Source organism: Niabella drilacis, assembly GCF_900101395.1.
In the GTDB taxonomy this organism is placed as follows: Bacteria; Bacteroidota; Bacteroidia; order Chitinophagales; family Chitinophagaceae; genus Niabella; species Niabella drilacis.
Map to the genome: position 1 here is coordinate 57,672 of NZ_FMZO01000010.1, position 57,671 is coordinate 115,342.

Consider the following 57,671-nt stretch of genomic DNA (forward strand, 5'->3'; position numbering starts at 1 on the left):
CCTCAAGCGGTTTTTTCTTAATATTAAATGACACAGGTCTCATAAATCAATTTGAAAATTTGTCTGATGGACTACCGGAGCGGTTCTATGAACCTTCGGAAAAATTAGAGCTTCGAAAATGGCAATTGAGATACCAGCGTATTTTCAAATTACCCTCTTTAATCTTCCCACTTCAGGGCTCCGCGCTTGATAATGTAAATAAATCCGCACAGGAAAAACGCCACAAATAGCAGTACCGCATAAAACCCCTCCCAGCCAAGCTCTCTGAAATTTACCGCATAGGGATAAAAAAAGATCACTTCCACATCAAACAACACAAAAAGAATGGCCGTAAGGAAATATTTGATCGCGATGGGCTGCCGGGCCTCTCCATGCGATTCAATACCGCTGGCAAAATTTTGCAGTTTATCCGCAGTCCTTCTTTTAGGGCCCAGCAGGTGGGTAACCCCCATCAGGGTAACAATCATTCCTGCCGCAAATAAGATCTGTAATCCTATGGGCAGGTAAGAGCCTGAAGTGTCTAAATTCGTCTGTATCGCTAAGTTAACCATCTCAATTACGCAATAAGCAAAAATAAGGTAACCATTTAACAAATCCTTTTTTTAAGGGTTAAAAAGCAAACAGCCCCGAAAAAAATCCGGAGCTGTTCAAAAACTTTTGTACCTTAATAATCTGTTAATGGAAAACAATACCAAAATCATTGCTTATGTCCCTTTTAAGCCAGTTGAAAAGATTAATATTTGTCGATTGCCTGATACGTAAAAAAGCTACAGGTACTCCTGAAAAGTTCGCCGAAAAAAACAGATTAAGTCGCAGTCATTTAATGAATATTATAAAAGACATGAAAGACTTAGGTTACCCTATCAAGTATAGCAGGAATTTTCAAACTTATTACTATGATGATGATGAAAAGATCCCTGAAATCTCGTTCTCAAAAATACAACTCTTAAGCCGCGCCGAATTGAGTAATATCGGTCAAGAGGCAAATAATCTTTGTTTTTCCGATAAAAACATCTTTGAAAAATGTTAAACATTCGTTAAACACCCCCCATCTACTTATATTGGACGGAAGTATTCAATTTTCGTGTTGTCAATTAAATTTTTTTATTCTAAATGTTACAATCATGAAAAAACTAAAATTAAGGCTGACGGAATCGGGGACCTTGGAGATTCTAACAAGAGAACAGCTGAAAAAGATTTTGGGGGGAAATGGCAGTGGCGGTAGTGGCGGCAGTGGTAGAGATTGCCCTTGTGGCGCCTCCTGTTCCCATACTGTTACTGTCCTTGGACATACAGAAACATTTGTAGGAACCTGTAAATCTGAGATGATCGATCCGGATGGAAACAGTGTTCCCGGAGGACCCTGCTTTTGCAGCGTATAGTCAGATTGATATTTTATCACTTTAACACTTACAATTTGCGCTCGTCTCTCGATTGACGGGCGCTCTTTATTGAAGGCCCCACCCCATAACCTTCCCTGCATTGACAAATCCTATTCCACATTAGCAATAATTCGAACTTACCAATTATAGAAACAGCCCCGAAAAAATCCGGAGCTGTTCTTTAAGATAAAAATAGGTTTCGTTATTTCTGACCGCCGGTAGTATCCTTTTTGGGTGGAGTAGCGCTCGTAGTATCCTTGGTTCCCGCCGCCTGGCCATTACCTGCCGCCGGTTTGGAGTTCATTTTACTTACCTGGTCAATGTACCCTTGTACCTGTTGCTTCATATCGTCGCTCGGCGCATTTTCCAGTGCCACATTCAAATACTTCAACCCGGTCTCCTTATCGCTTTTTTCATTTACATAGTAGGTGGATAGCACTGAGGCTGCAGTAAAGGCGTTGATCTTAGCATCCCTTGCAGTGTCCTTTTGAGAGAATGCTACCAGTTTTTCTGCATCCGGGATCAGGATATTCTTTGCATTCGCAGAATCGAAGAAACGGCTATTTTTAAACGCCCATAGATAGCCATAGTTTACATCCGGGAATTTGGTGCGCATAGCATCGAATACTTTCCAGGACTTTTCATATTCCTTTCCCTGAAAGTATGCGCGGTAACCTGCATCAAAAAAGTCGTTAATAGTGGGATTAGGCTTGATCTCAAGGATCTTGCTCAGCATATCGCCTTGCAAGCCATACTGTTTCTTATCTGCAAAGAACTTGGCAGCTTCCTGCAGCATTTTTACCCTGCCGGCAACCGTGGTATCTGCCTTCAGCCCTTCTTCATAAGCCTGCATCACTTCGTTTTCTTTACCGGGAGTGGCCGCATAAACGGTTGCCTTCAGGTTGTAGTCCAGCGGATCCAGGTCATCCTTATCTGCCTTTTCGAAGAATTTCTCCATATAGGGAAGGGCCGATTTAGCATCTCCTTTGTCCACATAACTCCATGCTAACAGTTTGTACAATTTCGGCTTAACAAGATCTCCCATTTTTTGCAGAATGCCGGTACCGGAGGTGATCGCCTGGTCGTATTTTTTCTCCAGGTAAAAGGTTTGTGCCTTATAATAGTCGTTCCAGGGGCTGGGATCAGAGTTGGCAATGATCTTGTCTGCAACGGCATTGGCACCTGCATAATCTCCGGTACCTATTTTATGTTCATACAACGCATCATAGGCGGGCGTATAACCGGGATTAGCAGCAATAGCTTTATCAATATTCTGCAAATAAAGATCATAGTTCCGCTGCGATTTAAAGATCAGCCCGTTTTTCAGGTATGCTTTTGCAAACGAAGGCTCTGCAGCCACAGCATCACTGTAGGCGCTGAACGCAGCGGTACCATCACCTGGCTTTGCTTTGCGGTAAGCATCACCCAGGTTGGTAAGGATATCCGCCCTCAGCCAGTTATTCTTTGTTTTTTCGGTTTCCGCTTTTGCCTCTTCCAGTTTCTGAACGGCATAGTTGATATCGCCGATCTTATCAATATTATTATATTCCTTGGCAATAGCAGCACCCACCGCATTCAGGATCTCCGGATCGTTCCCCTTACGGCCTTTACTGGCGGCTAACGCTGCATCAAAGCTTTGCTTGGCCTCATCTGCTTTTCCTGCTATCAGCTGCAACTGGCCTTTTGCCGCCAGCAGCCACGCATCATTGGGCTTTGCAGCCAGGGCCTTATCCAGCGCCTGCTGTGCGCCCGCTTTATCCTGGTTCTCAATATCTGCACGAACCAGCCAGTAGGTTGCTTCTGGTTTATCGCCCTGCTTTTCAAAAATTGCTTTTGCCCCCAGCACTTTTCCCGAGTACAATGCTTTTACACCATCCTGTATGGACTGCGCATTTACTGCTACCCCCAGGACTGCTGTAAGTGCTAAAAGGCGGAGTTTTTTGTTGATCATTTTTCTAATTTTATTTTACCAGTAAATAATAGATTTGTAAATATAACCTTTTTTAAATTCTATTCTTTTGTTTGCGCCGGCCGGATGAGAAAACTCCGCCGTCCCGGCATTAAATACGCCCGTTTAAAGATCAGCTGCCCGATCTCCCCTGCCACAAATTCTGCAAACCCTGTGCCCAATCCTCTATGTCCCTCTTTCAATATATACACCAGGTCTCTTGTCATCGGGTAGCGCTTGGTATAGATATTTGCCTGTACCGGTAAGACATACCTGCCGGGTTTATCGCTGCTTTCCAGCTGCACAATCTTAACTTTTTTTAAAAAGCTTAACTGTTCGGCATCATCCTTATTCCCGATCCAGCTTACCCCAATAAAACCGATGGCATTGGGGTTGCCGGCAACAAACTGGATCACCGAATCGCTGGTATTGGCCCCCATCGCATCAGACGTCATCTTCTGTCCCTTTAATACACTATCCAGCAGGAAGCGGACCGTGCTGGTGGCGGACAATCCATCCAAAACAGGTTTCAGCGGCTTCGTATATGTTCCGGTAAGGATCATTTTTATCTCCTCCATCGACAGTAAGGTGTCCCTGGAAGAAGGATTTACAATAACAGCAACTGCATCCCGCGCAACAGGCAATTGTTTTACCACCAGGTGCAGGGAATCTACAACTGACTGAAGCTGTTCATCCGACAGCTTTACCGTAGAAATCACCATGCGGATACTGTCATTAAACAGGTCGGCCACACATTCGGACTCCGGCTTGTACTGAACATTGATCTTTGTACTGTCGTTATTGGACTCGTATACCTGAACCAATGCATCTACAATAGGCCGGAAGGATTCATCGGCACTGATGGTGATCCTTCCCTTTTTAGGCGTGTCGGTAAACTGCCGGGCCCCGCCGCTACCCGATGAGCAGGAGAAGACCACCACCATCATCACCAGCACAGAACCTAATATTACGAAGCGTAACCTGCTCATTTCTCTATTTAAAATAATTTTTCCTGTATCCCCTGTAAATCCGCCAGCTGCCATAAACAACAAACAACGCTCCTAACAACAAATCTATTGTGTCTGGCGGAAACCGTTTATTCAAGGCCAGGTCAAACCGGTGCCGCACCAATAAAAATATGCCCACAAAGATGATCACTGTACCCATCGCATAATCCAGCACGGATCGCATGCCCGCAACCTGTTTATTCCTTCGCCTTTCATAATCTTCGTTTGATTTTACAGTCATATCGTTGATGAGGAGCGGCAATTTATTGATTTTTCTAATTAGATACAAAATTTTAAAATTCCATAATACGGCGGCCCTTTAAAGAATTAAGCTCCTGTTAAAAACCGGCACTCTTTGAATTTAATGTTATATTTATTGATTGTATGTATTTTGTAAAAACTCCCTGGCTGTTAAAAAAGATCTACCCGCACTATATATGGGACCTGCCGGCATCCAAAAAAAAGATTTTCTTAACATTTGACGATGGACCGCACCCGGTAGCTACTCCGTTTGTGCTGGAACAGCTGCGGTCATGGGGAGCCAAAGCCAGTTTTTTTTGCGTTGGAAAAAACGTTGTAGCCGAAAAGGAGCTTTATGAAACACTTCAAAAAGAGGGGCATGCTATTGGAAATCATACACATAACCACCTAAACGGCTGGAAAACAGACACACGGCTTTACCTGGAGAATGTGCAGCAGGCCGCCGGTCATATCGACTCCGGTCTTTTTCGCCCGCCTTATGGCCGCATCCGTAAAGAACAGGGCCGGCTTTTAACACGGGGAGCATTGGGGAGAATATTCCGCATCGTTATGTGGGACGTGCTCAGCGGCGATTTCGATCGCAGCCTGTCACCAGAACGATGCCTGCAATATGTATTGAAAAATACCCGGAGCGGATCGGTGATCGTTTTTCATGATAGTGAAAAAGCGTTTAAAAACATGTCCTTTGCGCTTCCGGGGGTATTGCAATATTTTTCTGAAAGGGGATTTACATTTGAAGCATTACCAGACGGATCTCAACAATAATAAACAGGGCCCGGGTGAATACCCAAGCCCGATTTTTAATCCGTACCCTATGAAAACTTAGGGGTGAAGGTAGATTGTTTTCAACACTTTGTCAAAAAAATATTGGTTAATATTGCCACTTTAACAAACCCGGCCTGAGTAATGTTTATTGATACCCATTCGCATATATACAGTAAGGAATTTGATAATGACCGGCCCGAAATGCTCCGTCGCGCTTTTGAGGCCTCTGTTTCCACCATCCTGATGCCAGCCATTGACAGTGCAACCCATCCGCTTATGCTGGAGCTGGAAGCTGATCATCCCGGCCGGTGTATCAGTATGATCGGACTGCATCCCTGCTCTGTGAAAGAAGATCTCCAGGAAGAGCTTAACCGGATCGAAGTGCTTCTCAAACAGCGCCCGTTTGTTGCGATCGGCGAAACAGGCCTCGATTTCTACTGGGATCTGAGCTTTAAAGAACAACAGATTGAAGCATTTGAGCGCCAGATCGGGTGGGCGCTCGAATACCGGCTTCCGGTCGTCATTCACAGCAGAGAATCGACCGACGACTGCATTGCAATCATAAAAAAATACACGCCCCACGGGTTGCGCGGGGTATTTCATTGTTTTGGGGGTAGTATTTCCCAGGCAATGGCCATCATTGAGGAAGGATTTTACCTGGGCATTGGTGGTGTACTGACCTTTAAAAAGTCAGGTTTGGACCAGGTAATGAAGCAGCTCCCCCTGGATCATGTGGTTCTGGAAACGGACGCGCCTTACCTGGCCCCGGTTCCGTTCCGGGGCAAAAGAAATGAGCCGGCCTGGCTGCCACAGATAGCACAAAAGCTGGCAGAGGTAACCGGAACGGATCCTGATGAAATTGCCGCGGTCACCACTGCCAATGCAAAAAAATTATTCGCTTTATAGCAACAGATCCCGTATTTTTGCAGCCCTCCTGATGGCCAGGCCCCGAAATTGAACGGGATCTGCGGCTGAAAGAGGGGAAAGTTATATAAACGGAGACGTGTCCGAGTGGTTGAAGGAGCACGCCTGGAAAGTGTGTATACGGGAAACTGTATCGCGAGTTCGAATCTCGCCGTCTCCGCAAAGAGGCTGCCTCAAAGGGTAGCCTTTTTTTATACTTCCAGGCCTCATTCTATTAAACAAGAGCGCCCGATCAAGAAAATGAAAAGCCGGAAGTACATCCTCCTATTAATTGAAAACGGAAAAAGGGCTGGTAACAGATCTTCGTTTTGGCGACGGGAGCGACCTGTGAAACAGAGCCAGAAACCATTCTACCACCCCGGTAGATTGCTTTTTCAAACGGGAGATTCTTCCGATATTGCGAAAATTCCTCTTTTTAATTGGAAGTTATTGGTTACATATGCTCATTACTGATCGGTGTTTCCCTGGGTCTTATTGGCAGTGGGGGTTCTATACTGGCTATACCCATACTTGTTTATTTCTTTAAACAAACGCCGGAGCAGGCCACTACCCATTCCCTATTTATTGTGGGTATTACATCGGCCATTGCTGTAAGGAATCACTACCGGGTGGGCAATCTTAAAATAAAGGAAGCGCTTTACTTCGCCATTCCTTCCATTATCAGCCTGATCCTTTCCCGGAAGTACCTGTTACCCTCCGTTCCCGAAGTTATTGCTGACAGGGGGATGCTCATTACCAAGCATTTGCTGATGATGCTGCTGTTTTCCCTGCTTATGATCGCTGCATCGTTTTCCATGATCCTCCGTTTTTCACCGGTATCGGGCAAAGTATCAGTCAGCCGGCTTTTCCTTCTGGGCGCGCTGATCGGGATCGTTACCGGCTTCCTGGGCGCCGGCGGTGGCTTTCTGATCGTCCCGGTCCTTATCTTTTATGCCGGAATGAGCATGCGGAATGCCATTGCTACATCGCTGCTGATCATTACCATCAATTCACTAAGCGGGTTCACCGGCGATCTTATCAACAAAGTGGCTTTTGATCAAAGGATCCTCATAACGGTTGCGGCCACAGCTATCGCCGGCATGTTTGCCGGGCTCTATTTTTCCCGGAAGATCGATGGCGAAAAACTAAAACCCCTGTTTGGCTGGTTTATTTTTATGATGGGGCTTTTTATACTGGCCAGGGAGCTCTTCTTTGCCGCCGGCACCTGATAAGCGATCCTCTTTGCTGACGCAGGTTGCACTGCTTTGCCGGTGTTAAGGGCTGCTTTTGAAAAAGGCATGTCTACCTTTGATGCCGGCCACACTTCCGGTTACAAGCACCGTATCGCTGAGCACCAGGATGGGGTCGTTATAGGATCTTTGCCCATCAGGCGTCCGGAGCACTATTTTGTCCGGTTCTGCCCTGTATAAAAAATACAGGACGGTATCTCCCCGGGAGTAGTAAATGGCGGTGTCTTTTTCACGGAACTCGAGCAGGGGTACCGGCCCCGGAATATCCCGCGTCATCCACACACCTGTAATATCCGGCATGGATCGTACCGCGGCCCGGCGGGCTTCGGGGGAATTACCCGACCCGCGCCCTGGCACTATATGCAAAGAAAGCCAACTGAAACAAACAGGTAAAGCGATGTTTTTCATGATCACCGGAAGGTTTGGAAAAACGGTTTTACCGGGCAGGTTGATACCGGCAAAAAAATAAAAGTACTCCCTGGAAACGTTCCGGTATAGTACTTCTATTCAACAAGGTGCCAACACCGGTCAGGCTTCGTCCGGCCAGTTATTTTTGTAGGTCGAGTCGTTCAGTCTTATTTCCTTTGCGCTCAATTGCATGGATATTTGCATCGGGTAGTCGCCATCATGATTATACGCTTCCTGGTAATCGATACAATGAGCATCACTGAATTTCAATGTCTTTAGTTTGCTCATACTGTCCCGCCTGTAAAAGACCACTTCTCCGCTTTTCGTCTGTGTAGAGCTGATCATCCAGTCAAACAGGTTGGTGTTGCCATTACTTTCAATGGTAATATCAATAACTCCTCCCATCGGGATGGAGGTAGGGCGGTTGGTACGGTCTGTTTCCTGGGAAAACCGGAAACGGCAGCTAAGCACCGTTAACTCCTCGCCATCGGCCGTAAATTTTGCTAGAAATGACATAGATAACAGTTTAAATAACCCGATCCGGATACCGGACCGGGTTATGATTCAAATTGAGGTAAACGCTGAATCAGCTTGAGGAATTCTGGCCGGCATTAAACCGCCCATTGGTTTACATGAGAAGCATTACCCATTGAAATTTCTTTTGCAGAAATCGTAAACGTTTCTGTAATGGGATTATCGCTGGTGGAATTAAAGTTTTCACGATACTGTACCAGGTATCCTTCCTTGAAGTTCAACTCCTTCATGGTCGCATCCGAGTCTCTTTTTGTAAAAACGATCTTACCATCTTTTCTTTCGAAATTGTTGCACATCCACTCGAAGAAATTGGTTTCTCCGGTTGATTCAACGGTTAGCGTGATTTTTCCCCCACGGGTGATGGACGACGGACGGCCTGTCGCGTCTGTTTCCTGGTTCAGGGCGTAGTTCATGTCAAGAACGTTTACCTTTTTACCAGCCACATCTAATTGTGCTTTAAATGACATAACTGTACATTTTAGGTTAAAAAAAAAAAAGTATAAAAACTATAAATAAAAAAACGGGGTCGGGGCATACAACAACACTTCCTCTCCTCTGCACTTTGTGTTGTATGCCGGGTTTTGTTCCTTCTGGTAGCTCCTCAAAATCTTTTGCAATGCTTATTTCCCCTCCTGCTCGTATTTCGACATCCATTCTACACCATCCGGGTCTTCTCCCTTCTGGCCCTCCAGCTTAATAAGGAACGTTTTAGCCGGAAAATAGGGTTTTAAATGTATATCCAAATGGATCCGGTCTTTCTGAACCGGGTCCTGTTCAAATCTTTTGATTGTAAAGTTCTCGATCAGCTTACTGGGCCCTGTAATACCATCCAGGAACTTGACGATCTGGGAGTTCAGTTCTTTACGGGTGTTGGCATTAAAATTTTCGAAAGCCCGGCGGTTCAGGAAGTCCATCATCACCTTAGCCACATAGTCAAATACCCGGACAACCGAATAGGTCTGCAAGCCGATATTATCCCCATTAAAAAGGGTTTTTGCAGAAAAGGCCATCACCTTTCCATACTCTTTTGCCATGGGGATCAGCCCCAGTTTTTCCAGCGATGCGATCTCACTTTTTTTGAGATCAAACTTTACGCCATCCACCTCGTTCATACTTCCATATTTCTTCCCTGCGGTTACCTGCGACATCAGTGTATAGTAAATTTTACCCGCCAGTGAACTGGAAGGTGGTACATACAGATGATCCTCTTCCCCTACAGCATCCACTTTTCCCCGGCCTACCAGCCAGTTACAGGCCATGATCACATTGGAACGGTATGGGTCGCCACCGGTAAGATTGGCTGCTTCAAACAGCTCCATCACATCATCGGGCGTATCCAGGTTTTCAAAATCCGTTACCAGCATCACTTTATTATCATGCGCGATCTTGGCCCATTTTTCCACGACCTTGTTAGAGCCCAGGTAACCCGGCAGCACCAGGATACCATAGTTATTACGCAGATCAAGCCGGTCATAATTGTTGACCAGCTCGGCCTGTACATAATCGACAAAGCGGGTATTATCCAGATCCTTTAGCTGATCCAGCTCCGCATTCATAATAGAAATATTCTTAACCTTCTGGCTTTCAGTATTCTTGTAGAAAAGAGCTACTGAACGGTAAGACCGTTCCAGCTCCTGGGTGCGTTCCAGCGCTTTTTTCAGATTGGATTTCAGGGTGTTTTCAGCGGTTTCTGCCTTATGCTCGCAGTCGTTCACCATTTCACTGAGGTCATCGGTTTTACCCAGCACATCGATCCACCACTCCAGTGTTTTTTTCAGTTCGGCCCGGTCGGCTTTTTTTGAAGATTCTTCCAGGAAGATCTTTTTCCGGGCTTTGCGCTCGGGGTTCAGGTTCTGTACATTATCGATCGCCGATTCCAGCAGGTCAAAACCACCCAGCCGTGCCAGGGCCTGTAAATGAGAATCCAGCGACCCCAGTTCCCGTACCTCTGGCTGTTTATATTCTTTTTGAACACTTTGTTCTTCCGGGGTCAAATTATTTTGAGCAGTTGCCATATGAATTAATCAAAAAATAGGTCAATAGAAATCATTTATTTCGAGCCATCCAGTTCCTGTATCAACACTTTTAATGCAGCCAGCAGGTTTTCCTTTGTTTCCTTATCGGCCAGCGCCTGTTTCAACAATTTATTGGTTTTTAACTGCTTTACAATCTTCTGGTACTGCTGGCGTTTCATATCCAGCTCGCTTAGGTAACCGCTTTGGTGGGTAATACCACCGGCTCCAAAATCACTCAGGCCTTTAAAATGCAGATCTTCCTTGCGGGTAGCTCCTTCTTCGGTTTCAAAATCCATTGAAACGGCCGGCGCAAAATGATTGAACACCGCATCAATATTGGTCAGTCCCTGTACAATTTCGGGTTTAACGGGAGGAAGATCGGTTAACTTTTCGGCGAGTAAAACACGGTTCTGAGGTATGTCTGCAAAAGCTTCAAATGCATCCGTTTTTACTTCTGTACCACCAATACCATAAGGTTCTAAAGGCATAGCTATTAATTTTACAGGTCTAAAAATCTTATTTTCTTTTATAAGGCACCGCTCAAAATTTCCTCAGCCGGTTACAAGACCCCGTTCGACGTATTTTTCTGAGTCAGCTTCTTTCAAAAATAATGATAAATTTCAAAACAAATCTAAAAAATAAATACAATCCGGTAATAAATAATTATTAAATATACCCGGAAATAGCGATGCACCAGGGATCCAGGATGCGCGCCCAGACACGGCTTCCGGCTTAATCCGGCATGTTTTCCCATACCAGCTCCCCGTTAACCAACGTCAATTTTGCCCCCGAGCCCGGTGGCAGCTCTCCTGAAATGATCTTTTTGGACAGGGGGCGCCGGATCTGGGACCGGATCACTCCATGAAGCGGGCGGGCGCCATATTCGGGGGTAAAGCCCATTATGGCCAGTTTTTTTCTGGCCTCCGGCGTGATCTCGATACGGATCTGCTGTTTTTCCAGTGCTGCATACAGCGATCTGAGATGGATATCAAGGATCCGCTCCACCATTTGCTCCTTCATGGGCGCAAATGGCACGATCTCCGTAAGACGGCCCAGGAACTCCGGCCGGAAATGATTGCTCATGATATTCAGCAGGCTTACGGGGTCTGGCGGGGCCTGGGTGCTGTTAAAAGAGTCTACCACATGTTTGCTGCCGATATTGGAAGTAAAAATGACCAGGGAGTTGGAAAAATCGCCTTCCTTGCCCAGTTTATCATGAATCTTGCCCTCATCCATCAGCTGGAGAAAAATATCAAAAACAGACTGATGTGCTTTTTCGATCTCATCAAACAGGACCACAGAGTAAGGTTGTTGCCGGATCTTGTTGACGAGCAGGCCTCCTTCTTCGTATCCCACATATCCCGGAGGGGCGCCATACAACAATGCGGCAGAATGTTCTTCTTTAAATTCAGACATATCAAACCGGATGATATTGGTCTCATCCTGGAAGAGGAAATCCGCCAGCGATTTGGCCAGCTCTGTTTTCCCGGTTCCTGTAGGTCCTAAAAAGAAAAAACACCCGATAGGCTGCCCGGGCTTTCCCAGGCCCGACCGCGATTCCAAAATGGATTCGCTGATGATCTTTATCGCATGGTCCTGCCCTACAACCCGTTGCTGCAGGATCTCTTCAATATTCAGAAGCCGTTCTTTTTCCTGCGCCTGGATCTTTCCCAGGGGAATGCCTGTTTTATCGGCTACAATGGAGATCACATCATTTTTATCCAGTTCCGTACGGTCCTGCTCCACCAGCGGTTTCAGTGTTTCGTAAACAAGATCGAGGTATGTTATGATCGCATCCGTGGTTTTCATGGCCATGGGATCGTCTGAAGCAGGCACTGCGCTCCAGATCACCGGGCTCATCCCATGCTTCAGCTGCTGGTAATGCCACTGAAACTCCGCTAACGCTACCGGTGTTTCTGCATCCGCCTTCAGCGCTTCGTATTCCGATTTGCGGTGTTCCAGCAGAGGCACACCGGTATCTTTTACCAGGCGCAGGGCCGCCATGGAGCGGTCTGCCAGGTCAATGGCTGCATCCGGCAAACGCCGGTCCTTGATATAACGTTTGGCCAGCCGGATCGATTCCTGCAATGTTTCATCCGGGGCACTGATCTTATGATGAGCTTCATACAGGGGTATTACCACTTTCATCATCCGGAAGGCAGCAACAGTACCCGGCTCTTCAACTGTAAGCGTTTCAAACCTTCTTGCAAAGGCTTCATCCCGTTCAAAATTTTTCCGGTATTCGTCAATGGTAGTGGCACCAATGATGGTAATGGCTCCCTTGGCCAGCTCGGGCTTCAGCAGGTTGGCAGCCCCGGAAAAGGGGCCATTCTTATCCAGCAATACATGGATCTCATCTATAAACAAAATCCCTTTCTCAAACTGTTTTATTTCGCTGAGGACCGATTTCAGGCGCTCTTCTGTTTCTCCTTTATAGGATGCACCGGCAGCCATTGCCCCGTTATTCAGCTCAAAAACCCGGGCGTTCTTCAAAAAGGCGGGCACCTGGCCCTGCCGGATGGCAATGGCGAAACCATCGACCAGCGCGGTCTTACCAACGCCCGGCTCCCCTATCAGCAGCACATTGGGCTTGGTACGCCGGCTCAGGATCTCTGCCATCATCCGTACTTCCTGCTCCCGGCCGATAATGGGGTCCAGTTTTCCTTCGGCCGCCATCAGGGTCTTATCGATGGTATATTTTTGCAGCGCCTGCTTCTTTCCCCCGGAGCCTTCATCCGTTGTGCCCTGTATCGCCTGCTGCAGTTCATTGAGCAGCTGCGTTCCCCCGGCGGAAACGGAGGCCAGGTCGATCAGTTGCTGCCGCTGTACCGGGAACGTTTTCAGCTGATCAAAGGAAAACGCGATCCCTGGTGTGCTCACTGAGGCCAGCACATGGATCGGCTCAATGATATCATCGCCGGTCTGCAGCCGGATATGATCCGCATCATCCAGCAGGGCGGCAATATCATCCGCGGCCGGGATATCATCTTTTAAACTGGCTGATTTCGGACAGGCTTCTATGCGGACATCTGCCCAATCGGCCAGGTAATACACATCCACATCTGCCTGCACCAGCACCGGGTCCAGCTCCACATCCTTATGCAGCAGCGCCTTCAGCAGATGTGCAGCTGAATAACGATTGTGCATGTTTTCTTTAGCAATAGCTTTGGCGATCTGCGTTGCTTTTTCAAGCGTTGTTGAGAACTGCATTTTGGTTGGTTAATTTTTAAAAAATATTTTAAAGATCCCTCCATGACATACCCAGCATTCCCGTCTTCACTTTCCCGATCACATCTATTTTATTTACGCAATTGGTCTGTTTATTTTTATACAGGGTGGTGGTCAATGACAATTTATCGCCTTTTTTCACAGCCGCTACTTTTTCGAAGAACTGCTGGAAGGTTGTGGCCTTCCCGTTCAGGATAACGGTCGTATTCATGTTCCCTTCACAAAAGTATTTACTAAAGGTGGAAATCGGCCGTTTTCCTCCGGCAGAATTCCGGAGCATCTGGTTAAAGTCTGCCGCGGCCACATCGGGATACATTACTACCGGTTCCGGGGCCTGCGCCTGGGCTGGCTGGGCGGGGGTAGCCGGGTTCAGCTGCTGTGGCAGGGGCGCCGTTTGCGGGTCATCATTTACCCGGGGGCGGATCACGGGCCCGGGATTGCCGGCGGTTGCCCGCGGCTGCTCCACCGGGGCCTTGGGCGTTACAAATATCTTTCGCACCAGGGGCGTTCTCAGATTCCCGTTGATCACCACGGAAATGGTCTTCCAACCGGGTGTTTTATAGGTGTAATACTGGTTCCGGAGGTTACCGTCCACATTTGCGGTTTCTCCAAACCGCCACTCCCAGCTGCTGGCCCTTGAAGAAGTATCCTTGAACAGTACCGGCACATCCACTTCTGCGGTGGCAGGCATCACCACTTTTGCAATTAATGTAGAATCAACGATTTCGGGGGCGTCGTAAATGGTAATGGTCTTGTATTCCGTGCATTTTCCGTCGGCGATCAGGGTAATGGTATACTCTCCGGGAGCATCAAATGAATGCATCACAGAGGCTACTTCGGTAACGCTCCGCTGGTTATCGCCAAAATCCCAGTGCAGGCGCTTAAAATCACGGGCATCCGTCTCAAACCGCACAATGGTACCTACACGCAGGTCCGTGCCTACGGTCTTCACCATAAAATCAGCGCAGGGTTTATAGTTCCTGAACCGCACCACAAAGGCCAGGGAGGCCAGGATGCACACTGCCAAAAGCGTGATGATCACATTGTCATCCAAACGAAAAACCATAAATTGTTTTTTCTGCATAAAATGGTTTTGCGATTTTCTATTGTTTACAAAAGATTTTTAGTTTAAGCACTTAATTTTGCTACATGTTACCACGAAAAATATTCGGCACCTTGTTAATCACCCTGATCCTGTGCAGCTGTACACTTTTCAAAAAGCCGGTTGCCCCGGACTACAGTACCTCATTATACATCAACAACAGCCGCCCGGGCCGCGATAGTTCCGGAACTACACCCGCAATGCAGGTCAGCAATACCGGAAAGCCAGCCCTGTCGAGGTCCGACTCGCTGCTGAAGGACAAATACGCCCAATACCTGCAGGTGCCGGCAGACAGCATCACCAACCTGCGTCTCTACCGTTTCATTGATGAATGGCTGAATACACCTTACCAGTGGGGCGGAACCACAAAACGGGGCATCGATTGCTCAGCGCTGATGCAACGCCTGCTGGCCGAGGTATACGATATTTATATACCCCGGACCTCCTACCAGCAATACTTTACCGACAATGTAGAACGCTTTGCCCGCTGGGAATCACTGGCAGAAGGCGACCTGATCTTTTTTAAGACCATACCCGGCAACCCCATTACCCATGTGGGCCTGTACCTGGGCAACGGCCGGTTTGTCAATTCGGCATCAAGGGGTGTTACGATCGAAAGCCTCCGGAAATCTTACTGGGCTGCGCGCTATGTGGCGTCCGGCCGGCTGATCGTTAACAAATCCAGGAAAGTAGCAAAAAATTAAGTCAAAGAGCTTCCCGCGTTTAACGGGGTGTGGTCAATAAATTATTCATCTGGGTCCGGCAGTCCGTAAGATCCCGGCTGAGCTGCGCGTTATCCGCCTTCAGCTTTTCCACTTCTGCCGGCATATCACCAATATCCGTTATTTTATTCGTCGCCTCCAGGTACCGCTGAAACACATCGATCACATTGGTATTTAACCGGGAGTACATACTGCTGTCCTTGTACTGCAGGTTGTTCAAAGTACGGATCTTCTCCATGATAAGGGAGTTCAGGTAGGCCTTCTGCGCACCCGGCTTTCTTAATGAATCGATCAGGTTCTTTGTTTCATCCATCGTTTGCACAAAACGGTCCTGTGCCGCTTCCTGCAGCTTAAAGTTATTCAGCTGCTGCCGCATCATCCGGTTATCTTTTGTAGGCACCGTGGTATCGAAATAAAAGGCGAGCAACACCAGCCCCACGGCCAGTATGAACAATAACAAAAACTTCCAGAAAGCCTGCTGGCGCTCTTTTGCATTGATAACTATTTGCGACATTTTTCTTCTGTTTTTATATTCCAGTTAATGATGAAGGACTAATCCGCCAGGAAGAAACCGCGTTTTCTTGCCTGCACCTCTTCTTCGGGTACCACCAGTTTTTCCTTTACAAAAATCCCGGTTTCCTTTTTCTTGCCGATATAATCCAATCCTGCAAGATTGGTGAACAGCTGGAGGATCAGCGCGCAGAACTTTACATTTTTGTCGATCCCCTGCCGGATGTTCAGATGATCATAGCGATAGTTGGTGATACTGGTAATTTCATCTTCCAGCTCGCCCTGGTTCACGTTGCACCATTCTGTAAAATAATTGATCATTTCTTCTTTGGCGGATCCGGTATAAATATCAATGGCATTCTTGATGGTCCGCGCCAGCCCCGAAACCGAAGCCACCAGGTTCACCGGCGGACCGTACAGCACATCATGCCTGTATGTTCCGTAAATCCGGGAAACATAAAACAGTACTTCTTCGCTTAGTTTACGCACGGGGTCTATCAGGTCATTCTGCTGATTCTTCTGAAGGATCTTTTGCAGGATCTGCAATGCATTCAGCTCCATACGGCCAAAGAACTGTTCTGTTTCCGCGTGGTGCTGCACCAGGCTTTCATGACTGTTCACCGCCGTGCAGGGAGGCAGATAATCCTCCTCCAGTGATACGGACTGGTCCTGAACAAGCACTTTACCTACAGGCAGCTGAAATTCGCCCAGGGTATTCAGTGAAGTGTCTGCTACCGGAAGCAGCGATACGGTGTAAGCCGGATCTGTAAAGGGCAACCGGATGGGCTGCTCTTCCGGGTTCGCTGCACCATAGGGTACCGGGTTATAAGGGTCCAGCGAGAGGATCACATAGAATGCCTCCGATTTTCCCTGCAGGTCCTTAAACGGTACGCTCAGCCCGGGGATCTTTGCACTGAGCTGGTTGGTGCTGTCAGCAGAATCAGCGCTTAACCTGATCACATAACCGCCCCTCGTTACAGCAGTACAGGACATAATGCGCACGTTTACATGCTGCATATTGTCAACACTTACCCATATCCTTGGCGGTTCAATAGCAGTGCTCATGGGCAGCAGGCCATAATTATGATCATTTAGAAAAACGGTATTGCTGAGTGCCTGCTGAAAAACGGTGGCATAGTGCTGGGCAATAAAATGATTCTTGTTGATCTTCATCCCGTTTACCCAATTAACGGGTTTGTATTCTTGTGTGCGATTCATATTCCTTGTATTTTATCAGGAGACCCTGGAACAAATAATAATATCATTCTCTTTTACTTTATTAATAAATATGGTCCGCTCCGGGTCTATATATTTTGTAAATAAGGTATACCACCTGGGCTTTTTAAAAAAGATCCAACCGGAAGATGCTCCTTTGTCATTGATATAGGCGATACTGGATCCGGGGTGGCGTTCATTATAATCATTGATAAAATAATAGAACAGCTCCCCAAACTCCATATCGACCGGCGCCTTGGCCCTGAAATTGGTAAAATGCTTATCCGTTCCTTTTTTATAGAACTCAAAACTGATCACCAGCAGGTTGCGCAGTTTCTTCTCATCCACCTCCGCAATCTCCATGTGGGCTGGATAGTGCCATTGTTTAAGGATCTTGAACGGGATGGCAACGGCCTGCCGGTAGGTATAATAAACGATCAGCGGGATGAAGAAGATCACACCGGAAGTCACCATAGTTACATCCATATCGTCTTTGCGGAACAGCCGGTAGGTCATCATAAAGCAGAGCCCTCCTATAAACAGGATGGCAAGTGTAAGAAAAACTTCTGCCCAGTAGGTCTTTTCATTCACCCATTTCAACCTTGTGGTAAGCGTATACACATGCAGGATCCCCAGCCACAGGAAAAAGAACTGGAAAAGGAGGAATTGCTGTGTATTGCTTTCAAGGAACCGGAACCAGGAAAATAAGCCAATGATGGCAAACCCCGCGGCATACAGTAAAATATAATACACGGTAGGTTTCGTGAAGGGCTTAAAACTCCCTCTTATTTTTGAAACGATCAGCCCCATGATCACAGACATGCTGATAAAGCTGATCCCCAGGTAGGGCAGCGCTGATTTTAAAGATGGCGAAAACCAGTTTTCCATTTATTTCTGTTGTTCCTTAATTAAAAAACCGTTTACATAATCGATGAATACCCCAGGATCACTTCGCTGTCGGCATCAAAAGACATCCCCTCTGTTTTATGCTCAACAAGGAGCTCTATCTCTATATCCGCTTCTACCGGTGCAAAATAATCATTGAAGGTCCGGATCAGGATGTCCTTGTCCTTATTATTGATAAAATCACCCACGTTGCCGTTCTGCAGCGGACCGATCTTATACTGCAGCACAGGATAATCTTCCATAAATTCCGATCCGCAAACCATATAATCGCCCAGGGGCTGTGTTCCAAGGCCCGCCCCGCTGCCCAGCCCGGCGGCATCATCTACCCGGATCACCCCCGCTTCTTTCCGGACGATCTGTACCGGCTCATTCAAAAGCGCCTTCAGACAGGATTCCATCACCGGCAGGTTACCGCTGATCTGGTGCGCATAGGGCAACAATAGCAAAAATGAAGCCGCTTCATGCTGCTTCAATGAGGAAGGCAGGTTCCAGAAATCCAGGAAATATCTGGTCAGTATCTTGCTCTTCAAAACATCCAGCAAATTGACCTCTTCCTTTTCCAGCATCAGCTGCTGATAAAAGAACTCGTTCTCGAAAGGCTGAAAGAATTTACGGCTCTCCTTTTCCTTTGCAAGATTTTTCTTGTACCGGTCGATCATCTCGGCCACACCGGCACGCTCGCGGAATTCGCTGGTCTCCGGCTGGTGAAACAGCGCTTCCGGAAGCATATCATAAAAGCCGGCACGCGACAATCCGATCTCCACAAAGGTCCGGTACCAGTTATCTTCTATTACATCCGTATGATAAACATCCTTTACAAAATCCCTGTAAAAATACCCGTTGTTATGCGTTACATAGCCCTGTGCAGGAAAACCGTTCTCCAGTGCATGATTCAGCAGCACTTCTGCCTTTACATCGGCATCGCGTCCCTCCATCCACCTGGATAAATAGTATATTTTTTCTTCCTTTTTCATTTATCAGATGCTTCCTTTATGAATACCCGGTAAGGAATAAAGGCCATGGACCGTTCTGTCAGTTGCAGCGCCAGTTCTTTTTCCCACTGCATCACTTCTCCTTTTTCCCGGGCCTCAATGAATGCTTTCCGCTTTACCGTAACGGTAACGTCGATCGTTTTCATAAAACCCTTGGTCGTTTCTGCAGAAATCATGAACCCCTTCTGCACGTTTACGGCCTCTACAGCTGAGCCCAGGAATAACCGGCAATACAGGGTAATATCATTACGGCTCATTATGCGGTCCTTGGACAGGAGTGCATATTTATAGGCTACCACGGCATCCGCCTGGCTTAACCGGTTCCTGCCGCCCTGCGTATTGGTGAGCAAAAACACAGAAGAGTGGTTTACAGAACCGGTCTTGTATGGCTGCAGGCGGGTACCGGGCCGCAGGCCGTTGGCGGCATACCCGTTGGTACTCCAGTACTGGATGTATAAAAATTTGGAGCTTGTCTGCTTAGGGTTACGCACCATCAGGTACGGGGTATATGCAGACTGGTTAGAGGTTGTTTCGCCCACCAGCTGTTCGATCTTTGCGATAGATTGCTGCAGGCTCTTGATCTCCTGCGAGATGAGATCCTTGCCCAGTTTTGAAAAAGCGGCACTTTCATCCCTTAGCAGCTGTACCAGGTTTTCCACCACAACAGTTGCATCGCGCTCATCAAAACGGCCGGCGCCTCCGTTGCGTAAAAGGATATTGATCTTCTGGTGTTCCTCTTCTGTGTTCTGGCGGATGTGCAAAAAGCGGCCGGTTTCATCTGTGATCTCCGCCAGATCGTAAAACTGATCGGCGTCTGTAAGCAGGGGGATCACGTTGATCATTTCCTGGATGCGATAGGTGATTTCATGCAACCTCCGGTTCACCACCGGAAAACAGTTGGCAAATACGCTTACATCCTCCAGCATGGAACTGGTGATATTTTCGGGAAAAGTGATCCGGATCCAGCAGAGCGGCTCGTTCACCGCCTGAAGTGTTTTGTTGCCAAACACGTCTTTTAATTCGGCAGGGATCTCCTTTTCCGTGGCAGTATAGCGCAGCATAGCAGGGTCCTTAATGCTGACAAACGCTTCCTCATATAATTCGTTCACCAGCTTGATATAGCGGGATGTGGCGCTGGCCTCCTGCTGGATCAGCTGCGCAGCATACCAGTCCGGATGCGTATTGGAGGCAACATTATAGCCCCGCTGTGTGTGGATGGGATGTTGCCCGCTCACTTTCCAGCCGGCACTTTTCAGCTGGTTATAAAACACGGCCTTATTAATCTCGCTGCGGTACTGGAAGTAAAACTGCGTATGGTTCAGATCCAGTTGCTGATGATCCAGGGCGATCCAGAGCGTTGAGGCCGGCAGCCATTGCTGCTCTTCCGCAAGCCCGATCAGCTCCTTGGTGACCCCTCCGGGATAGCGGTAGATCTTGTTTCCGGTAGCAGCATACCGCACCCGCGATTTATTGATCCTGAAATGATCCGTAGGTGTAAAAAAGATATCGGTGCTTTTGGGGGCCTCTTCACTGCTGTTCCTGATATTCTGGGTAATAAAGAACTGTTCTTTTACAGAAAGGGTGGCCGCTTCTTCAAGACTGTTGGCGTTCAGAATGGCGGAGGCCAGTCTTGGTCCTGTTAGCACGTCTGGCGCCAGCAGCTGTACGATCCGGTCCATAACCCGGTTACGGGAGTGATAGATCTCGTTGGAAAGCCGCTCCAGTTCCGCGGCGTTCACCGATAAGAGCAACCCTACCAGCGGATCAAAATTTGATGCTTCCTCCGTTTCCGGATAGCCCCAGATCTTCGCTGCATTCTGCAGCATCCTGTTCCGGATATGTTCCCTGCTTTCGTTCATTGGTTCGGTTTAATTATATGCCAGCGGGCTGATAAAGAACCCGTCCCGGTAGGTTATTGGTTCATTGGTTGCCGTAATGACCGCGGTAATGGTAAACGCTAATTTTCGTTTCATACCCGGATCCCTGACACCGAAAGGCGCTTCTTCCTGCTGCACCTGCATCTCAACCCGGACCTTCTCGATCCTCTTTTCAAACCGGGCAATGGTGGTGCCCAGCGAAAGCAATATCTTTTCCTTTTGCTTGTTCCGGTACGATACATTGTCAAAATCCTCCTCCCACAACCTGTTCCCAAACTGCTCATCACTCAGCAGCTCACCAAAGGCGGTCGTCAGCATCAGGTGTAAATGATGCGCAATAGACTCCTTCAATGAGCATTTTTTCATTTCATTTTTGCCCACTATCTTCCCCAGTTCCAGGGGTAATTGATAATACTGGTGTAACATGCCCGACATCAGATGGATCGTAGTAACTTGTGATTTAGATATTGCGATTTGCCAGGCTCAAAAGATATTTTCTTGATAGGTAAACACGCGGCAGAGCTTCCTCTCCTGAAGCAAATATGATTTTTTTTTCCATATTTTCCCAGTTTTGCCAAAGGTTTTTAAAAATCACCGGTTCCGGCAATGCCTCCCGGCAACCCGTAACAAATAAGGGCTATTCATAATACGGCTGAAGGTCTTCTTCTTTTATCCAACCCGTAAGCTTATAATCAGGGTTGGCAATGCTTTGAAACACAGCGTAATAAAAATTCCTGTACTTTTTTGAGACCAGGATCTTATTTCCCTTTGTCAGGTATTCACTGGTCCGTACCTGGTTCTGCGGATCTTTGTAAAAGTAGGCCCTGTCCGCAGCTACGATAAATTTCCCGGCCATATCGTTGACGGTACCTTCCGGCTCTGCTGCTACTTTTTCCTTTGCAGGACCGGCAACGATCCAGAGAACGGAGGCGGCGATCACCAGCAGGCAGAGGATCATCAGCGGAACCCGGTAACTTTTTTTTACAGGAGCCTGCTGCTGCATCAGCCTGTGCGCCTTATCCGCCTTAAGGTAATCCTGTTTTGCCGCAATATAGGCAGGCAGCTCTTCCCGGATCAGGGCCAGGGCAGGAGCCTGGCTGTCTTCTTCCGGGTCTTCCGGATCAGGGCCGGTGCCGGAAGCCGTCTCCTGTGTTGCAAACTCCCCGGGTTCTTCAGCAGCAGTTCCGGCTGCAGCCGGTTCCGGAGCCGGGGCTGGTTCCTGGTAACTTCTTTTTGCCGCCTGCCGGTGCTCATCATAAACCTGGTCGTATTCCGCACGCAGCCGGGGGTCGCTCAATACCTCAAAAGCCTCGATAATCTTTTTTGACCAATCCTCAAAATACACATCCCCCACATTTTTGTCAGGATGAAATTTCAGGATCAGTTTCCGGTATGCTGTTTTTATCTGCTCATCTGTTGCGGAGCGCGGCACACCCAGCGTTTCGTAAAAATTCTTTAATGTTCCTGCCATATCAGTTATCTTTCCAGCCCTGAACCTTTTTATCAAAAATCTGTACTTCTGTATTACTCCTGCCCGTTCCGCTGTCTTCCTGCGGATAGATCCAGGTAGCCTCCGGTCCGCCTTCCTCCGGCTGTTCTTTTATTGCCGCGGGATGTCCCCAGGCCATTAATAACAGTTCAGAAGGCATGCCCACCGTTATTTCTCCCTCCCGGATCTCCCGGATATATTTTTTACCGATCTGTTTTTCGATGATATCAAAAAGGCGGTGCTCCAGCCCCTCATATGTAGCCCGGGTCTGCGCCAGGTTGACACGGGCCTGTTCTGCGGCAACCTTTTGATCTTCCGCCTTATGCGGCCGGTTCAGCAAAAGAAAAACAAGTGTTCCTGTGGCAAGGGCGATCAGGATAATAGGCAGAAGGAGCATAGGGCGTCCGGATGATGATTACAGATTAACATTTGTGTTGATCCAAAGATAATGGCAATGAGGGAAAAAAAAATTTTTTGTTTTGTCAAAATATTTAGTATTTTGCACTAAAATAATTAGCCATGTCAGTTGCCAACAAAAATCTGAAGTACTTGAGAAAGCTCAGAGGATTGACACAGGATGAGTTTGCCGGCAAGCTCAACATCAAGCGATCCCTGCTGGGAGCCTATGAAGAAGGGCGGGCGGAGCCCAGGCTGGAAGTACTGGAAGCCGTCTGTGATCTTTTTAAGTTAACGCTGGATGAAATTTTACGAAAGGACCTGAGCCAGAATACTGACAATTACCTGGCCAGGCGGCGCGCCCTTAAATTGTCCGACACTTCAGCCCGGATCCCGTTTGTTCCCGTAAAAGCTGCAGCAGGCTACCTGAATGGCTATGCAGACCATGAATTTATAGATGAACTGAATACTTTTACCCTCCCGATGGTATCCGGCGGTAATTACCGGGCTTTTGAGATCGCCGGGGATTCGATGCTGCCCACACCGAGCGGCTCTATCATCGTAGGTGAAAAAGTGGAGGCGCTGGACCATGTAAAGAACAACACTGCCTGTATAGTAGTATCCAAGAACGACGGTATTGTTTATAAACGTATCCAGCGGAACGGGAAAACCAGGAACAAACTCATGCTGTTAAGCGATAATCCAACCTTCCAGCCCTATTCCATAAGCTCGGAAGACGTACTGGAAATGTGGGAGGCCCAGTTTATCATCTCTAAAACCAATACGATGCAAAGCTGGAATGTAGGCCAGCTGGTCAATATTGTTGCCGACCTGCAGCAGGAAGTTGCCGGCATGAAAAAGAAGATGAACTGATGCCGCTGAGTTCCTGATTCCCATTTCCCGGTATTCAAAGCAACTGAAGATCGGAAACGCCGGTTTTTCTGGCCTTCCCTCCAGCAAACGCCCCGGGGCAACTCAGCAGGTTTAATACAGAAACCCAAACGCTTTGTGCTTCAGCGTTCCGCCCCCGGAAGGATACCCGCCCCCCCAACGTTCCTGTGCTGCTGCACTTCTGTGGCAACCCCAAACTAATGTTCATCCCGCCGTACCTTCTGACGGCTTGATTTGATTTCACCTTTCCGTTTTTTGTTATTGATCCGCCGGGCTACGGCAGCCTTTGAGATTTTTGTGGCAATCCGGGCTTTCTTTTTATGAAGCGCCGCCGTAACCAGGAAATTGATCTTTTGAATAGCGTCTTCTTTATTTTCCAGTTGTGTGCGGTATTGCTGCGATTTCACCTGCAGATAACCCTCTGACTGGATCCGGTTAGCCAGCCGCTCCGCTACAATGTTTTTCTGGGCTTCGGAAAGAAGTGCAGAATTCCGGACATGGAAGGAAGCAATCACTGCTGTTTCCACTTTATTTACGTTTTGCCCGCCTTTTCCACCGCTGCGGGTTGTTTGAAACACTAATTCTTTTGAAACATCCATCTCCAGGTTCATAATTATGCATAAAGCTACTTCATAATTCTGAATCAGCCTGGCCGGTAGGCCATTCAAATTTTCGCAGCATTGAATAAATACTGCCCGGATAGCAACCAGCCTTGTAAAAGCAATGAAACGTTGTTTACAAGAAATTTGTTTACAAATATTATGTAAACAAAAAGGCTGTAAACAAATCTCCCGTTTTACTGGCAGCAAAGCCTTACAGCAACAATCGGGAACAGGATCAATTCCAGCCGGTCCCATTCCTGCCTGTATATCCATAGCCGGCGTGGCACCGCCATCTTTAATAATTGGGTTATTATTAGCTTAAACGCCTGCGGGCCGGTTCCATAAAATTTACCGCCCTTTCCGCAAATTTTCCGGGAATCCTCTTTGTATCCCTATTTTTGAAGAAGTAAATGGTAATATGAAAACAGTTATTCAACGTGTATCGGAAGCCCGTGTTGTTATTGATGGCACTATTTTTTCAGCCATTGAAAAGGGACTGCTGGTATTGCTGGGCATTGAGGATGCCGATACGGCGGAGGATATCGCCTGGCTAAGCCAGAAAATCACCCAGCTGCGGATCTTTGATGATGATGAAGGGATCATGAACCGGTCGGTAAAAGATATAGATGGCGCACTATTACTGGTAAGCCAGTTTACCCTGCATGCCTCTACAAAAAAGGGCAACCGGCCTTCCTATATAAGGGCCAGCAAGCCGGATATCGCCATTCCTCTGTACGAAAAAATGATCCGGCAACTGGAAAGCGACCTGGGCAGGGAAATAAGGACCGGTGTGTTTGGGGCCGACATGAAGGTGCAGCTCATCAACGACGGGCCGGTTACCATTATCATTGATTCAAAAAATAAAGAATAAAACGGATATGACAATAGATGAAGCACAACGCACCATAGATCACTGGATCAATACCGTAGGCGTCCGCTATTTTAGTGAGCTCACCAATATGGCCATTCTTACCGAAGAGATCGGCGAACTATCGCGCCATATGGCCCGCATTTACGGCGACCAGTCGTACCGGAAAGCAGAAGATGAAAAAAATGCCCGCGACCTGATGGCCGATGAAATGGCCGATGTATTATGGGTACTGATCTGCCTGGCCAACCAGACCGGCACCAACCTGACAAAAGCACTGGAAAAAAATTTTGAAAAAAAGAATATCAGAGATGCCGACAGACATTTGAACAACAAAAAATTGTAGTGAATGGCGTTAAAACGGACCTGGACGATCATTAAACAAACCCTTGAAGAAACCTTTACCAACCGCGTCTTTAAATTGAGCGCGGCGCTGGCCTATTATACCATTTTTTCCCTCCCGGGTTTACTGATCGTGATCATTTGGATCGGTGACAGCTTTTTTGCAGATGCACTTTTGAACCATAGCGCTCATGCCGACGTAAAGAACAGCCTGCATGTGCAGATTGAAGGATTTATAGGCAAACCCTATGCAGACGAGATCTGGCAGACCATTGACAATGCAGCACGCTTTCCCAACAAGGCTTTTGCAAAAGTGATCGGGATCCTTACCCTGGTTTTCGGAGCCACAGGAGTTTTTGCAGAAATACAGGATTCCATCAATATGATCTGGCGTTTAAAAGCCCGCCCCAAGAAAGGAAAAGGATGGCTGAAATTATTGTTAGACCGCTTAATGTCCTTTTCTGTTGTGGTTACCCTGGGCTTCCTGCTGCTGGTTTCCCTGATGATCAACGGGTTGATGGAGTTGTTGACCAGCCAGCTGACGCGCATCATTCCGGATTCGCAGCGTGTGATCGCTTACATCTCTAACCTGGCCATTACCTTCTTAATTACGTCCGTTTTATTCGGTATGATCTTTAAAGTATTACCAGACGCAAAAATAAAATGGCGCGCGGTAAGAGCCGGTGCCTTTGTAACCACACTGCTCTTTATGGGAGGCAAGTTCCTGATCAGCTATTACCTGGGACATAACAAAATGACATCTGCGTACGGTGCAGCCGGCTCTGTCATTATCATTTTGCTCTGGGTTTATTACTCTGCCATCATCCTGTATATTGGCGCAGTATTTACCCGGGTATACGCCATTCATAATGGCATGAATATCTATCCCAGTCAGTATGCCGTTTGGGTAGAACATGTAGAAGTGGAAAACAAAGACTCCATCCAAAACCTGCAGCAGGACCCGGTGGTGGCCAAATCTGCCGAGGAGCACCGGCTGGAAAATATTTACATGGGGGAAGATGAGCACCGGAAAGAAGAAAGACCGGGGTCATAAACAGGTCCTGAAACACGGCTGATTTTGATCTTTTATAACCTGGGATGCAGGTTACCGGCAGTGCATTGCTTACCGGCTTATTTGCTGCAAAAATTCAAAACCTGTTCTATTTAACCAGGGGCATTCACCCAAGCCCTCTTATTATTCTTTGTATATTTATGGTATTAATAGATGCCATTGCTGAAACGATCTGTTTTCCTTTTTGTCCTGTTTTTATGGGGTACAACGCTAAACGCCCAGCGTGCGTTTCCGGCTCAAAATTCCGCCTTGTACGTTATCACCGATAAAACCATCTACACACCCGGGGAAGTGATCTGGTTCAGCGGTTATTTTTTGCCGCAGGAGGGTCTTGCAGATAGCCTCAACCCCAACGTGATGGCGGTAGCCCTCATCCGGCAGGATACGACAGGGTACACGATCAACCAAAACTATTTCATGCGGAAGCACTTTTGCCCCGGCAGTCTTACCCTGCCCGCAGCGCTGCAACCAGGTAATTATGAACTGGTGGCGGCCCTCAACCTGCTGGATTCCTCCGGCAGGCCCCGGTTCAGCTTCCGGAAGCGCATCTCGGTAAAGACCGTTGAGCAACCACCCTTCCTGCTTACCTTCCGGATTGAAGACAGTTTAGCAGCAACCAACACCATACAGATTGCTATGCAGGCACTGAAATCCGAAGGCGTATTGATCGATCCCCGAAATGCCGCCATCAGCTACCACCGGCCCGGGGAAAAGCCTAAAACGCAAAAACTGGATCTTACAGGGAGGGCCCGGCTGGTGATTCCAACAGATGGGGCAGACACCACTTTACCCGTCCTTTACACCACAACTACCGTCAACGGACAATCGAGGTCCTTTACGGTCTGGTTGCCGGTACAAAGGTCTTTTACCAATAAGGAATTGCTTCCCGCAAAAAAGGATATCCCCCGGGATAAATCCGCAACAATAACCCTTCCCAATCCCCTGTGCGGAGATACACTTGAAGCAACGATCACAACCAGCCATCCGCAAAAGCTGCTCCTGGCCAGCCAAAACCTGTATAGCGCCACAGCAGAAAGATCCGCACCGGTATTGATCCCGGCATCAAAAAAAATAGCATTGCCGCTGAAGGATCTTACAAGGGGCATTCATACCCTGTTGCTGTTAAATGAACACGGAATAGTGCTGGATCAAAAACAGTTCTTTGCTCATTACAGCGATCGTCATCAGTTGTCGGTGCAGACCGGCAGGAATCAATTTGGTACCCGGGAAAAAATAACCCTGACCATCAGTCTGAAAAACCTGCAGGGAAAACCCGCGAGGGCGCTGCTCACCGTAACCTGCGTTAATACGAATCGCCTGGAAAAGAACGACCGGTTATTATTCCCTGCGTATTATTATACACAGCTCCTGGATGAGCCCTATAAAACGGAAGCGATCTATACCAACAGCCGCCTGTTAAGCCAAATGCTGCAGCAGCCGGTAAATACGGATCACCGGCCTTTCTCCACAGATGGGCTCTACAGGCCACAGATGGCAACCAGCATTGTTTTTGCAAGGAACGGGAAACAGATCAAAAAAAAACTGGCGGTATATATCCGGAGTGATACCACCGGCAGATTTACCGCTACCGATAACAGCGGGAGGTTTTATCCCTCCGCCGCCGACCTGACAGTACCGGAAGGCAGTCCGTTTTTCGTAAAAGCAGGCAATATCACAAAAAGAGGAAAAGTTACATTCGACATCCCCTACGCAGTAGCGATTACCAATCCCATGCAAAGATCCATGACATACCTGGAGCAACCGGAACTTCCGTTATTCCATAAAGACCCGGCCAATCAAACCAGCAGTAAACAGATCTTAAATGACCCTTATGAGGTCAAAATGATGCAAATGGTTACCGTGCAAAGCAAATTTTTCAGCCTGACCGCTGATGACACGCGCAGAAACAATTGCGGCGATTACGTTTGTCTCAACAACATTCTGAACTGCCCGGCTCATTTAGACGACGTCAATAATACCCTCCCGGTTAAAGGAAAGTATTATCTGACCAGGGCGGGGGGAAACAATATTATCTACCAGGGCTGCACGGAAAATACGCCCGCAAGAATTAATACGCCCCGCTCATTTACCGGGATGAATGAAAACAGGCTGCAAAATAAAGAAGTACCGCATTATTTATCCACCCTCTACTGGGCTCCGCTTTTGCAGGTGTCGGGTAAGATCACACTGGAATTTTACAGCAGTGATCTGCCGGGCAGGTATAAGATCATTGCAGAGGGGCTTGCTGAAAACGGAGATATCCTCCGGGAAGAAAAAGAGATCACGATCGATGATAAACAACCCTAACAGACCGCTTACGATCCAACCTTTATTTACTGACACGGCAACGGGGCCGGGTTCTTTATCCAAAGCATAGCCATACAGGGAGCGTTTCTTTTAAGCTGCAGGGGCTTTTATTCCCGCGTTTAATAGCGCCCATACCGGCCCTGGAACAGGCCTACATTAACACCTGCCCGTATGACAGGTATGATCACCGGCTTTTGGTTGCCATAATCATCATACCGCTTATCTACGTAAGGGCTATTCCATTGCTTTAATACATCGGCCAGCACTGAAATGTAGAAGAACGTGGTGCCCCCCTTTATCCGGCCGGTTGAGTATCCGCCTCCAAGCAATAAGGAGGGCGCGCTTGCATTGATCTTATAGGCAGGCACGGGGCTGCTTGACGAGGTCGTATACCGCTCGTTGGTAAAATTTTGTTCAAACTGTGCCTGAACAAATAAAAAACTGATGGGATAGGCTCTTACAAAGGCACCCGGGCCCCATACGTGCTGTTTTAACCGGTCGTTAGTACCCCATACATCGCGGGCCCCGTTAAATACATAATTCAGTACAACGCCCCCATCCAAATAATCGTTGATCTTGTATCCCAGCACGGGGCTTACCCCCAGCACGCTCCCACCCGAATAAAAGGAAGCCGTTACACCACCCCCGGTAAAGAGATGCTCTTTCTTAAATCCCTTTTCTTCGAACGGCTGATCCTCGTTGGCATTCCGCACTTTAACAGGCGCATCCTGTGCCCGGGATGCAATGGCCAGCAGGAGTGCTGAGCCCAGCATACAGGCGATACAAAATACTTTTTTCATATGTTTACTTTTTATCATTTTTTGCGTCCTGCCCTTGAGGTGTGGAAACGCTCTATAAAAATAATCATCTTTTTGAGTAAAATTTACCCGGTAATGGTCATGACTTATTTCCCGTTCTACGCTTCTGTTATGAACAGCAAGCCGGTTTATGCCACGGCATCAAAGATCTTTCCCGCGTTTAAGATATTATTGGGGTCAAATGCTTTCTTAATCTCGCGCATCAGCTGGATCTGGCGTTCTTCAAACACAATATCCATATAGGTTTTCTGGATGAGCCCGATACCATGCTCGCCACTGATGGTGCCTCCCAGGCTTTTTACCAGTTTAAACAATTCACGGAGTACCGCATTCATTTCGGGATCGTTCAGGCTGTTTTTATTGCCTTCTTTCTTTATGCGTACATGCAGGTTCCCATCCCCTGCGTGCCCATAACAAACCGCATGAAAATTATGCTTTTGCCCCAGTTCTTTTACTCCTTTGATCAATTTTGGCAGCTCTGCCCGCGGTACTACCGTATCTTCCTCGATGGTATACCCGGCCGATTTAACGGCTTCGGCAGTCCTCCGGCGCAGTTTCCACAACTCTTCTTTTTGCTGGGCATCATCTGCAAAGAAAAGCTCGCCGGCTTCATATTGCTCCAGCAGCATGGCGATCTGTTCCATTTCCTGCATCAAAACATCCAGGTTATTGCCATCCACCTCTACGACCAGGTGTGCCGCAATATCATCATTCACCGGTACGGCATAGCTGTCTACCATCTGGCTTACAATCTTCAGGGCATCTATTTCCACCAGCTCCAGTGCACTTGGATTAAATCCTGCCCTGAAAATAGCACTTACGGCCTCACTTGCTTTTTCAAGAGAGGCAAAAGGCGCCAGCATCAACAGGTCGTATTTAGGCAGCGGGATCAGTTTCAACACAATTTTTGTAACCACGGCCAACGTTCCCTCGCTGCCTACGAGCAGCTGCGTAAGGTTATAACCGGTCACATTTTTCAATACATTGGCCCCGGTCCAAATAATTTCACCGGTGGGCAACACGGCTTCCAGGTTCAGCACATAATCTTTTACCACCCCGTATTTCACGGCCTTGGGGCCGCCGCTGTTCTCGGCAATATTCCCGCCGATAAAACAGGTACCCCGGCTGCTGGGATCCGGGGGATAAAACAATCCTTTTTCCTTTACTGCATTTTGCAGCACTTCTGTGATCACTCCGGGCTCCGTGGTTACCTGCAGATTCCGTTCATCAATGTCCAGGATCCGGTTCAAACGTTCGGTAGACAACACCAAACCACCCAGATGTGCCAGGGCTCCTCCACTCAGGCCCGTACCGCCACCCCGCGGGGTTACAGGGATCAGGTCCCGGTTACAGATCCTGAACAATTCCGAAACTTCTGCTGTGCTTCCGGGCTTTACTACCACTTCCGGCACAAAATGAAGGGTTTCGGTTTCATCATGCGCATAAAATTCCAGTGATTCGGTGTCTACAAGTACGTGGGCGGCTCCAACAATCTGCTTAAACGCCTCAATATGCTCCGCCGTGATCTTTTTGTCTGCCATTATTCTTTTTTACAAACAGTCTATAAATTTAGGAGGCGTAAAATTCGGGGAAATTTGGGAAAGGAAAAAATCAGCTTTCAGCCTTCAGCTATCAGCATTCCCCCATGGATTTACTCCCGGTATCTTTGCCAACGTAATACCTGGAGCATGACAACTTCCGGGAAACAAAGGGACCGGGGATACGGTTTATTGAAAACGCTCTTGTGTTAAGGACAGCCCAAAACACAGCGCACTGAAAGCTCCTATGTTTGTTTAAAGTTTAAGGGTTCACGTTAGATCCGTGTTTCACTCCTCAAAGATCACAGGAGGGTTCCTGGTTTAACGTGGTGGAACATTGTTGAATGTAGTTTAATATTGTTTAAAGGACGCTAAAGGCTGAAGACTCAGGAAATCTTGCTCCATGCCGTTTTCCCCTTCTGGGAACGCAGGAACTCTTTTAAAACCCCGTTTTCGGGCAGTGAAAGGTCCGGGTCTTCCTTTAAGAGCTGCTCACATTGCTGTTTTGCGGCTTCTACCATTGCCCGGTCGTTGACGATATCCACCAGCTTAAAGCTCAGCGCACCGCTTTGGCGGGTACCCTCTATTTCTCCCGGCCCCCGCAGCTCCAGGTCCTTTTCGGCAATTACAAAGCCGTTGCTGGTTGCCGTCATGATCTTCATCCGTTCCCGGGCCTCATTTCCCAGTTTTTTACCGGTAAGCAGGATACAGTAGCTTTTTTCAGCGCCTCTGCCCACCCGGCCCCGCAGCTGGTGCAGCTGCGACAACCCGAATTTTTCAGAACTTTCGATCAGCATTACCGATGCATTGGGCACATTTACACCTACCTCGATCACGGTGGTTGACACCATGATCTGGGTATCGTGCGTTACAAATCGCCGCATATTTTCATCCTTTTGATGGGCCGGCATTTTTCCATGCACCATGCTGATCCAGTACTGTGGCTCGGGAAAATAGGTTTTGATCGCCTCATAGCCCTGCATCAGGTTCTCATAGTCGAGCTTTTCACTTTCCTCTATCAGGGGAAAGATGACGTACACCTGCCGGCCCAGGGCGATCTCGGCCTTCAGGAAATCCATCACAAGACTGCGGTCATTCTCATACCGGTGCACCGTTTGGATCGGTTTCCTTCCCGGGGGCAATTCGTCAATCACGCTGTAATCAAGGTCGCCATAAGCGGTCATCGCCAGGGTCCGGGGAATGGGGGTAGCCGTCATCACCAGTACATGTGGCGGAATGGGTGCTTTATCCCAAAGCCTCGCCCGCTGCGCCACACCAAAGCGGTGCTGCTCATCGATGATCACCAGGCCCAGGTTTTGAAATCGAACCGGGTCCTCAATCACGGCGTGCGTACCAATAAGGATCTGGATTCCGCCGGCCACCAGCCGCTCGAGCAGGGCCCGGCGTTCTTTGCCTTTTGTAGTGCCGGTTAAAATGGCTACTTCAACCGGCAGGGGTTCCAGTAACTCTCTGATCCCCTGGAAATGCTGACGAGCCAGGATCTCCGTTGGGGCCATCAGCACTGCCTGGTATCCATTGTCTACTGCCAGCAACATATTGAGTAAGGCCACGATGGTTTTACCGCTGCCCACATCTCCCTGCAGCAGGCGGTTCATTTGTTTACCGCGGCCGGTATCGATGCGGATCTCCTTCAACACCCGCTTTTGTGCATTCGTCAGCTCAAAAGGCAGACAGTCTTTATAAAAGCGGTTAAAGAGCTCCCCCACTTTTTCAAATACCACCCCCTTTGAGAACCGGTGTCGCTCCCATCGCAGCAAATTCATCCGCAGCTGGGCAAAGAAGATCTCCTCAAACTTCAGCCGGCGCACTGCTGCTTCAAAACGGGCTGTGGTCTGGGGGAAATGGATGTTCCGAAAGGCTTCAAAACGGGGCATCAGCCGGAGGTTTTCCCGCATTTTCAGCGGCAGGTTTTCCGGCAGGTCGCGCTCCGTAAGATGAACGATGAGCGCGGCGGTCAGTTTCCCGATCTGCCGGCCGCCCAGGTTCTTTGCCTTAAGTTTTTCGGTGGAGGGATATACGGGTTCCAGGTAATCTTTCCCCTTTAGTTTTTCCGGGTCCCAGGCCTCCATTTCCGGATGTACCATCTGCGGTTTTCCCATAAAAAAGGAAACCTTCCCATAAACCAGGTAAGGCTGGCCGGGCTGGATCACTTTTTGGATGAGGCTGATGCTTTGAAACCATACCAGCTCTAAAACCCCTGTTTTATCTCTTACCTGCGCCGTAAGTCGCCGCCCCCGCCGTTCCCCGATCAGTTCAAAGGATGAAAGGATGCCCGCTACCTGTATATATTCTTCCCCGGGGGCAATGGCACCAATGGGCGTCACCCTGGTTTTATCTACATGCCGGAAGGGGTAATGATGCAGCAGGTCATCAAATGTAAAAATACCCAGCTCCTTTTGCAGGATCTCTGCCCGCTGGGGCCCCACGCCTTTAAGATAGCCGATAGGGTTGGATAATATGTTATGACTTCCGGAAATACAACTGCTTTTGACAAAAATAAGGTGCTTTTGCTAACCGTAAAAAAACCGCACAGCATTACCAATGAGATCTGTCTGTACCAAAAAGAGGATTGCTCCTTTTTCCCCAACAAGGGAAATAATGACTGATCGTCATCCTATGAAAAACACAGCTTATCCACACGATAGCCTTATTCGCAGCATCCTATCCAATAAGAGCATTGCTACGGAATATTTTAAAAGCCATCTTCCGCCTTTTATCAGCAGGCACCTGAAAGGATTTATTATTTATACAGCAGGGCGGTCTTAAAAGAAGAAAAATATTAAATCCGTTTCCTTATCCGATAAGAAAAACAATTATGAACACCTTGGATATTTATATTGAAAAAGGGAGGCAAGAAGGCATCGAAAAAGGCAAAGAACAGGTGAAGAACCAGCTGGCTACAGGGAAATTTTCTATCGCTGAATTGCCGGGTTTGCCGAGGCCTTTGTAAAAAAGCACATACGCCCTTCAAAATAAATCAGGTTCCTGCAACACCGGCACGGGTGCTTTATCACCGGAGGAATTTCCCGATCAAAGGCAGTCGCTGAAATTCTTTTCTTTCAACCCTGAGTATAAACAGGGTATACAGGAGCAGCAATACGGTAGCCGATCCATAGTTAAACCAGGACCCGGAAATTTTACCCACTATCCCCCGGTGTATAAAAGATAAGACCACTGCAATAATGATATATGCACATAGTTTTTTCCATGCATAGGGTACCCGGTATTCTTTCTGTCCCCATATATAAGAGACCACCATCATAGCACCATAGGCAAGGAAGGTGGCCCAGGCACAAGCCATATAACTGTAACGCGGAATAAATATGTAATTGATCAATAGTGTAACCAGGGCCCCGATAAGCGTAATATAAGCCCCCGCAATGGTTTTGTTTCCCAGTTTGTACCAGATACTAAGGTTATAATAAATACCCACGAACATATTGGCCAGTAGCAGGATGGGCACTACTTTTAATCCTACCCACATTTTAGGATTACGGATAAAATGTTTCCAGATATCAAGATAAAGCATCACTGCCAGAAACATGAGGCAAAGCGTGATCACAAAAAATTTCATAACCCTTGCATAGATCCGGGTAGCATTTTCAGATGAAGACTGTTTAAAGAAAAAAGGTTCCGCTCCCATTCTGAATCCCTGTACTGCCAATGTGATCAGGATTGATAATTTATAGCAGGCCGAATAAATTCCCACCTGGGCCTTGGCCGCCTGCTCGGTGGCTGCCGGTGCCCACCAACCCAGCATAATACGGTCAAAAGTTTCATTGACCATACCGGCAAACCCGGCCAGGATCAGCGGCATTCCATAAAGCAGCATTTTCCTCCACAATTCCTTATTGATATGAAGTTTAAACCCCAGAAATTCTTTTGAGAGCAGCAATAAGGTAATCATACTTTGTAAAAGATTGGCCACAAAAACATAACCAACCGCCCAATCTTTATTATAGAATGTCCTGAGCCAGTGGTGCGGGTCTTTTTCCAGAATACCCGGCACCACACCCAGCAATACATACACTGAAATAAAGTTTACCAGGATGCCCAATACCTTAATAGCAGCAAACTTTTTAGGCCGGCCATCTAATCTTAACTTAGAAAAAGGGATCGTGCTCAAAGCGTCGAAACCGATGATCAGTGCCGAAATGGTAATATACTCCGGATGCTGCGCTACCTTAAGAAGCGATGCAATCGGGTGTCGAAAGAGAATGAGTGCCACTGAGAAAAAGACCGAAGTAAAAATGAGTGACAGACTGGATGTGTTGTAAACGTCATTCCGGTTATCCTGCTGTGCAAAACGGAAGAAAGCGGTCTCCATACCGTAGGTGAATATGATATTCATAAACGGGATGAAGGAGTACACCATACTCATTTCCCCATAGTCTGCTATAGTTAGCAAACCGGTAAGCAATGGAGTGAGCAAGTAATTGATCAACTTCGCTACTATAGAACTACCTCCGTACCAAAGTGTTTGTCCTGCCAGTTGTTTAATGCCGCTCAATGGATCTTCGTATTAGTTAACAAATGTACTGTTCTTCTGCTAAATGGCAGTACCTGTCGTTTTTTTCAGGATGCTGTGGGTGGTTATTTCCTAATGAAGGTATTTTCCGATAACGGGCAGCCTCCGGAATTCTTTCCGCTCTACTTTCAGGATAAACGCTGTAAACAGGATTAACAATACGGTTGCTGTACCCAGGTTAAACCAGTGATTATCCCACAGGCTAACCATGCCCCTGTGTACTGCATATAACACGATCACAATGACAAGGTATGCCAGTAGTTTTTTGCGTGCATACGGCACCGGGTAATATTTTTGTCCCAGCATATAACTAATGATCATCATAGACAAATAACAGGCGAATGTTGCAATGGCGGCACCCAGGTAATGATATTTTGGAATGAGCCATACATTGAGAACAATGGTTATAACGGCCCCGATAATAGTAATGCCCGCTCCCGTCATATTCCTGTTGGTCAGTTTGTACCAGATACTGAGGTTATAATAAATCCCGAGGAAGATATTTCCTAACGCCAGTATGGGCACTACATTCAGCCCCTGTGCCCAGCTTTCGCGATGAATAGCCTTAAAGAACCAGCTTACCACATCAATATAAAGACTGATCGTCAAAAACATAAAGCAGCAGGCGATCACAAAAAATTTCATGATCCGGGCATAGGTCCTTTGCGCATTTTCACCTTTTGACTGGTTAAAGAAAAAAGGCTCTGCGGCCATGCGGAATGCCTGGATCATAATAGTGATCATGACCGCCAGCCGGAAGATATTGCCAAAAATACCCAGTTCATGCTTCGCCTGCGCCGGCGGCAGATTTACCACGTGCTGGTAAATGAGCCGGCTCATCATATCATTGACCATGCCCCCCATTCCCACAATGATCAGCGGCAATGCATACTTCATGACCTCCCGCCACAACTTTTTATCAAAATGAAAGCGGATCTGGAGCAACTCTTTTTGCAGCACCAGAAAGGTAACAATACTGCCCGCCAGGTTCCCGATAAGGTAATATCCAATGCCAATCTTTTCATTATAGACTGCATGCAGCAAGCTGTGTGGATGACTATGGAGGTACTTTGGAATGACTGCCAGGAAAAGAATGACGATCACCATCATGGTAAACACTCCTGAAATACAGGCAAATGCATAACGTCTGGGCCTGTTTTCCTGTCGCAGTTTCGCAAAAGCAAGCGTAGCAATGGCATCAAAGAAAATAATGGCCGCCATGTAGTTGACAAACCAGGGGCTCTCCTCCAGGCTGGCCCACACCACTATTTTATGCTTAAATAAAAATAAGAGCCCCGTAAATAAAACCGTGGAGGCCAGCAGCGAAATGGAGAGGGTATTGTACAGCTTCTTTCGATCCACCGTCTGCGAAAACCGGAAATAAGCCGTCTCCAGCCCATAAGTAAACAACACATTTAAAAAAGGAATGATGGCGTAGATCTGGGTCAGGTCCGCAGTGGAAGCCGGCTGGGCAAAAATTAACGGGAGCGCAAGATTCATGAGGTAGCCCAAAAACCTTTTTACTATAGTTGGTACCCCATACCATAACGTTTGTCCTGCCAGTTGTTTAATACCGCTCAATGGATCTTTGTATTCGTTAATCAATGTGCTGTTCTGCTGCTCAACGATGTTGCCGGCATACGCGCCCCGTTCCCCCCAAAAAATCATATATCCCCATTACCGGGTAAAATTTGGGGTTGGAATGACATCTTTTTACCTTCGCAGCACATCATTCTATAAAAATACAAATTAACATGAAAAAGTTTTCGTTGATTTTGGCTTTGCTTACCCTGACCGGCGCCGTTTCTTTTGCACAAAAGGCTTACGAGGGAAAGATCCGGTATAAAAAGATCGATCAGCCCGCACTTGCAGTGGAATACAACTACCCTGTGAATGTTGTGGAAAATGCGTTAAAAGCCAAAATGGCGGATCTTCGTCTGAAATACAGTGCCAGCAAGGGCTTTATTTCCTATAATAACAGCGTGATCTCCACTATCACCCCCTCTGTCCTGGACTATACCTTCAAAACAATGCCATCCGGTAAAACGGGGAAAGAAAAAACCATTCTTTACATGATCATGGAGGGCGGAAATAATATTGCCGGTGACGCTGTGGTGCTTGCGGCCAACGGGAAATCCTTCCTGGAAAGCCTTACACCTGAAGTAAAAAGAAGCAATACCATCTTTGAAATAAAAAAACAGGAAGATCTTCTTGTTACGGAAGAAAAGAAGCTGAAAACTTTAAAAGAAAACTATGAGGCGCTCGACCAGAAAATGCAGCAGAACCTGGAAGAGCAGCGGAAACAATCCCGGATCATTGCGTCCCAGAAAAGCATCCTCGAAGACCTGAAAGCAAACTGACCGGTTAGCGTACCCTTTTAAACACCCCGTTGGAATACTCCAGGAAATACAGCTTTTTGTTTTCGTAGTAATCGATCTTCGTTGTTTTGCTTACCGGCTGAATGTCATAATCATAAAACACCCGGTACTCCTTGCTGGCCAGGGCCGCGGCAATATCATTGCCATATTGGTTTAACAGGCGGCCAAAATGATAGGTAAGATCGTAGGCACGGAAAACCAGGTCCGAGGGCCGGGCATACATCTTTGAATTGTAATAACTGATAATATTCCGGCTGGTTATATCCAGTTGGGAGCTGTAAAACGGTGTACTGTAAACCAGGTCCAGCCCCTTATACTTCGAAAAATTCAGGTTATCCCAGGTGGGCATCCCCATTACCGTGATCTGCGGGTAGGTTTTACTGAGCCGGGAAAGCTGGTCGAGCAATTTATCGGCAAAACCATTATCCAGCGACCCGATCACAAACAGTGAAGACCGGTCTTTGAACAGATTGGCCGCTATCTGGGCTGCAGACAGCGAATCTTTTACCTCCGTAAATTTAATATGCATGGCCGTGCTCCTGTCCACCTTGTTCAATGTTTCAAAAACAGACCGGAGGTAGGTTTCTGAACTTCCCTTGCGGGTAAGATAAATGACCTGCTGGCCGGGATAATTCTTTTTCAGGTAAGCATAAATCTGCTCGCCCTGCGTGGGCAGTGTGGAATTGATGACCACAAAATACGGGTTATTCCGTACGTTGCCGTCGTTGGGTACCATGGCATTAATGAGCACCATTTTTTTGGAAGCTGCCAGTTTCGACAAGCGGTCCAGCTCATTGATGGCACAATTGGCAATGATCCATTCCACACCATCGGCCGCAGCTTTGTTGACCTGGCTCTCCAGGCTTTGTTTTGCTGACTTTGAATCATAAATATAAACATCCAGCGGGATGTTCAGCTTAACAAGGGAATCAATGGCCATGGAGGCGCCATGGTAAAACTCCAGGCCGGGGATGGAAGCTTTGGGAAAGGATTTGCCGCTATAAGTATAACTACCATCTGCACCAAAAGCATTATCCAGGTATAATGGTGTAAAAATAGCCATTTTATGGCGCTGACCGGTTGTTACCTGTGCTGCTGCTGTACTGCAAATTGCCAGGAATACAAATAATGATAATTTCTTCATAGTTACAAGAATATTTAATCAGTAGTCCCGGATCGTTTTCTATAAAGAAGCCCGGATCTGAAGAACCGGTATATCCTTAGCAAATATTATTCCCATTCTATGGTAGCCGGTGGCTTGCTGCTGATATCATAAACTACGCGGTTGATGCCCCTTACATTATTGCAGATCTCGTTGGAAACATTTGCCAGGAAATCGTAAGGAAGATGTGCCCAATCGGCCGTCATCCCATCCACACTGGTTACTGCGCGCAGGGCCACGGTGTACTCGTAAGTACGTTCATCGCCCATTACACCAACGCTTTTTACCGGTAATAAGATTGTTCCTGCCTGCCAAACCGTTGCATAGAGCCCATTTTCTTTCAGTGCATTGATGTAAATGGCATCCGCCTCCTGCAGCAATTTTACTTTTTCTTCGGTTACTTCACCCAGTATCCGGATCGCCAGTCCCGGTCCCGGGAACGGGTGCCGGTCTATGAGTTCTGATGAAATCCCCAGTTCCCTGCCCACTTTCCGCACTTCATCTTTAAAAAGAAAACGCAGTGGTTCTACCAGCGACAGATGCATTTTTTCCGGGAGCCCGCCTACATTATGGTGCGATTTGATGGTTACCGAAGGACCATGCACGGAAACACTTTCGATCACATCCGGGTAAATGGTGCCCTGTCCCAGGAAATCGATACCCGTCAGCTGGTTGGCCTCATCCTGGAATACCTCAATAAAAAGGCGGCCAATGATCTTCCGTTTTGTTTCGGGATCTGGATTATCTTTTAATTCTTTATAAAAAAGGGCCTTTGCATCTACTCCTTTTATATTCAGGCCCAGTTGTTTATAGGTTTCCAGCACCTGCTCAAACTCATCTTTCCGCAGCACGCCGTTATCTACAAAAATGCCATACAACCGGTCACCGATCGCCTTATGGATGAGGGTGGCCGCCACGGTGCTGTCGACCCCGCCGCTCAGCGCCATGATCACTTTACGATCGCCGATCTGCTCCCGCAGGGCATTAACGGTATCTGTTACAAAGTGAGCAGGCGTCCAATCCTGGCTGCAGCCGCAGATATCGGTAAGAAAATTCTTTAATATTTTTTTGCCTTCTATGCTGTGGTAAACCTCCGGGTGAAACTGGAGCCCGTACAACGGGTGTGCGGCTCCATTGTATTTAAAGGCCGCTACCGGGATGCTTTCCGTAGTGGCAAGCACCTCAAACCCCGCCGGCAGCTCCAGGATGCTATCACCGTGGCTCATCCATACCTGGCTTTTGGGCTCAACGGTTTTTAACAGCGGGTCTCCGGCCTCCCGGGCCTGCATCTGCGCCCTTCCGTATTCCCGTTTGCTGCTTTTCTCCACCCTGCCGCCAAAAAGCCTGGTCGAAAGCTGGGCCCCGTAGCAAATACCCAAAACAGGTACCTGGTCCAGGAGATCTTTTACACCAATAACCGGTGCATTTTCATCATTTACCGAAAAGGGCGATCCGGAAAGGATAATTCCTTTTAAATTGCCTTCGAATTCAAATGATTTGGAATAGGGAATGATTTCGCAATAAACATTGGCCTCCCGTACGCTGCGCGCGATCAGCTGGGTGTACTGGGAACCAAAATCAAGTATTAATATTTTTTCGGTCATGATGCGCGAAGGTAATAAAATTGCAAATCACAAAAGCGGAGAATCCGGATAACCTTTGGTTAAATTGCGGGTTTGTCTGTTTAAAAAACTATTTTTATAACGAGGAGCATTACGGGTACCCGGTACCCGCCGTATCCCGGACGAAAAACGATCAGAAAACTTAAAAAAGAGAAGATGAAAAAATTATTTTTTATGGCTGTGGCTGTAGTTTTGCTCGCAGGTTCCTGCAATATCGTTGATCAGCAGCGCATTAAAGGAAACGGCAAGATCGTGAGCAAGACTTATGAGCTGAAGGACTTTAGCAGTATTGATATTGGTAATGCTTCGGTTATTTTCCTGAAACAGGACTCCGTCTTCAGCGTAAAGATCGAAACCGATGAAAATCTCTTCCAGTATATTATTGCAGCGGTTGAAGAAGGAGAACTGGATATTGATGAAAAAAACGATTATGACCTGAGCCCCAGCAGCGACATAAAGATCTATATTTCCATGCCGGTAGTTAAAAAAGCGGCCATTTCCGGGGCGTCCACGTTAAAAGGCGATAACAGGATCACACAGGACGAACCGCTTGCCCTGGATATCAGCGGCGCCTCCAACGGTACGCTCCAGGTAAAAGCCCCCACCGTACAAATGGATGTGAGCGGCGCATCTACCCTGAATATTTCGGGGGAGACCCGCGATATCCGGGGCGAAGCGAGCGGCGCCAGCACCATCCGCGGGTTTGACCTGAAGGCGGAGACCACCAGTATTGAAGCCAGCGGCGCCAGTACCGCCAATGTTTTTGCCAGCGTTCAGCTTACAGCCAATGCCAGTGGCGCTTCCAGCATCAAATACATGGGCAACCCTAAAGTAAACTCTTCAGCCAATGGCGCGGGCAGCGTAGGTAAGGCGGATTAAAAACCGGTTTCAGATTTCAGGTTCCATGTTTCAGTCAGATCCTGAAACGTGAAACTTCAAACCTGGGACCTGCACACTTACTCCTTATCCAGCCGCTCCCATACCTCTGTAAGCGTCTTTTTTATCGCCGGAGGAAGCCTGTCAAAATTTTCAGAATACCTGCTTTGCCGGTATCCATCCGAAGCAGCCGCGCTGATCGTATAAAATGCAGCGCCTTTTGAAAATAACAGGTGCACCGACTGCTGCTGCTGGCCGGCATCTGTTAGGCTGTAAATAAAATATGCGTCTACACTTCCATCACCGTCCCCGTCGAAAAAGCCCTTGCGGGCATCCCAGTTCATGATGATCCCGGTATGGGTCAGCATCGTGTCGGCCTTAACTACCCACACCCCTTTTTCTTTGGAATAACGCTGCAGGTACATGGTATCCGGCTGAATTCCTTTTGCCGCTTTTGAAAAAACAAATACGTTCTCCTCTTTCTCAGCCACCCGGACTTCATTTACATTAAGCAAACGGACGCCCCGGAATTTAAAATTGCCGTATGCTTCCGTGGCGCGGGTGATCACAGTTACCTGTGCATCCGCCGCTGCAATTCCGGAGATCAGCGTAAGCAATAGTGCGATATACTTCATAGCTTATGGTTGCTTATTTATTATTTATCTGTTGCATCAGGCCGGCATAACAATGGGTCATGATCCATTTACCATGACCCATGACCCATTAACTATGAATAAGAACTATTTCCGGCTGTAATTCGGCGCTTCCTTGGTCACATCCACATCATGCGGGTGACTTTCATTCATACCTGCATTGGTGATCTTTACAAATTGTGCGTTCTGGAGGTCTTTGATGCTCTTTGCACCACAATACCCCATCCCGGCACGCAATCCGCCGGTATATTGATAGATCACTTCCTTTAAAGTGCCTTTATAAGCCACCCGGCCTTCGATACCTTCCGGTACAAACTTCTTCACATCATCTTCCGGGTCCTGGAAATAGCGATCGCTGCTGCCCTTGGCCATAGCCCCCAGCGAACCCATGCCGCGGTATGCTTTAAATTTACGTCCCTCAAAAATGATGGTTTCACCCGGACTTTCTTCCGTACCGGCAAAAATGCTTCCCATCATGGCACAGTCTGCACCGGCTGCCAGCGCCTTTACAAGATCGCCGGTATACCGGATACCGCCATCTGCGATAATGGGTACTCCTTTCCTTTTCAACCCGGACGCGGCTTCCATGATCGCCGTCAGCTGCGGCATGCCCGCACCGGCCACGATACGCGTGGTACAGATGGAGCCGGGACCAATACCCACTTTCACCGCATCGGCTCCTGCTTCTGCCATTGCCAGGGCCCCCGCGGCAGTACCTACATTACCCACGATAATATTCAGCTTCTTAAAATTCTTCTTAACGTTTTTCAATGCACTTAGCACCCCTTTCGTATGTCCGTGTGCACTGTCCAGTACCACCACATCCACACCTACCTGCTGCAGCGCATCGATCCGCTCTGTCACATCACCGGTGATGCCCACGCCGGCACCCACCAGCAGGCGACCAAAGGAATCTTTAATAGCATTGGGAAATGAAGTCACCTGTAAAATATCACGGTAGGTGATCAGGCCGATCAACTTGCCCTGTTTGTCTACTACAGGCAGTTTTTCCACTTTATACTGGCGCAGAATGGTTTTTGCTTTTTTAAGGTCTGTTCCTTCCGGGGCTGTGATCAGGTTGGTACTGGTCATTACCTCGCTCACCTTACGGCTGGGGTTATCTTCAAAACGCAGATCCCGGTTTGTCAGGATCCCTTTCAGTTTTTTGTTTTTATCGATCACCGGGATGCCGCCGATCTTATTCTCCGCCATCAGCTGCAGGGCGTCTCCGATGGTAGCATCTTCCAGCAGGGTGATGGGATCCAGGATCAGGCCGCTCTCACTCCGTTTTACCTTGCGCACCTGTTCCGCCTGCTTTTCGATGCTCATGTTCTTGTGCAGGATGCCCAGGCCGCCCTCGCGGGCAATAGCCGTAGCCAGCGCTGCTTCCGTAACCGTATCCATAGCGGCGGATAAGATGGGAATGTTTAAAGAAATATCTTTGGTGAGTTTGGTACGGATGTCCACCTCCCGTGGTAATACCTGGCTGAATGCCGGTACCAGTAATACGTCGTCAAATGTTAAGCCTTCAAAGGCGATCTTGGGATTATTTGCAGAAGCTGCAGAAGATTTTCTTGTTGCCATGTGCAAAGGTAAGGGAAAATGGAAATACGATCCATGGTTTCACCACCTGATCATATGGATCTTGCAATTTCATGACGTTACGATCCACTGTGACAGCGGGTTTCCACCATATATAAATATATTTTTTGTCAATCCGGATGCCTGCGCAATAATTTTTTCTGCGGCCATCATTACCGGAATGATTGCCTGCGTGCGCAATCGTTTGCGTAATTACGCCGCATTGAAAACCAACGGAACACACAAACAATACCCCCATTCCTCTTTTTAGCCCTACTTTTGCAAACAAATTTTAACCGATTACGGAATCATGCTTAAAATCAATCATACAAAAAAGCCCGCGCCTACGGTCCTGTTTATCTTTGGCGGCAGCGGGGATCTGAATCAACGTAAACTGACTCCTGCCCTGTATAATCTTTGGATGGATGGCCTGATGCCCGAAAAATTTTCCATCATCGGCACCGGCCGTACCGATTATTCCAATGAAAAATTCAGGGACCATTTGCTGGAGGGGATCAACGAGTTTTCGCGGAGGAAGAGTGATGGCAACGGAAGCTGGGAAAAATTTTCGCAACAGGTATCCTATCTGCGGATGGATGTGGACCAGCCAAAAGACTACGTTGCTATGGCAAAGATCATCAGCGATTGCGAAGCCGAATGGGGTGTGGAAGCCCATGTGCTCTTTTACCTTGCCGTAGCTCCGCAGCTGGTACCGGAGATCACCACCAACTTAAATAAGCTGGAAAAATCAAAAGATAAAAATAAGGCGCGCATCGTTATTGAGAAGCCCTTTGGTCATGACCTGAAGAGTGCAGAAGAGCTGAACCGCCTGCTGACCGAAATGTTCGATGAAAGCCAGATCTACCGGATCGATCACTACCTGGGAAAAGAAACGGTACAGAACATCCTGGCGCTGCGCTTTGCCAATGCCCTGTTTGAGCCCATCTGGAACCGGAACTATATCGACCATGTGCAGATCACCGCGGCCGAAACCGTGGGTGTGGAAGATCGTGGCGGCTACTATGAGCGTTCCGGCGCCCTGCGCGATATGGTGCAGAACCACATCCTGCAGCTGATCTGCATGGTGGCCATGGAAGCGCCGGTATCGTTTGAAGCAGATGAGATCCGCAATAAAAAATCGGATGTATTAAATGCCATCCGGAAGATCAAAAAAGAAGAAGTACAGCAATACGCCGTAAGGGGACAATATTCCCAGGGATGGGTGCAGGGACAGCAGGAAAAAGCCTACCGCGAGGAAAAAGGCGTTGCCCCCAACTCTTCTGTAGAAACCTTTGCCGCCGTAAAATTCTATATCGACAACTGGCGCTGGCAGGATGTTCCCTTTTATGTGCGTACCGGAAAATTCCTGAAAGAGAAGACCACGCTCATCACCGTACAGTTCAAGGAAGCCCCCAAATACGCCTTTCCGCCGGAGGCTTCCGAAACCTGGCGCTCCAACCGGCTCACCATCAGCATTCAGCCCGAAATGGACATCCGGCTGCGGTTTCAGGCCAAGCGCCCGGGGCAAACCATGTCGCTCAACCCCGTAAACATGGTATTCAGTTACAGCGATAATTATGACGCGCCCCAGCCGGAGGCTTACGAAACCCTCTTGCTGGATGCCATGATGGGTAACCCTACCCAGTTTATGCGGGGCGACCAGGTGGAGATCGCCTGGGAAGTCATTGAGCCCATTCTCGAAACCTGGGAAAACCGTCCGCCGGTCGATTTCCCCAACTATGCACCCGGCACCTGGGGGCCGGAAGATGCAGAAGCACTGATCGCCCGTGAAGGTAGGAACTGGATCACGCTTCCTCCCAAAAGAAAAGAAGGATAATACAATCCTATAAACAGCATAAACAGGCCCCGGAGCAGCTCCCGGGGCCTGTTGCATAATACCCCGGGGCACCCGCTGACCTGCACACCACAGCATTTAACTTTTCCTTTTCAAAGATTCGTTGCAGGTTTGTAATAATACCGGAATCATGTAACAAAGAACCTGACAATTACGAAATACAATAATGAAAACATTGATACTGACTGCCCTGGTTTCATTGGTACTGGCCCCTGCCTTTGCAGCCCGGGTAAAGGGCCTTATTACCGATGAAAACGGAGCGCCGCTTCCCTATGCCACTATCACCATTAAGGGCTCCTCAAACGGGACCACTGCCAATAGTAAAGGCATCTATACCTTAGATATAGCGCCAGGCACTTACAACTTTCTATTTGAATATGTAGGGTATATGGCGCTTGAAAAAACGGTTACCGTTACCGGTAAAGACCAGGAGCTGGACGTCACGCTCTATACGAACGACCACCTTATGAAAGAAGTAGTGATCCAGAGCAAGGGAGAGGATCCCGCATACAGGATCATCCGCGAGGCCATTAAAAGAAAATCCTATTATGAACACCAGAATGATTCCCTGTCGGTGACCATTTACCTCAAAGGGATCATTCGTACCCTGAATATTCCCAAAAAAGTGCTGGGGAAAAAAGTAGACCGCGATGCCAATGACGGGCTGGATACGGCCGGCAAGGGGGTGCTGATGCTTTCGGAATCAACGGTACAGCTGGATGAAGTAAAACCCCGGCAATCAAAAATAACCGTACTGTCCAGCTATGAACGGGGCAGTAATATGGGATTGAATTTTTCAAAGGTCACCTCTTTTTATACCAATAACGTAGCGGTCTTTGACGTTGGCAGCAACTCCCGCGGGTATATTTCCCCCATTGCAGACGGAGCGCTGAATTTTTACCGTTACCGGCTGCTGAACAGTTATACAAGGGATGGTATTACTGTAAAGACCATCCGCGTTACACCCAAAAGAAAGCAGGAGCCCCTGTTCTCCGGCACCATTGAAATAGCCGATTCTTCCTGGCGCATTTATAGCCTGGACCTCATGCTCACCCGGGACTACCAGCTGGAGCTGATCGATACCCTCCGTATTAAACAGCTGCACGGACCGGTTGCTGCCGGTGTATGGAAGACCAAGAACCAGATCACGTCCGTTTCATTTAACCAGTTTGGCTTCCGGGGCATCGGCAGCTTTGTAAATGTATACAGTAACTATAACCTGCACCCGGGCTATACTGCCGGCTATTTCAACAATATCGTTATGAAGTATGATACCGGTTATTATAAAAAGGATTCCAATTTCTGGAAGGAGACCCGGCCGGTGACACTGGAAGATGACGAAAAAAAATACTACGCATTCCGCGACAGTATCAATGCGCTCAACAGGAACCGTCCCCCATCCTACTATGATTCATTAAGACGTCATCAGCAAATCAAACTCGTTAACATTTTATGGAGCAACCAGCAGTACCGCTGGTATTCAAAAAGCCATACGCTCACCTATAGCCTCAGAGGTCTGCTAAAAGGATTGGAGTACAATACTGTAGAGGGCGTGGCACTGAAGGCAAACCATACATTTAACTATACACCGGTAAAAGGCCCATATCTGTACGACCTGTTATGGAACATGCGTTATGGTTTCGAAAATCATCATTTTAACAGTTATGGTACCTTTACCATACGACCCAGGGCGCTCCCTTACCGCAAACGCTATATAAGTTTTTCGGGCGGCAAAAGGGCATCACAGTTTAACCCCGATAAGCCCATTGATGCCCTTACCAATACCTTTTATACGCTGTTCTTCAAAAGCAATTTTATGAAATTGTATGAGAACCGGTTTGGCAGCATCCATTATAACAACCGCTTTGAAAATGGCTTTGCCATTAATGCAAACGTATTATATGAAGACCGCATTCCACTCCAAAACACTGCCGGGTACTCCTTTTTCAACCGGAACAAATCCTTCACCCCCAATCACCCGGAAGCATTGGCGCAGATTCCGTTTAACCCGCACCAGGCGCTTATTGGAAGTCTTACCCTTACCTGGCAGCCGGGGCAAAAATATATCCAGCATCCCAACTATAAAGCGTCTATTGGTTCCGATAAACCGGTATTTTCTCTTAATTATACCGCCGGCATTCCAAAACTCCTGGGCAGTGATGTCAACTATCACAAATGGGCAGCGGAGATGACACATGATAAAAACTTCCGGCTTGCCGGTTTGTTTAAGTACCGCTTAGGCGCCGGCGGCTTTATCAGCGCCAGAGAATATTCCATCCCGGATATGAAGCATTTCAACGGTAACCAGACTTTTTACAATATCAAATACCTGAATAGCTTTCAGCTGGCTCCTTATTATGCCTACAGCAACATCGCCCGCTTTTATGCCGAAGGAAATATTGAGCACCATTTTAATGGGTTGCTGACCAATAAGATCCCATTGTTCAACAAGCTCAAATGGAACCTCGTTGCAGGCAGCAATGCTTTTTATGTAAACAACAGTCAATACTATGCAGAAGCCTTTGCAGGTATCGAAAACATCTTCAAACTGTTCCGGGTGGATGTGATCGCCGGTTACCAGCCCTTACTGAAAACAACTTATGGGGTGCGGGTGGGGCTGGGCGGATTGCTGGGGAGTGCATTCCAGTTTGAAAGATAAGAGGGCTATCAGGTCATTTGCCCATCCCCTTCCGGAGGAACCCCATCAGCCCACTACAGCAACTGGTATACTTTCCCCGGCAGGGCCTGGATCACCTGCTGCATTTCAAGGTTGAGCACCGCTACAGCTACCCGGCTGCTGCTGAGCCCGGAACGCAGGTGCAGTTCATCAATATCGGCCTGCTGCCGCTCCTGTAAAAGCGTTACAATGGCCTGCTCCTCCGCAGACAGCTCAATAAACAGTTCCCGCGCCTGTTTCTTCACCGGCTTTTTAGAGGGTTCCCAGCCCATGGTTTCCAGCAGCTGTTTCCCATCCGTTAAAAGCTGTGCCCGGTTGGTCCGGATAAGGCAATTGCAGCCGCTGCTTTTTTTATCCAGTGTTCTTCCCGGGAATGCAAATACATCTTTGTGATACCCGTTGGCCAGCTCAGCCGTGATCATACTGCCACCCTTAACCTCCGTTTCTACCACTACTGTAGCATCGCTTATACCCGCCACGATCCGGTTACGGCTGGGAAAATGATGCCGGTCCGGCTGCGTGCCGGTCACAAACTCTGTCAGCAGCCCGCCCTGCCCGGTCATTTCCCTTGCCATGGCAAAATGATCTGCTGGATAAATTTTATCCAGTCCATGCGCCAGCACACCCACGGTCTGCAGCTTTGCTTTTAATGAATGCCGGTGCACCAATGAATCGATCCCATAAGCCAGCCCGCTGATCACCAGCGCACCACTGTCCCGCAGGTCATCGACCAGTCTTTCGCAAACCAGCTTTCCGTACTCTGTGTGCGACCGGGATCCAACAACCGCAATGATCCTCGGCTGGTTCAGATCGGCATTACCTTTATAATACAGGAGCACCGGTGCATCATAACAATTCAGCAGGCGCTGGGGATAACCGGTATCTGTAAGAAAAAGCGGTGTCACCCGGTGCTTTTCTATAAATGCGATCTCAGCCTCTACCCGTGCAAAGTCTTTAAACCGCCGGATGCTGTCAACACGCAGTTTACCCACCCCTTCAATGCGTTCCAGGAGCGCTTTCTTTTCTGTAAAAATTTCTTCAGGCGATAAATGTTGTAACAGCAGCCGCGCTACAACGGGGCCTATATTCGGTACCAGTGTCAGCGCAATGCGGTATAGGAGCGGGTGTTCCATGAGGTCATCTTTGTATTAAAGATACAAAGATTTTTGTATTTATTTCAATGCCGCAGAAGCACGGATACATAACCTCCTTCAAAGATTAATAGCACCCGCCGGTGCCGCCTCGCAGGATACCTCGTCAACACGGGGCTCCATCCGGAGCCTGGTCTAAACAATAAAACGCTGCTATAAACACGGGGTGCCTACGGCGCCAGGGTTACCCTATCCTGGTTTCACCATTCTACTTTCAAACCGGTTCTTTCCTCTTTCTTAACAGAGTGCTGTTCCCCTTCGGGGAAGGCGGTTCAGATGACTATCGAAATTCATTTACAACAAGTTCCCGCTGAATCATGCCGGGGTTAACCAGACGTATATGCGATGGTTCGGGGCCGGAACAAAGTTTAACGCCAGGTTCGATCTCATACCCGACAATCTATTGCCTGTTCAATAGCCGATTGAAACACGGAGTAGCACACGGACCTAACCTGGAACTTTGGACCTTAAACCGGGAACCCCTCTTAGGGAAACCATATTGACTGTCCACAGACTACTATTGACACTTGTCAGACCCCGTTTTATCCCAGGTGCGCCTGTGGCCGGTATACTTCCATCAGTGTTGCCGTATTGGCGGGTTGCTCAAATCCATATTGCCGGTAAAGACCATGCGCATCCAGGGTATTCAGCATCAGCCGCCGCAGGCGCCGGGCCCAGGGTTGCTCCATTAATACCGATAGCATTGCCTTTGAAATGCCCTTGCCGCGATAGGGAGGCAGTACAAAAAAATCGGCCAGCCAGCCAAAAGTGGTATAATCTGTGATCACCCTTCCGAAAGCCACCTGCTCATCATCTATGAACGCGCCGATGCAAAACGAATGCTTTACAGAGTTTTCAACCAGCTCGAAACTGATCCCACGGGCCCAATAAGAGGCATTACTCAAAAAATGATGGATCACCGGAATATCCATCTGCAGGCTTCCGGTACGGATAACAAATGCGTTCATTTCAATGATTTTTTACAAAGGAACATAAAAAACCAAAATGAGCACAGATACAGTTTCTTAAAAAAAGATGGACACAATTCAATATTAAAATGCTAAGCAGTTTTTGTGCTCCGGCCATAGAGCAGGTGTGCTGCCAGCGCCAGCAGGGTAAAGACAAACCCCACCGCTACCACACCGTTCCATTGAGCCTGCCTCCAGGCCTGTGCAGCCAGCCAGGTGCCGGCAGAACCTCCTATAAAGTAGCTGAACATATAAACCGTATTCAGCCGGTTATTGGCGCCGAGGTTCAGTGCAAAAAATGAAGACTGATTCATAATGTGCATTGACTGCAATCCCAGGTCCAGCAGGATCACCCCGATGATCAGCCCGGCGTAAGTAGCGCCGCCAAAGTAAAACAGGCACCAGCTCAGGCCCAGCATGATAATGGCTGATAAAATAATATTGAAGGGGGCGATCTTTTTAGCCACACGCCCCACCAGGGCCGCGGCCAATGCACCTACTGCCCCGATAATACCAAAGGAACCCGCAACGGCCGCACCGGCATGAAAGGGCGCATCCTCCAGGTGAAAGACCAGGGTGGTCCAGAATGCGCTAAACCCTGCAAAACCCATCGCCCCCCTGAATGCAGCCAAACGCAGCACGGGCTGGGTTTTGGTAAGATGCAGCAGGGATTTCATCAGCGATCCATAGCTTCCCTTAAAGGAGGGATGCACTTCCGGCAATTTCCAGGCGATCAATCCCGCCAATAACACCATACATCCGGTAGCGATATAATACATTACCTTCCAGCCCCAGATATCACCTACAAAACCACTCACAACCCGCGACAATAAGATGCCCAGCAATAGTCCGCTCATCACCATCCCGATAGCGGCACTCTGCTTTTCCTTTGTAGCCAGCTCAGCCGCCATCGGTACAAATAACTGGGGAAGTACGGAAGTAAAGCCCACCATAAAGCTGGCCAGGAACAGCCATCCAACTGTAGGGGCCACTGTTGTGCCCACAAGCGAAAGAATGATCAGTCCAAAATCTACCAGGATCAGCCGCTTGCGTCTTACCATATCCCCCAGGGGCACTATCAGCAATAACCCCAGTGCAAAACCCACCTGGGTCAGCATGGCAATATTACTGATCCGGCCCTCGCTCACCCCAAAGTCCCGGGCCATCAGCCCCAGCAAAGGCTGGTTGTAATAATTATTGCCCACCACCACTCCCGTGGCAATGGTCATCAGCCAAAGCGTTCCGCGGCTTAGCGGAGGCCGCGCCGGGGGCGTATGCGGTTCCTGTTGTACCTTTTTTATTACCGGCGCTTTTATGGGCGTCGTCATCGTTTCTGAATCGGTCATATACTTCTTTACCAGGTTGTGAATGCGCAGCGCAGGAGCATGTTTGTTGCATTGCGTCCGCATGCGCTTATTGAAAATTATGGCCGGGAGCCCGGCATATACCATCTATATAAGGAGAAGCCCCGGAGGGCTTCATCCTTTATTGAACAGTGTATAAACACATAGTTAAGGGGCTGCCGTTTACTTTTTTGTACCATTCTGCACTGCTGCGTTTTCCAGTACAGCGGCAATTTCTGTATAACCTCTTGACCGGGCATGTTGCAGTGCGGTAACACCATCATTATCGGGTATGGCAATATTACATCCGGCGTTTACCAGTGTTTGTACTACCTCCACATATTTTTTGCTGCCGTTGCCCAGTACCACGGCCTCCATCAGGGCGGTCCAGCCAAGCCGGTTCACATGGTCGATAGGGAACCCTTTGGTGTTGGCGAGGATCTTTACTACCGCCAGGTGCCCCCGCTCACAAGCAGGTATCAGGGCACTTCCGTTATACCGGTTAAACACATCAAACCGGGCTCCATGCTCCAGGAACAAGGATACCAGTGCCGCAAACCCTGCGGCGCCGGCATATAAAAAAGGGCTATCTTTTATCTGGTCCTGCTGGTTTACATCCGCACCATTGGCTACCAGTAACTTTGCCATTTCCTGGTTATTGGCCTGTGTCGCAATCAGCAGCAGCGACCGCTTGCTTTTATCAGTGGTATTGACATCGGCCCCATTCTTCAGCGCTTCACGCACAACAGACAATTGGTTCTTTTCTACAGCTTCTATAATAGTAACGGACGGGGCATTCATATCAGGACTGTTTGTTTTTGCCTGGCAGGAGCTCAGGAAAAAAACAGCGCATACCAGGAGTACATAATTCATAAGATTCAGGATTTAGAAAATACAATAGTTCCCCTGTGGATCAGTGATCGTACCGGGGAAATACGCGATACTGCTTCAGCAGAACAGCTGGCATCCATCAGCACCAGGTCCGCTTTATCGCCTGTCCGGGGCCACTGCCGGTTGCCCTTGTCATCCAGCGGCAGTACATTGTGCGTAGCCAGTTTCAGGATCCTTGACAGATCAAACTCTGTGCGGTATCCATACAACTGTGCGGCAAGATTGGTCTTTTGTAAAACGCTTCCGGACCCAAATGTGTTCCAGTGGTCAATAATACAATCATTGCCCGCACGCACATCTACCCCATATTTATACAGGGTTGGAATGGGCATAATAGTTCCGCCAAACGGGATGGTAGACATCACTCCCATTTTGGCATTGCCCATCTTTTCTGCAACTTCCTCCAGCTTTTTCCGGTCGATATGAGCCAGCGCAAAACAATGGCTGATAAACGTTTTCCCTTTTAATGCCGGGTTCTCATTTACCTTATTGATCAGGTATTCGATCGTTTTTACACCGGACTCACCGCTTTCATGCAGGTGTATATCGATCCCCTTATTATAATCCAGCGCCAGCTGCACTACAAAGTCCATACTCTTTTCAATGCTGCCGTCAATAGAAGCCGGATCAAGGCCGCCGATATAGTCCACCCCCATCTGGGCTGCATCTTTCATCAGCCCCGTGGAATCCGTATAGTAAAGACCATGCTGCGGAAAAGCCACCAGCTCGGCTTCAAAAGAGTCCTTTTTATTTTCCAGCGCTTTTTGCAGGTGTTTTAAAGAATCCAGTTTTGAAGTGGGCTCAATATTTACATGACTTCTTGCGATGTTGCTGCCGTTCGATTGAAGCAACTCGATCAGCTTTTCAGCCTTATAGGTTGAGTTTTTGAGCAGCTCAGGAATGATCTGCTGCTCCAGGGCAATCATGCCTTTTACACCACCCTGCCGTTTGCCGGTTGCCTTCCACTTATCACCGTAATACGTTTTATCCAGGTGGATATGCATTTCCTTAAATGCCGGTAATGCCAGCAGCCCTTTGGCATCCACTCCCTTTGCGGAAGGATTGTTCGGCAGTACGGCCCCGATCTTTCCATCGCGGATCTCAATGGTAAATAACTCCGTTTTAGTTGCCACAACATCCCCCTCATTGTCGTACTCAAAACCGGTTTCCAGCCGTACATTCTTTAAGGTTAATGTTTTGCCCGCCAACGGCGCGGTACGGTTATCTGCCGCAGCTGCCGGACCCGCTGTAGCCAACAATCCGCTGCCTGCTGCTAAAAGCACCGAGGAATTTTTGATGAAATCTTTCCGGGAAATAGATCTGGGAAGCATATATCTTAATTTTTTACAAAGGTAGCATCCCCCCGGGGCCAACCGATGGAGGATTTATGCCATAACTTGTAAAATTTATAACTGCCCCCTGAATTCCCTTGGAGAAAGCCCTGTTTTATCCTTAAAAAAATTCGAAAAATAGGCAAGGTCGCTAAACCCCAGTTCAAAGGCAATTTCCTTAACAGACTTCTCAGAAACCTGCATCAGCCGTTTTGCTTCCAGTATAACCCGGCTTTGGATGAGGAAGGTGGCCGGCACATGAAAATGCCGTTTACAAAGGATGTTCAGGTAATTGGGAGTTATATGCAGCTGATCCGCATAAAAAGCTACCGACTTCTGTTCCTTAAAATGCAGATCTATCAATGCATGGTATCGGAACAGAACCGGTTTGGTGCGGTATACTTCCAGGTCCGCAAACTTCCCCTCGGCCTCCCTGCCAGCCAGCTGGGCTATCAGCCGGGCACGGAGGTGAACCGTTTCCCAGTGAACGGGATTCTGGTTCAGCTCTTCTTCCACGGAGCGGAACTCATACAGCAGCTTTTGAAACACCGTCCCCGGCAGCTCAATAACAGGATGGTGCTGGTACAGGACAAATGAAAAGCGCAGAGAATCTGCAAAGGTTTCAAATACCGGCCTGCTGATCATCAATTGATAACCCGCCGTGGCCTTCCCCAGCTTCCAGCTATGTACCTGGTCCGGGAACAACAGGTGCAGCTGGTGGTTCCCAACCTTATAGTCAACAAAATCGATGGAATGCGTTCCGTTTCCTTTTTCAAATAAAAGAAACAAAAAGAAATCATGTTTATGCGGTTTCTCAATAGACCGCTCACCATGCAGCTCGTGATACAGCAAACTGTCTTCCGACTGTTGCCTGTCGTTAAATGCGCTGATGCCGAAGATGGGGAAAGGGTCTTTCACACTCACGCCAGAAAGTTACAACATTTCGGGAAGGTCAGCTCCGCCGCCGTTCTTTTCTCTTACCGGCAAATTTCCGGCAGGCCGTTTCAAGCAATTCCATAAACACCGGCAATGCCGGTTGCCGGTTGCCCGGATCAAAGGCCAGCACGGTTTCCGTGGTTACAGACAACTGTGGCAGGGTTACAAAATCAAGTCCGGGAGAACGGGACAGCAGGCGGGCCGACTGCGGAACCAGGGCCACCCCGATGCCGCTGGCCACCAGCTCCAGGATCGAGGGCATATTGTTACATTCATGGATCACCTGGGGCTCAAATCCCAGCTGATGACAACAATGAATAAATTGCTGATGATAATCCGGGGCATACTCCTTATTAAAAGAAACAAATGGCTGACCAGCCAACCGGGTAAGCGGGATCTTTTCATTTGCAGGTTTTGCCAAACAAAAAGCTTCTGAAAACAGCAACCGCTGCTCCAGTAGCGAAGATAAGACCGGCGCCCGCACAATACCCAGGTCAAGCGTTCCGTTTTCCAATGCCGCCAGTTGCCGTTGGGTAGCCGTTTCATAAAGGTTCACCCGCAAAAAGGGGTAACGTTCCTTCACTGTTTTTAACACTGCAGCAAGCACGCTGCGGGGTGTAGCACTGATATACCCCAGCCGGAAAGTACCTGCCACCGACTCATGGATCTGCTTTGTTTTTATTTTAGCTTTTTCCAGTTGCTGCAATAGTGCCGAACTCTCCCGCAGGAAATAGCGCCCCGCCTCCGTAAGACAGACCCTCTTATTATTCCGTTCAAAAAGCAATACGCCCAGCTCTGTTTCCAGCTCCCTGATCTGCCGGCTCAGCGGGGGCTGCGAAATAAATAGTTTTTCCGCAGCTCTTCCAAAATGCAATTCCTGCGCCAGGGTGCTGAAATAAATAAGATGCCGGATTTCCATGATACCTATAAAGTATTGATTAATGATAAAAATAGTATTTTCAGGGTATGGATTGGTATTTTACTTTTGGAGCACAAAAGGAACTATGGAACAAAAATCAACCTTAAAAGAAATTGAAGAACGCTTCGATAAAGATGTGGAGCGCTTCTCTAACCTGGAAACGGGGCAGCAGACCACGCTGGATGCCGCCTTTAACATGGAGCTGATCACTGACGGCATTGCCGCCGCTATGCCCCATCCCAAAAAAATACTGGACATCGGCTGCGGGGCGGGCAACTACCCTGTTAAGCTCTTATCAAAAATAACATCCAACCCGGATATAACCCTGGTAGATCTGAGCCGGCCCATGCTGGATAAAGCGGTGGAGCGGATACAGCCGCTCACAACCGGGGCCATTACTACCCACCAGGGCGACTTCCGTACCGCACCGCTCAAAGAGAACAGCTACGATGCCATTATCGCTACAGCGGTGCTCCATCACCTGCGGGAGGATGCCGACTGGGAAACGGCTTTTACAAAATGCTTTAAACTGTTACAACCAGGCGGCAGCTTCTGGATCTTTGACCTCGTGGCCCAGGACCACCCGGCAATGCAGCAGTTACTTTTTACAAAACACTACGGGCATTACCTCAGCAGCCTGAAAGATGAGACTTACAGGGACCATGTATTTGCGTACATCGAAAAAGAGGATAGCCCCAGGAGCGTTCTCTACCAAACCAGCCTGCTACGTAAAGTGGGCTTTAAAACCGTGGAACTGCTGCATAAGAACCTTTGTTTCGCTTCTTTTGCAGCTTTCAAATAACCGGTAGTGCAGGTAAAGAGCAGCCAGTCGCGCCATATTGCTGCTGCCGGCCTTAGCACTATTGCAAAGCTGACCCCGGGATGGCCGCCCGGGCGGCCCTGATATCCGCCGGAACAGTTGGCCGTCTTGAAAATCTTATCGAAATTTGCCAGGCAGGAATAATACCCTGCGTTTGCAGATGCCCCGCAACTATACTGTGATATAACACCCGGGGGCGCTGCAGTAAGGCATCTTAAACAAAAGAAACAATGGCAGGACTGATCAATCATCTGAACGCGATACGCAGCTTTTTCAATACCGGGGGCACCCGCCCCTCCGATTTCAGGAAACAGCAATTACTGCGGCTGAAGGAAAGCATTCTGAAATATGAAGAAGCGCTGAGCAACGCATTATTCAGCGATCTGCATAAAAGCAAAGAAGAAGTGTGGATCACCGAAACCGGTATGGTCCTTTCCGAGATCAACGCCTGCATCAAATCGCTGGACGAGTGGATGGCCCCCCAGCCGGTTCCTACCAATTTTGTAAATATACCCGGCAAAAGTTACCTGTTACCGGAGCCATTGGGAGTGGTGCTGATCATTGCTCCCTGGAATTACCCGTTTCAACTGTTGTTTATGCCGCTGATCGGT

54 protein-coding genes, 1 tRNA gene and 1 pseudogene (2 of these 56 cut by a window edge) are annotated in these 57,671 nt (G+C 48.1%); 18 read left to right on the forward strand and 38 right to left on the reverse strand.

Annotated features, from left to right (window positions below):
• Positions 1 to 43 carry the 5' portion of an NADH-quinone oxidoreductase subunit B gene (locus tag BLS44_RS17000; protein WP_218127771.1) on the reverse strand. It extends 539 nt beyond the left edge of the window, so only the first 43 of its 582 coding nucleotides appear in the window; it begins with the start codon at positions 41 to 43; its stop codon lies beyond the left edge, outside the window.
• 115 nt (positions 44 to 158) lie between these two features.
• A complete protein-coding gene (locus tag BLS44_RS17005) occupies positions 159 to 551 on the reverse strand; it encodes an NADH-quinone oxidoreductase subunit A (RefSeq protein WP_176954459.1) in 393 nt (130 codons plus the stop codon).
• A gap of 155 nt (positions 552 to 706) precedes the next feature.
• On the opposite strand from BLS44_RS17005, the gene BLS44_RS17010 reads away from it, so the two are divergent.
• The gene (locus BLS44_RS17010; protein ID WP_090391425.1) at positions 707 to 1,030 is read left to right on the forward strand and encodes a hypothetical protein; all 324 of its coding nucleotides are present in this window, start codon (positions 707 to 709) and stop codon (positions 1,028 to 1,030) included.
• A 554-nt stretch (positions 1,031 to 1,584) separates the two neighbouring features.
• On the opposite strand, the gene BLS44_RS17015 is transcribed toward BLS44_RS17010, so the two are convergent.
• From BLS44_RS17015 to BLS44_RS17025, 3 genes are read right to left on the reverse strand one after another with little or no spacing between them, the layout of a single operon-like run.
• A complete protein-coding gene (locus BLS44_RS17015) occupies positions 1,585 to 3,333 on the reverse strand; it encodes a tetratricopeptide repeat protein (protein ID WP_090391426.1) in 1,749 nt (582 codons plus the stop codon).
• 59 nt (positions 3,334 to 3,392) lie between these two features.
• Positions 3,393 to 4,319, reverse strand: a complete 927-nt coding sequence (locus BLS44_RS17020; RefSeq protein ID WP_090391427.1) for a PstS family phosphate ABC transporter substrate-binding protein — start codon at positions 4,317 to 4,319, stop codon at positions 3,393 to 3,395.
• 4 nt (positions 4,320 to 4,323) lie between these two features.
• Positions 4,324 to 4,626 carry a hypothetical protein gene (locus BLS44_RS17025; RefSeq protein WP_245729248.1) on the reverse strand — a complete coding sequence of 101 codons (303 nt, stop codon included), beginning with the start codon at positions 4,624 to 4,626 and terminating at the stop codon, positions 4,324 to 4,326.
• Between the two features lie 95 nt (positions 4,627 to 4,721).
• Between BLS44_RS17025 and BLS44_RS17030 the strand changes: the two genes are divergently transcribed.
• The 4 genes from BLS44_RS17030 to BLS44_RS17045 all read left to right on the forward strand — a co-directional run bounded on the left by BLS44_RS17030 (position 4,722) and on the right by BLS44_RS17045 (position 7,495).
• On the forward strand, positions 4,722 to 5,363 hold the full coding sequence (locus BLS44_RS17030; RefSeq protein WP_090391429.1) for a polysaccharide deacetylase family protein: 642 nt from the start codon (positions 4,722 to 4,724) through the stop codon (positions 5,361 to 5,363).
• A gap of 141 nt (positions 5,364 to 5,504) precedes the next feature.
• Positions 5,505 to 6,269: a TatD family hydrolase gene (locus BLS44_RS17035; RefSeq protein WP_090391430.1), complete on the forward strand. Its 765-nt coding sequence runs from the start codon at positions 5,505 to 5,507 to the stop codon at positions 6,267 to 6,269.
• A gap of 91 nt (positions 6,270 to 6,360) precedes the next feature.
• Positions 6,361 to 6,447, forward strand: a tRNA-Ser gene (locus BLS44_RS17040).
• 259 nt (positions 6,448 to 6,706) lie between these two features.
• Positions 6,707 to 7,495 (forward strand): sulfite exporter TauE/SafE family protein, encoded by a 789-nt coding sequence (locus tag BLS44_RS17045; RefSeq protein WP_090391431.1) that lies wholly within the window; start codon positions 6,707 to 6,709, stop codon positions 7,493 to 7,495.
• A 45-nt stretch (positions 7,496 to 7,540) separates the two neighbouring features.
• Here the strand turns inward: BLS44_RS17045 and BLS44_RS17050 are convergent, their stop codons facing one another.
• The 7 genes from BLS44_RS17050 to BLS44_RS17080 form a co-directional block, all read right to left on the reverse strand.
• Positions 7,541 to 7,924 (reverse strand): hypothetical protein, encoded by a 384-nt coding sequence (locus tag BLS44_RS17050; protein ID WP_143019821.1) that lies wholly within the window; start codon positions 7,922 to 7,924, stop codon positions 7,541 to 7,543.
• A gap of 120 nt (positions 7,925 to 8,044) precedes the next feature.
• Positions 8,045 to 8,440 (reverse strand): type VI secretion system tube protein TssD, encoded by a 396-nt coding sequence (gene tssD, locus BLS44_RS17055; RefSeq protein WP_090391433.1) that lies wholly within the window; start codon positions 8,438 to 8,440, stop codon positions 8,045 to 8,047.
• A gap of 95 nt (positions 8,441 to 8,535) precedes the next feature.
• Positions 8,536 to 8,925: a type VI secretion system tube protein TssD gene (gene tssD / locus BLS44_RS17060; protein WP_090391434.1), complete on the reverse strand. Its 390-nt coding sequence runs from the start codon at positions 8,923 to 8,925 to the stop codon at positions 8,536 to 8,538.
• Positions 8,926 to 9,078: 153 nt separating this feature from the next.
• Complete coding sequence (locus tag BLS44_RS17065; protein ID WP_090391435.1) at positions 9,079 to 10,473, reverse strand: DUF5458 family protein; 1,395 nt, start codon at positions 10,471 to 10,473, stop codon at positions 9,079 to 9,081.
• A gap of 35 nt (positions 10,474 to 10,508) precedes the next feature.
• Positions 10,509 to 10,961: a type VI secretion system contractile sheath small subunit gene (locus BLS44_RS17070; protein WP_090391436.1), complete on the reverse strand. Its 453-nt coding sequence runs from the start codon at positions 10,959 to 10,961 to the stop codon at positions 10,509 to 10,511.
• 244 nt (positions 10,962 to 11,205) lie between these two features.
• Positions 11,206 to 13,683 (reverse strand): ATP-dependent Clp protease ATP-binding subunit, encoded by a 2,478-nt coding sequence (locus BLS44_RS17075; RefSeq protein WP_090391437.1) that lies wholly within the window; start codon positions 13,681 to 13,683, stop codon positions 11,206 to 11,208.
• Between the two features lie 28 nt (positions 13,684 to 13,711).
• Entirely contained in the window at positions 13,712 to 14,785 is a 1,074-nt protein-coding gene (locus tag BLS44_RS17080; RefSeq protein ID WP_090391438.1) for a PKD domain-containing protein, read from the reverse strand.
• A 65-nt stretch (positions 14,786 to 14,850) separates the two neighbouring features.
• On the opposite strand from BLS44_RS17080, the gene BLS44_RS17085 reads away from it, so the two are divergent.
• Complete coding sequence (locus BLS44_RS17085) at positions 14,851 to 15,507, forward strand: C40 family peptidase (protein WP_090391439.1); 657 nt, start codon at positions 14,851 to 14,853, stop codon at positions 15,505 to 15,507.
• Between the two features lie 19 nt (positions 15,508 to 15,526).
• On the opposite strand, the gene tssO is transcribed toward BLS44_RS17085, so the two are convergent.
• The 8 genes from tssO to BLS44_RS17125 form a co-directional block, all read right to left on the reverse strand.
• Entirely contained in the window at positions 15,527 to 16,039 is a 513-nt protein-coding gene (tssO, locus tag BLS44_RS17090; RefSeq protein WP_090391440.1) for a type VI secretion system TssO, read from the reverse strand.
• Positions 16,040 to 16,077: 38 nt separating this feature from the next.
• Positions 16,078 to 17,253 carry a hypothetical protein gene (locus tag BLS44_RS17095; protein ID WP_090391441.1) on the reverse strand — a complete coding sequence of 392 codons (1,176 nt, stop codon included), beginning with the start codon at positions 17,251 to 17,253 and terminating at the stop codon, positions 16,078 to 16,080.
• A gap of 15 nt (positions 17,254 to 17,268) precedes the next feature.
• Complete coding sequence (locus tag BLS44_RS17100) at positions 17,269 to 18,138, reverse strand: TssN family type VI secretion system protein (RefSeq protein ID WP_090391442.1); 870 nt, start codon at positions 18,136 to 18,138, stop codon at positions 17,269 to 17,271.
• 32 nt (positions 18,139 to 18,170) lie between these two features.
• Positions 18,171 to 19,130: a hypothetical protein gene (locus BLS44_RS17105; protein ID WP_090391443.1), complete on the reverse strand. Its 960-nt coding sequence runs from the start codon at positions 19,128 to 19,130 to the stop codon at positions 18,171 to 18,173.
• Positions 19,127 to 21,007: a type VI secretion system baseplate subunit TssF gene (locus tag BLS44_RS17110; RefSeq protein WP_090391444.1), complete on the reverse strand. Its 1,881-nt coding sequence runs from the start codon at positions 21,005 to 21,007 to the stop codon at positions 19,127 to 19,129. Before BLS44_RS17110 ends, BLS44_RS17105 begins: the two co-directional genes overlap by 4 nt.
• A 9-nt stretch (positions 21,008 to 21,016) precedes the next feature.
• Complete coding sequence (locus BLS44_RS17115; RefSeq protein ID WP_245729249.1) at positions 21,017 to 21,460, reverse strand: GPW/gp25 family protein; 444 nt, start codon at positions 21,458 to 21,460, stop codon at positions 21,017 to 21,019.
• A 202-nt stretch (positions 21,461 to 21,662) separates the two neighbouring features.
• Positions 21,663 to 22,496, reverse strand: a complete 834-nt coding sequence (locus BLS44_RS17120; protein ID WP_090391445.1) for a DnaJ domain-containing protein — start codon at positions 22,494 to 22,496, stop codon at positions 21,663 to 21,665.
• Between the two features lies 1 nt (position 22,497).
• A complete protein-coding gene (locus BLS44_RS17125) occupies positions 22,498 to 22,911 on the reverse strand; it encodes a hypothetical protein (protein ID WP_090391446.1) in 414 nt (137 codons plus the stop codon).
• 122 nt (positions 22,912 to 23,033) lie between these two features.
• Between BLS44_RS17125 and BLS44_RS17130 the strand changes: the two genes are divergently transcribed.
• Positions 23,034 to 23,783: an XRE family transcriptional regulator gene (locus BLS44_RS17130; RefSeq protein ID WP_090391447.1), complete on the forward strand. Its 750-nt coding sequence runs from the start codon at positions 23,034 to 23,036 to the stop codon at positions 23,781 to 23,783.
• Between the two features lie 215 nt (positions 23,784 to 23,998).
• Here BLS44_RS17130 and arfB read toward each other — a convergent pair.
• Positions 23,999 to 24,382, reverse strand: a pseudogene (gene arfB / locus BLS44_RS17135) (alternative ribosome rescue aminoacyl-tRNA hydrolase ArfB); the annotation flags it as partial.
• Between the two features lie 439 nt (positions 24,383 to 24,821).
• Here arfB and dtd point away from each other — a divergent pair.
• From dtd to BLS44_RS17155, 4 genes are all read left to right on the forward strand, one after another.
• The gene (dtd, locus tag BLS44_RS17140; RefSeq protein WP_090391448.1) at positions 24,822 to 25,274 is read left to right on the forward strand and encodes a D-aminoacyl-tRNA deacylase; all 453 of its coding nucleotides are present in this window, start codon (positions 24,822 to 24,824) and stop codon (positions 25,272 to 25,274) included.
• A 7-nt stretch (positions 25,275 to 25,281) separates the two neighbouring features.
• Positions 25,282 to 25,617, forward strand: a complete 336-nt coding sequence (locus tag BLS44_RS17145; protein WP_090391449.1) for a nucleotide pyrophosphohydrolase — start codon at positions 25,282 to 25,284, stop codon at positions 25,615 to 25,617.
• Positions 25,618 to 25,620: 3 nt separating this feature from the next.
• Entirely contained in the window at positions 25,621 to 26,667 is a 1,047-nt protein-coding gene (locus BLS44_RS17150; RefSeq protein WP_090391450.1) for a YihY/virulence factor BrkB family protein, read from the forward strand.
• 267 nt (positions 26,668 to 26,934) lie between these two features.
• Complete coding sequence (locus BLS44_RS17155) at positions 26,935 to 28,992, forward strand: hypothetical protein (RefSeq protein WP_143019822.1); 2,058 nt, start codon at positions 26,935 to 26,937, stop codon at positions 28,990 to 28,992.
• Between the two features lie 119 nt (positions 28,993 to 29,111).
• Here the strand turns inward: BLS44_RS17155 and BLS44_RS17160 are convergent, their stop codons facing one another.
• From BLS44_RS17160 to recG, 3 genes are all read right to left on the reverse strand, one after another.
• Positions 29,112 to 29,792, reverse strand: a complete 681-nt coding sequence (locus BLS44_RS17160; RefSeq protein WP_090391562.1) for a hypothetical protein — start codon at positions 29,790 to 29,792, stop codon at positions 29,112 to 29,114.
• 146 nt (positions 29,793 to 29,938) lie between these two features.
• Positions 29,939 to 31,351: an FAD-binding oxidoreductase gene (locus BLS44_RS17165; RefSeq protein WP_090391452.1), complete on the reverse strand. Its 1,413-nt coding sequence runs from the start codon at positions 31,349 to 31,351 to the stop codon at positions 29,939 to 29,941.
• 383 nt (positions 31,352 to 31,734) lie between these two features.
• A complete protein-coding gene (recG, locus tag BLS44_RS17170) occupies positions 31,735 to 33,867 on the reverse strand; it encodes an ATP-dependent DNA helicase RecG (protein ID WP_317039730.1) in 2,133 nt (710 codons plus the stop codon).
• A 317-nt stretch (positions 33,868 to 34,184) separates the two neighbouring features.
• On the opposite strand from recG, the gene BLS44_RS27030 reads away from it, so the two are divergent.
• Positions 34,185 to 34,319: a hypothetical protein gene (locus BLS44_RS27030; RefSeq protein WP_262492861.1), complete on the forward strand. Its 135-nt coding sequence runs from the start codon at positions 34,185 to 34,187 to the stop codon at positions 34,317 to 34,319.
• 60 nt (positions 34,320 to 34,379) lie between these two features.
• On the opposite strand, the gene BLS44_RS17175 is transcribed toward BLS44_RS27030, so the two are convergent.
• Together BLS44_RS17175 and BLS44_RS17180 are read right to left on the reverse strand one after the other, a co-directional pair.
• Complete coding sequence (locus BLS44_RS17175) at positions 34,380 to 35,879, reverse strand: lipopolysaccharide biosynthesis protein (protein ID WP_090391454.1); 1,500 nt, start codon at positions 35,877 to 35,879, stop codon at positions 34,380 to 34,382.
• Positions 35,880 to 35,969: 90 nt separating this feature from the next.
• Positions 35,970 to 37,565, reverse strand: a complete 1,596-nt coding sequence (locus BLS44_RS17180; protein ID WP_090391455.1) for a lipopolysaccharide biosynthesis protein — start codon at positions 37,563 to 37,565, stop codon at positions 35,970 to 35,972.
• 86 nt (positions 37,566 to 37,651) lie between these two features.
• Here BLS44_RS17180 and BLS44_RS17185 point away from each other — a divergent pair, with 86 nt between their 5' ends.
• A complete protein-coding gene (locus BLS44_RS17185) occupies positions 37,652 to 38,257 on the forward strand; it encodes a hypothetical protein (protein WP_090391456.1) in 606 nt (201 codons plus the stop codon).
• 4 nt (positions 38,258 to 38,261) lie between these two features.
• Here the strand turns inward: BLS44_RS17185 and BLS44_RS17190 are convergent, their stop codons facing one another.
• Positions 38,262 to 39,419 (reverse strand): type 1 periplasmic-binding domain-containing protein, encoded by a 1,158-nt coding sequence (locus BLS44_RS17190; RefSeq protein WP_090391457.1) that lies wholly within the window; start codon positions 39,417 to 39,419, stop codon positions 38,262 to 38,264.
• An 86-nt stretch (positions 39,420 to 39,505) separates the two neighbouring features.
• The gene (guaA, locus tag BLS44_RS17195) at positions 39,506 to 41,041 is read right to left on the reverse strand and encodes a glutamine-hydrolyzing GMP synthase (RefSeq protein WP_090391458.1); all 1,536 of its coding nucleotides are present in this window, start codon (positions 41,039 to 41,041) and stop codon (positions 39,506 to 39,508) included.
• A gap of 174 nt (positions 41,042 to 41,215) precedes the next feature.
• Between guaA and BLS44_RS17200 the strand changes: the two genes are divergently transcribed.
• Positions 41,216 to 41,938: a head GIN domain-containing protein gene (locus tag BLS44_RS17200; RefSeq protein WP_090391459.1), complete on the forward strand. Its 723-nt coding sequence runs from the start codon at positions 41,216 to 41,218 to the stop codon at positions 41,936 to 41,938.
• A gap of 77 nt (positions 41,939 to 42,015) precedes the next feature.
• Here BLS44_RS17200 and BLS44_RS17205 read toward each other — a convergent pair whose 3' ends face one another.
• From BLS44_RS17205 to BLS44_RS26615, 3 genes are all read right to left on the reverse strand, one after another.
• On the reverse strand, positions 42,016 to 42,570 hold the full coding sequence (locus tag BLS44_RS17205; RefSeq protein WP_090391460.1) for a hypothetical protein: 555 nt from the start codon (positions 42,568 to 42,570) through the stop codon (positions 42,016 to 42,018).
• Between the two features lie 105 nt (positions 42,571 to 42,675).
• On the reverse strand, positions 42,676 to 44,172 hold the full coding sequence (gene guaB, locus BLS44_RS17210; RefSeq protein ID WP_090391461.1) for an IMP dehydrogenase: 1,497 nt from the start codon (positions 44,170 to 44,172) through the stop codon (positions 42,676 to 42,678).
• Entirely contained in the window at positions 44,135 to 44,458 is a 324-nt protein-coding gene (locus tag BLS44_RS26615) for a hypothetical protein (protein WP_176954460.1), read from the reverse strand. The genes guaB and BLS44_RS26615 overlap by 38 nt, the downstream gene beginning before the upstream one ends.
• Positions 44,459 to 44,479: 21 nt before the next feature.
• Here BLS44_RS26615 and zwf point away from each other — a divergent pair, with 21 nt between their 5' ends.
• Entirely contained in the window at positions 44,480 to 46,006 is a 1,527-nt protein-coding gene (zwf, locus tag BLS44_RS17220; protein WP_090391463.1) for a glucose-6-phosphate dehydrogenase, read from the forward strand.
• 184 nt (positions 46,007 to 46,190) lie between these two features.
• Positions 46,191 to 48,683, forward strand: a complete 2,493-nt coding sequence (locus BLS44_RS17225; protein ID WP_090391464.1) for a DUF5686 and carboxypeptidase regulatory-like domain-containing protein — start codon at positions 46,191 to 46,193, stop codon at positions 48,681 to 48,683.
• 53 nt (positions 48,684 to 48,736) lie between these two features.
• Here the strand turns inward: BLS44_RS17225 and dprA are convergent, their stop codons facing one another.
• The 7 genes from dprA to BLS44_RS17260 all read right to left on the reverse strand — a co-directional run bounded on the left by dprA (position 48,737) and on the right by BLS44_RS17260 (position 56,240).
• Positions 48,737 to 49,834: a DNA-processing protein DprA gene (gene dprA / locus BLS44_RS17230; protein WP_090391465.1), complete on the reverse strand. Its 1,098-nt coding sequence runs from the start codon at positions 49,832 to 49,834 to the stop codon at positions 48,737 to 48,739.
• Between the two features lie 560 nt (positions 49,835 to 50,394).
• A complete protein-coding gene (locus tag BLS44_RS17235; protein WP_090391466.1) occupies positions 50,395 to 50,820 on the reverse strand; it encodes a GNAT family N-acetyltransferase in 426 nt (141 codons plus the stop codon).
• A 92-nt stretch (positions 50,821 to 50,912) separates the two neighbouring features.
• A complete protein-coding gene (locus tag BLS44_RS17240) occupies positions 50,913 to 52,229 on the reverse strand; it encodes an MFS transporter (protein WP_245729253.1) in 1,317 nt (438 codons plus the stop codon).
• Positions 52,230 to 52,346: 117 nt separating this feature from the next.
• Positions 52,347 to 53,036, reverse strand: a complete 690-nt coding sequence (locus tag BLS44_RS17245; protein WP_090391467.1) for an ankyrin repeat domain-containing protein — start codon at positions 53,034 to 53,036, stop codon at positions 52,347 to 52,349.
• 5 nt (positions 53,037 to 53,041) lie between these two features.
• Positions 53,042 to 54,385 (reverse strand): amidohydrolase, encoded by a 1,344-nt coding sequence (locus BLS44_RS17250; protein WP_090391468.1) that lies wholly within the window; start codon positions 54,383 to 54,385, stop codon positions 53,042 to 53,044.
• A gap of 75 nt (positions 54,386 to 54,460) precedes the next feature.
• Positions 54,461 to 55,309 carry an AraC family transcriptional regulator gene (locus BLS44_RS17255; protein ID WP_090391469.1) on the reverse strand — a complete coding sequence of 283 codons (849 nt, stop codon included), beginning with the start codon at positions 55,307 to 55,309 and terminating at the stop codon, positions 54,461 to 54,463.
• Positions 55,310 to 55,337: 28 nt separating this feature from the next.
• Positions 55,338 to 56,240: a LysR family transcriptional regulator gene (locus BLS44_RS17260; RefSeq protein ID WP_090391470.1), complete on the reverse strand. Its 903-nt coding sequence runs from the start codon at positions 56,238 to 56,240 to the stop codon at positions 55,338 to 55,340.
• An 85-nt stretch (positions 56,241 to 56,325) separates the two neighbouring features.
• Here BLS44_RS17260 and BLS44_RS17265 point away from each other — a divergent pair, with 85 nt between their 5' ends.
• Positions 56,326 to 57,042 (forward strand): class I SAM-dependent methyltransferase, encoded by a 717-nt coding sequence (locus BLS44_RS17265; RefSeq protein ID WP_090391564.1) that lies wholly within the window; start codon positions 56,326 to 56,328, stop codon positions 57,040 to 57,042.
• A 248-nt stretch (positions 57,043 to 57,290) separates the two neighbouring features.
• Positions 57,291 to 57,671, forward strand: the start of a protein-coding gene (locus BLS44_RS17270; RefSeq protein WP_090391471.1) for an aldehyde dehydrogenase. The gene runs 993 nt beyond the window's last position; the window shows 381 of its 1,374 coding nt (coding positions 1-381); its start codon is at positions 57,291 to 57,293; the stop codon falls past the right edge of the window.

Excerpts from the sequence above, each read along its gene's own strand:
- BLS44_RS17015 (WP_090391426.1), bottom strand. The coding sequence starts at position 3,333 with ATGATCAACAAAAAACTCCGCCTTTTAGCACTTACAGCAGTCCTGGGG.
- BLS44_RS17185 (WP_090391456.1), top strand. The coding sequence starts at position 37,652 with ATGAAAAAGTTTTCGTTGATTTTGGCTTTGCTTACCCTGACCGGCGCC.
- BLS44_RS17010 (WP_090391425.1), top strand. The coding sequence starts at position 707 with ATGTCCCTTTTAAGCCAGTTGAAAAGATTAATATTTGTCGATTGCCTG.
- BLS44_RS17110 (WP_090391444.1), bottom strand. The coding sequence starts at position 21,007 with ATGAACGAAAGCAGGGAACATATCCGGAACAGGATGCTGCAGAATGCA.
- BLS44_RS17085 (WP_090391439.1), top strand. The coding sequence starts at position 14,851 with ATGTTACCACGAAAAATATTCGGCACCTTGTTAATCACCCTGATCCTG.
- guaA (WP_090391458.1), bottom strand. The coding sequence starts at position 41,041 with ATGACCGAAAAAATATTAATACTTGATTTTGGTTCCCAGTACACCCAG.
- BLS44_RS27030 (WP_262492861.1), top strand. The coding sequence starts at position 34,185 with ATGAACACCTTGGATATTTATATTGAAAAAGGGAGGCAAGAAGGCATC.
- BLS44_RS17235 (WP_090391466.1), bottom strand. The coding sequence starts at position 50,820 with ATGAACGCATTTGTTATCCGTACCGGAAGCCTGCAGATGGATATTCCG.
- BLS44_RS17200 (WP_090391459.1), top strand. The coding sequence starts at position 41,216 with ATGAAAAAATTATTTTTTATGGCTGTGGCTGTAGTTTTGCTCGCAGGT.
- BLS44_RS17205 (WP_090391460.1), bottom strand. The coding sequence starts at position 42,570 with ATGAAGTATATCGCACTATTGCTTACGCTGATCTCCGGAATTGCAGCG.
- tssD (WP_090391434.1), bottom strand. The coding sequence starts at position 8,925 with ATGTCATTTAAAGCACAATTAGATGTGGCTGGTAAAAAGGTAAACGTT.
- zwf (WP_090391463.1), top strand. The coding sequence starts at position 44,480 with ATGCTTAAAATCAATCATACAAAAAAGCCCGCGCCTACGGTCCTGTTT.
- BLS44_RS17030 (WP_090391429.1), top strand. The coding sequence starts at position 4,722 with ATGTATTTTGTAAAAACTCCCTGGCTGTTAAAAAAGATCTACCCGCAC.
- BLS44_RS17245 (WP_090391467.1), bottom strand. The coding sequence starts at position 53,036 with ATGAATTATGTACTCCTGGTATGCGCTGTTTTTTTCCTGAGCTCCTGC.
- BLS44_RS17250 (WP_090391468.1), bottom strand. The coding sequence starts at position 54,385 with ATGCTTCCCAGATCTATTTCCCGGAAAGATTTCATCAAAAATTCCTCG.
- BLS44_RS17080 (WP_090391438.1), bottom strand. The coding sequence starts at position 14,785 with ATGCAGAAAAAACAATTTATGGTTTTTCGTTTGGATGACAATGTGATC.
- BLS44_RS17265 (WP_090391564.1), top strand. The coding sequence starts at position 56,326 with ATGGAACAAAAATCAACCTTAAAAGAAATTGAAGAACGCTTCGATAAA.
- BLS44_RS17050 (WP_143019821.1), bottom strand. The coding sequence starts at position 7,924 with ATGAAAAACATCGCTTTACCTGTTTGTTTCAGTTGGCTTTCTTTGCAT.
- BLS44_RS17165 (WP_090391452.1), bottom strand. The coding sequence starts at position 31,351 with ATGGCAGACAAAAAGATCACGGCGGAGCATATTGAGGCGTTTAAGCAG.
- BLS44_RS17035 (WP_090391430.1), top strand. The coding sequence starts at position 5,505 with ATGTTTATTGATACCCATTCGCATATATACAGTAAGGAATTTGATAAT.
- BLS44_RS17145 (WP_090391449.1), top strand. The coding sequence starts at position 25,282 with ATGACAATAGATGAAGCACAACGCACCATAGATCACTGGATCAATACC.
- BLS44_RS17240 (WP_245729253.1), bottom strand. The coding sequence starts at position 52,229 with ATGCGGACGCAATGCAACAAACATGCTCCTGCGCTGCGCATTCACAAC.
- BLS44_RS17180 (WP_090391455.1), bottom strand. The coding sequence starts at position 37,565 with ATGATTTTTTGGGGGGAACGGGGCGCGTATGCCGGCAACATCGTTGAG.
- tssO (WP_090391440.1), bottom strand. The coding sequence starts at position 16,039 with ATGTCGCAAATAGTTATCAATGCAAAAGAGCGCCAGCAGGCTTTCTGG.
- BLS44_RS17125 (WP_090391446.1), bottom strand. The coding sequence starts at position 22,911 with ATGCTCCTTCTGCCTATTATCCTGATCGCCCTTGCCACAGGAACACTT.
- BLS44_RS17095 (WP_090391441.1), bottom strand. The coding sequence starts at position 17,253 with ATGAATCGCACACAAGAATACAAACCCGTTAATTGGGTAAACGGGATG.
- BLS44_RS17115 (WP_245729249.1), bottom strand. The coding sequence starts at position 21,460 with ATGTCGGGCATGTTACACCAGTATTATCAATTACCCCTGGAACTGGGG.
- BLS44_RS17100 (WP_090391442.1), bottom strand. The coding sequence starts at position 18,138 with ATGGAAAACTGGTTTTCGCCATCTTTAAAATCAGCGCTGCCCTACCTG.
- BLS44_RS17225 (WP_090391464.1), top strand. The coding sequence starts at position 46,191 with ATGAAAACATTGATACTGACTGCCCTGGTTTCATTGGTACTGGCCCCT.
- BLS44_RS17120 (WP_090391445.1), bottom strand. The coding sequence starts at position 22,496 with ATGGCAGGAACATTAAAGAATTTTTACGAAACGCTGGGTGTGCCGCGC.
- BLS44_RS17150 (WP_090391450.1), top strand. The coding sequence starts at position 25,621 with ATGGCGTTAAAACGGACCTGGACGATCATTAAACAAACCCTTGAAGAA.
- dtd (WP_090391448.1), top strand. The coding sequence starts at position 24,822 with ATGAAAACAGTTATTCAACGTGTATCGGAAGCCCGTGTTGTTATTGAT.
- BLS44_RS17020 (WP_090391427.1), bottom strand. The coding sequence starts at position 4,319 with ATGAGCAGGTTACGCTTCGTAATATTAGGTTCTGTGCTGGTGATGATG.
- BLS44_RS17075 (WP_090391437.1), bottom strand. The coding sequence starts at position 13,683 with ATGCAGTTCTCAACAACGCTTGAAAAAGCAACGCAGATCGCCAAAGCT.
- BLS44_RS17005 (WP_176954459.1), bottom strand. The coding sequence starts at position 551 with ATGGTTAACTTAGCGATACAGACGAATTTAGACACTTCAGGCTCTTAC.
- BLS44_RS17070 (WP_090391436.1), bottom strand. The coding sequence starts at position 10,961 with ATGCCTTTAGAACCTTATGGTATTGGTGGTACAGAAGTAAAAACGGAT.
- BLS44_RS17260 (WP_090391470.1), bottom strand. The coding sequence starts at position 56,240 with ATGGAAATCCGGCATCTTATTTATTTCAGCACCCTGGCGCAGGAATTG.
- tssD (WP_090391433.1), bottom strand. The coding sequence starts at position 8,440 with ATGTCATTTCTAGCAAAATTTACGGCCGATGGCGAGGAGTTAACGGTG.
- guaB (WP_090391461.1), bottom strand. The coding sequence starts at position 44,172 with ATGGCAACAAGAAAATCTTCTGCAGCTTCTGCAAATAATCCCAAGATC.
- dprA (WP_090391465.1), bottom strand. The coding sequence starts at position 49,834 with ATGGAACACCCGCTCCTATACCGCATTGCGCTGACACTGGTACCGAAT.
- BLS44_RS17130 (WP_090391447.1), top strand. The coding sequence starts at position 23,034 with ATGTCAGTTGCCAACAAAAATCTGAAGTACTTGAGAAAGCTCAGAGGA.
- BLS44_RS17065 (WP_090391435.1), bottom strand. The coding sequence starts at position 10,473 with ATGGCAACTGCTCAAAATAATTTGACCCCGGAAGAACAAAGTGTTCAA.
- BLS44_RS17105 (WP_090391443.1), bottom strand. The coding sequence starts at position 19,130 with ATGAAAAAGGAAGAAAAAATATACTATTTATCCAGGTGGATGGAGGGA.
- BLS44_RS17190 (WP_090391457.1), bottom strand. The coding sequence starts at position 39,419 with ATGAAGAAATTATCATTATTTGTATTCCTGGCAATTTGCAGTACAGCA.
- BLS44_RS17160 (WP_090391562.1), bottom strand. The coding sequence starts at position 29,792 with ATGAAAAAAGTATTTTGTATCGCCTGTATGCTGGGCTCAGCACTCCTG.